Source organism: Ruegeria marisrubri, from assembly GCF_001507595.1.
In the GTDB taxonomy this organism is placed as follows: Bacteria; Pseudomonadota; Alphaproteobacteria; order Rhodobacterales; family Rhodobacteraceae; genus Ruegeria; species Ruegeria marisrubri.
In genome coordinates, this window is record NZ_LQBQ01000023.1 from 112,902 (window position 1) to 169,477 (window position 56,576).

The window sequence follows — 56,576 nt, forward strand, 5'->3', positions numbered from 1 at the left end:
GGGGGCGCGACATTCGCGATGGGTGTTCTCGCGATCGCCTCGTTGGCCGGTGCAACTGCCGCATGGGCGCTTTGGCCGCGGCACAGCGGGCAGCCGGTGGCGCACAGCCATCCCGATCTGCCCCCCGATCACCCGCATCTGGCAGGGGCCGGGCCGCACAGCCACGCCATCATCATCGACGAGTTGCATCCGCGCTATCCGCAGGAGCCTTGAGCCACGGGCCGGATCTGCTCTACACCCGATAGGGACACGACCCGCACCGGAGCCTCCATGGACCAGCTCGACCGCCGCATCATCGCCGCGCTGCAACACAATGCGCGGGAGTCGACGACAAAGATCGCGGCCAAACTAGGCGTCGCGCGCACGACCGTGCACGAGCGGATCGCGCGCATGGAGGAAAGCGGCGTGATCGCCGGCTATACCGTTGTGCTGCGTGAACCTCAGGATGAAAGTCGGGTGCAGGTCTGCGTGATGCTGGAAGTTCAGCAGAAAGAGACCAACCGCATCATCAAGCGGCTTGAAGCCTACCCGGAGGTCAAGCTTTGCCTGTCGATCAACGGCGAATACGACCTGCTGCTGTCGGCCGAGGCGCCGCGGATCGAGGATCTGGACGTGCTGGTGGACGAACTGGCCGAGATTCCCGGCGTTATCCGCACCAATACCAGTGTCGTGTTCGGCCGCCGCATCGATCGGAAGTGACGCTTTGACAGATTTTCCGTCACTATGACGGCCTAGTCGGTCATTCCGTCACTCTGATCCCTACAGATCGGACAGTGGATACGTCAGACTCTCTGCCAGAGAAGGAGACGTGCCATGCAATGGAATATCTGCATCGTCGGAGCCGGCAAAATCGGCCAGATGATCGCCACTTTGCTCAAGACCTCGCCCAACTATGCCGTCACCGTCGCGGATCATGACCTGTCCGCGCTGTCGGTTCTGAACAGGATGGGCGTTGCCACCAAGCAGATCGACGCCAGGGACGAGGCCGGGCTGGCCGAGGGCCTCAAGGGTTTCAACGCCGTGATCTCGGCGGCCCCGTTCTTTCTGACACCGGCCATCGCCAAGGCCGCCAAGGCGGCAGGCGCGCACTACTTCGACCTGACCGAGGACGTGGCGGCCACCAACGCCGTGCGCGAACTGGCCAAGGAAAGCGAGACCGCCTTCATGCCGCAATGCGGTCTGGCGCCGGGTTTCGTCGGCATCGCGGGCGCCGCGCTGGCCTCCGAGTTCGACGAGATCGACAGCCTGCACATGCGGGTGGGTGCGCTGCCGCTCTATCCGACCAACGCGCTGAAATACAATCTGACCTGGTCCACCGACGGGCTGATCAACGAATACTGCAACCCCTGCGACGCCATCGTGAACGGCCAGCGGGTCAAGACCCAGCCGCTGGAGGATTACGAGATCCTCGGCCATGACGGGGTCGAGTATGAGTGCTTCAACACTTCTGGAGGCCTGGGCACCCTGCCGGAAACGCTGGAAGGCAAGGCGCGGGCCGTCTCCTACCGCTCGATCCGGTACCCGGGTCACCGAGACCTGCTGAAGCTGTTGCTGAACGATCTGGGGCTGGAACGCCGCCGCGACCTGTTGAAAGAGATCTTCGAGACCGCCCTGCCCCGCACCGATCAGGACGTGGTGCTGGTCTATTGCACCGCCAAGGGCCTGATCGACGGGCAACTGCGCGAGAAATCCCTGATCAACAAGTCCTTCGCCCGCACCATCGACGGGCAGGTCTGGAGCGCGATCCAGGTCACGACCGCCGCCGGTGTTCTTGGCGTGGTCGACCTGATGCGCACCGGAGTTCTGCCGCAGACGGGGTTTGTCCGGCAGGAGCAGGTGAAGCTCACAGATTTCCTCGAAACCGAATTTGGCCGCCTCTACCGGGCGGGGGACGCAACCGCACAGAACAAGGCAGCCTGAGACATGAAAGACGTAGTCATGACTTTTGAAACCACCCTCTCGAAACTGGGCCTGACCGCCGCCGACCTGTCCGGCGGCTCGCTCAAGGTGACCTCTCCAATCGACGGCAGCCTGCTGGGCGAAGTGCGCGAAACGCCCGTTTCCGAAATGGATGCGGTCTTTGCCCGCGCCAAGGCCGCGTTCAAGGCATGGCGGACCGTGCCCGCGCCTCGTCGCGGCGAGTTGATCCGCCTGCTGGGTGAGGAGCTGCGCGCCGCCAAGGAAGACCTCGGCGCGCTGGTCAGCTGGGAGGCCGGCAAGATCACCTCGGAAGGTCTGGGCGAAGTGCAGGAGATGATCGACATCTGCGATTTCGCCGTCGGCCTATCGCGGCAACTGTATGGCCTGACAATCGCATCCGAACGCCCCGGCCACCGGATGATGGAGACCTGGCACCCGGCCGGTCCGGTCGGCGTGATCTCGGCCTTCAACTTCCCCGTCGCCGTCTGGTCGTGGAATGCGGCGCTGGCGCTGGTCTGCGGCGATCCGGTGATCTGGAAGCCGTCGGAAAAGACCCCGCTGACCGCCATGGCCTGTCAGAAGATCTTTGAAAAGGCCGTGGCCCGGTTCGGCGACGCGCCCGAGGGGCTGCTGCAACTGTTGATCGGCGGCGCCGATCTGGGCAAGGCGCTGGTCGAAAGCCCCGAGGTGCCGATCATCTCGGCCACCGGCTCGACCCGCATGGGCCGTGCCGTCGCCCCGATCGTGGCCGAGCGCTTCGGCAAGTGTATCCTTGAGCTGGGCGGCAACAATGCCATGATCGTCGGTCCCTCGGCGGATCTGGAAATGGCCGTGCGGGCCATCGTCTTCTCGGCCGTCGGCACCGCCGGCCAGCGTTGCACCACGCTGCGCCGGCTGATCGTGCACAACTCGATCAAGGACGATCTGGTCTCCCGCCTCAAGAAAGCCTATGCCGGCCTGCCCATCGGCGACCCGCTGGCCGAAGGCACCCTGGTCGGGCCGCTGGTGGACGAGGCGTCGGGCAGGGCGATGGCAGCAGCACTCGAATCGGCCAAGGCCGAGGGCGGTGTCGTGTTCGGCGGCAACCGCGTGACCGAAGGCGTGCCTGCCGGCGGCGTCTATGTGGAGCCTGCCATCGTCGAGATGCCGGGCCAGACCGAGACCATGAAGACCGAAACCTTCGCCCCGATCCTCTATGTCGTGGGCTATGACGATTTCGAAGAGGCCATCGAGATCCAGAACGACGTGCCGCAGGGCCTGTCGTCCTGTGTCTTCACGCTCAACATGCGCGAGGCCGAACAGTTCCTGTCGCCTGCGGGGTCGGACTGCGGCATCGCCAACGTCAACATCGGCCCCTCGGGCGCCGAGATCGGTGGCGCCTTCGGCGGCGAGAAGGAAACCGGCGGCGGGCGCGAAAGCGGCTCGGACGCGTGGAAGGGCTACATGCGCCGCCAGACCAATACCGTGAACTATTCGGCAGAGCTGCCGCTGGCACAGGGCGTCAAGTTCGATATCTGATCCAGGCGCCGACCCAGACCGAACCGCCCCGGCTTGGACACCGGGGCGGTTTTTCGTGACTTCGGCAGGTCGCCAATAACGCTCTGTAAACGGGTCGCGGCCTAGCGTGGCCGGGAGACGCAGAATCCCGGACCGGCAGAATGCCCAGCGACATTTTTAGACAACTCCGCTTATTGCCGTTCGTCCTGGCGGCTTTCCTGGCCTCGGCACCCGCTGTTTCAGCTTCGGGCCATGGCCGAACCGCCGCGCTCTGCGACGCCGCCGCACAGCGGGCCGCGCAGGCAGAAGGGGTGCCCCTTGACGTTCTGCGCGCGATCACGCGGGTGGAAACCGGGCGGATGCGTGAGGGACGGCGAATGCCCTGGCCCTGGGCCGTCAATCTCGAGGGCAAGGGGTTCTGGTTCGACAATGAGGCGCAGGCCAGGGCCTATGTCGCCCGGGTGTTCGAGGCTGGTGCACGCAGCTTCGACATCGGCTGCTTCCAGATCAACTATCGCTGGCACGGCCACAGGTTCGCCTCGCTCGAGGCCATGTTCGACCCCGATCAGAACGCGGCCTACGCAGCCCGGTTCCTGCGGGAACTGCATGCCGAATACGGATCGTGGACGGCTGCAGCCGGCGCATATCACTCGCGCACTGCAACGCTGGCCACGGCCTATGCCAGACGTTTTGAAACCGTTCTCGCCGCTTTGAAGGATCAGCCTTCGGTTCGGCTTGCCGATGCCCAGCCCGATACGGTTCCTAACCAAAGGCAAGCGCTTTTCTCGATCGCAACCGCCAGGACAACGGCGGCCGGGCAGGGCAAGCTCGGCTCTCTGGTGCCGGTATCCGGAGCGCGCCCAGCCTTCATCACGTTCAACTAGGAGGATCGCGTGCCAAGGATCGATACCCGCGCCCTGTTCTCTCCGACGGTGCTGCTGGCGCTGGCGCTCATGGCGATCATCGTCATGATGATTCTGCCGATGCCGGCCTGGGTCCTGGACGTGGGGCTGGCGGCCTCGTTCGCGCTGGCCATCCTGATCTTCACGGTGACCCTGTTCATCGAAAGGCCGCTGGATTTCTCGTCATTCCCGACGATCCTTCTGGCGTCTCTGATGCTGCGCCTGTCGCTCAATGTCTCTTCGACCAAGCTGATCATTGGTCAGGGGCACTCGGGAACAAATGCGGCCGGTGACGTGATCGAAGGCTTTGCCCAGTTCATCATGGGCGGCAGCGTCTTTCTGGGGCTGGTGGTCTTTGGCGTCCTGCTGATCGTCAACTTCATGGTGATCACCAAGGGCGCGGCCCGCATGGCCGAGGTCGGAGCGCGTTTCGCTCTGGATGGGATGCCGGGCAAACAGCTTGCCATCGACAGCGACATGTCGGCCGGAGCCATCGACCACCAGCAGGCAAAAGAACGCCGGGAACTGGAACAGCAGGAGACGACCTTTTTCGGATCGCTGGACGGCGCGTCGAAATTCGTCAAGGGCGACGCGGTCGCGGGTCTTCTGATTACCCTGCTCAATCTGGTCATGGGCCTCATCATGGGCACATTGGTGCACGGGATGCCCCTCGGCTCGGCCTTTGAAACCTACGCAATCCTCACGGTTGGCGACGGTCTGGTCACGCAGATCCCGGCCGTGATCATTTCGATCGCCTCGGCCCTGCTGCTGGCGCGCGGCGGCACCCAGGGGGCAACCGACACCGCGATCTTCTCGCAGCTCGGCCGCCACCCTGCCGCGCTGGCCACGGTTGGTCTTCTGATGGCGCTGTTCGCACTGGTTCCTGGCCTGCCGTTTCTGCCATTCTTGGCCGGAGCGATGGTGCTCGGCTTCGCGGCCCATTGGGTGCAGAAGCAGGGCAAGGCTGCAGCCAGGGACTCAGAGGCCGCCGCCGAAGAGGCGCAGGCTCCGGCTTCGCAGGCGATCGGCGACATTCTGGATCTCGACGACATTCACATCGAGTTTGCGCCCGATCTTGTCAGCATGGTTCTGAACCCCGGGACAGGGCTGGATGCGCGGATCGCCAACATGCGCACGCATATCGCCTCGGTCTTCGGCCTGATCCTTCCTGATATCCGCCTGACTGACCGCAGCGACCTTCCGACAGGTACCTATGTCATCCGAATTCACGGCGTCGAACAGGCGCGGGGCGTCCTGAACCCCGACCTGGTGCTCGCCCTGGGACACGACGGGCCGGATCCGCTCCCGGACGGAGCCGACGTGGCTGAACCGGTCTATGGCGCCCCGGCGCGCTGGATCGCCCCGCACGATCAGGAGAGCGCAGCACTGTCCGGCGCCACGATCGTGTCTCCGCCCGAAATCCTGGCCACGCATCTGCTGGAAATCATCAAACAGAACTTTGCCCGCCTTCTGACACTCAAATCCCTGCGCCGCCTGCTTTCCGAGATGACCCGTCTCAGCGATCCCGTCCGCGCCGAGGCGAACCGCAAGCTGCTGGACGCGCTCATCCCCGACAAGGTGCCGATCGACACGCTGCATGCGGTCCTGCGCCTGCTGCTCGACGAACGCGTGTCGATCCGGAACATGCCGCTGATCCTCGAAACGGTCGCCGAGGCGCGTCTGATCAGCACCCAGCCCGAGGCGATCTGCGAAATCGTCCGGCAACGCCTGGGCTTTCAACTTGTCGCGGACATGAAACGCGAAGACGGATCGATCCCCCTGATCCAACTGGCTCCAGAATGGGAGGACATCTTTGCCATGCACCAGATTGACGCGGATCCGACCCGGCTGGACGTGGCCCTGCCGCCGGACCAGTTCAACAAGCTGGCGAATGGCGTAGCCGACCAGATGGCACAATCGGCGGATCGCGGCCTTTATCCAGCTCTGGTCACCTCGACCCGTCGCCGGCGATTTCTCCGAACGATCCTACGCGCTCGCGGGATTTCGAACCCGGTCCTTTCCTTCGAGGAAATCGGGCTGGAGGCGCACCCGGCTCTGATCGGAACAGTTGCAGCATGATCGCTCTGCAAACGGAACTTTTCCCAACGTTAGGGTCTGAGTTGCAGCACCTCTTCGTCGTTTTCTTGCGCGTCTCCGCACTCGTTTCTGTAATGCCTGTCATGGGCGAGCGATGGGTTCCCTTGCGCGTGAAATTCGGTGCGGCCCTAGCCTTTGCGCTGGTCATTGCTCCGGCACTCGAGCAAAAAGGAGCATTTTCAACCCTCCAGCAGTTCATCGCGTTGACCGGAACCGAAATCCTGATCGGATTGATTCTGGGGCTCGGGCTGCGCTTCTTCGTCCTGGCACTGCAGACAGCTGGCGCCATTGCGGCACAGGTGACTTCGCTCTCGCAGATTCTCGGTGGCGCGGCAGCGGAACCGGCCCCCGCAATCAGCCACCTGCTGGTGCTGGCGGGCCTCGCCCTGGCCACGCTGCTGGGACTGCATGTCCAAGCCGCGCAGTTCCTGGTCCACAGCTACATCCTGTTTCCCACCGGGGCACTGCCCGCCGCCTCCGAGTTGGCCGAGTGGGGCGTTGCCCAGGTCTTGCGCTGCTTCTCGCTCGCTTTCGCGCTGGCGGCACCCTTCGTCATTGCCTCGTTGCTATACAACCTGGCACTGGGGGTCATCAATCGGGCGATGCCGCAACTCATGGTGGCCTTTGTCGGCGCGCCGGCCATTACATTTGGCGGCCTGTTCCTGCTGTTTGCCGCCACCCCGTTGATTCTGGCGGTCTGGCACGGCGCGCTCGTCGATTTTTTTCTCAACCCGGTCGCCACCTCCCCATGAGCACGCAGGACGAAGACGAGAAGGCCTTTGAGCCGACGCCGCAGAAGCTTCTCAAGGCAAGGGAAAAGGGTGAGGTGGCCCGATCCACCGACCTTTTCGTCGTCGCCGCGTATGCCGGACTGCTGGTTGCGCTGCTCACAACCGGCAAATCGGCGCTGACGCAGCTCGGCACGCTTCTGTCCGTGTTGACGGACCAGTCTGATACGCTGCCCAGCCTTTTCCTCGATGGATCCGGCCGCGCCGTGGTGGCCGCAATCTTCGAGAGCACGGGCCGGTCGTTGTTGCCCCTGTTCACGATACCGGCCACGGCCGTGGTGCTGTGCATCGTGGCGCAACGCGCGTTCGTCGTCACGCCCGGCAAGCTGAAGCCCAAGATTTCGCGGGTTTCGGTCCTGTCAAATTTCAGAAACAAATTTGGGCGGAGCGGGCTGTTTGAATTTGCCAAGAGCTTCGCCAAACTCTTGATCTACTCAACCTGCCTGGCTCTTTTCCTGCGCGCCAGGCTTCCAGAGATCGTGACCGTCTCCGCCGCGGGAGCCCAGGCTTCGATCGCCGCGATGCTAAGCCTGCTTCTACGATTCATGGCCATCGTGGTTGTCGTGGCCGCTGCGATCGGGGCGGTCGACTATCTCTGGCAGCGTTCAGAACACATCCGCAAGAACCGCATGTCACGAAAAGAGATCCAGGACGAGGTGAAGGAATCCGAAGGCGACCCACACATGAAGCAGCAACGGCGTCAGCGTGGGCAGGAAGTTGCGATGAACCGGATGATGGCGGATGTCCCGGCTGCGGATGTCGTCATCGTGAACCCAACCCATTACGCGGTGGCACTGAAATGGTCGCGGGCGCCGGGTGCGGCACCGGTCTGCGTGGCCAAGGGCGTCGATGAAATCGCCGCCCGAATCCGCGAAACCGCAAGCAGCGCCGGTGTGCCGATCCGATCCGATCCGCCCACCGCCCGCGCCTTGCATGCCACCGTGGAGATCGGTCGGGAAATTTCCGAAGAACACTATCGTCCGGTCGCCGCCGCCATTCGTTTTGCAGAGGCCATGCGCAAACGTGCGAAGGAGCGCATTTGATGAAACCCGCGAACCTGACTGAGATGGAAAGACTGGCCGAAGCCAGATTTCTCAATGAATTCGAAAAGCTCCGGCCGATTATCGAGGCCGAGGCCAGAATTCGCCGCCAGATGGTTCAACTCGACGAACAGACAGCGGAAATCCGAACCTCGTCCCCGCATATGTTCGACTACCGGGCATTTGGCGCGGACGTGGCGTGGCATGCTTGGGAATCCCGTACCCGTCGAGTTTTGAATTTGGAACTGGCGCGGCTGCGGGCTCAAAAACTCGTGGCAATGGAAAATTTGCGTCTGGCGCACGGTCGACGGCAGGCAGCCGCGAAGCTGTTGTCCCAGTTCCGGAATCAGTCCGCGCGCCAGCGCGAGCGAGTGCAGCTCGAGCAACTGTGCCTTTCAGAGTGCCTCGGCCCGGCACGATAGGCCGGAACCTCACGGCGTCGCATTTCGCGTCGATACCACACCACTCGCGGCGTCATGAATCCTGGCGCGCTATGCTAAGAATCAGAACGCGAGAAATGTCGTCTCCCAAGACCTGCCGCGCGACATCCAGCAGGGCCTGGCGCAGGGTGTCCAGCCTGTCGGACTGCGTGAAAGCCCCGTCGAACCCGCCCATGTTGGCATGATCGAACAGAACCTGCAGGAACTCGTCCCGCAGCTTCGGCTCGGCAGAGTACAGCGCCTCTCCCATGCCGGCAGGCGTTTCGAGCCCGAGGGACAGAGTCACAAGAGCTGAAATCCGGTCCCGTTTCACCACCGGGATCACAAACTGTTTCGTCAGGTTGTGATACTCAAGCTCAGGGTTGCCACCATGTTTGGTGTCCGTTTCAGACGGCATTTCATTTTGATCGGGCTCCTGCGCGTGATCTTTCTGCGCGACTGCGCCTCTCGAGCCGTCCGGCAATCCCAGGAACAGGCCGGCACCAGAGCCGGCTGCCAATCCACCGATCAAGAACAGAACTGGAAGAACCTTACCGATCATGAACGCACCTCAAAACGGAAGAACCGCGTCGAGAATCTGCTGCCCGTAGCGGGGCTGCTGAACGTCGGTGATCTGGCCCCGGCCACCATAAGAGACCCGTGCAGAGGCGATCTTGTCATAGGTGACCTCATTCTGACGGGAAATATCCTGGGGCCGAACGAACCCGGACACCAGGAGTTCTCGCATTTCGAAATTGACCCGCAGCTCCTGCGACCCGGCGATCGAAAGGACGCCGTTCGGCAGAACATCCACCACCGTGGCCGCCACCCGAAGCGTCAACTTCTCCTTGCGCTTTACAGATCCCTTGCCCTTGGTCGAACTGGCGGAATCGACCGACACCGCATTGCCCAAAGAGGCGCCATCAGGAAGTCTTTCATCGGCGCGCTGGGGCAATCCGAACAGTTGCGGCACCTCCAGGCTTTCCGACCCCGTCCGAGACCGGTTCGTATCGTTGGAGATCTCCGCCTTTTCATCGAGTTCGATCACAACTGTCAGGATGTCTCCCTTTTTCATGGCGCGCTGATCCCCCAACAGCGATGTCTGGCCGCCACTCCACAGCGATGACCGATCGACCTGACGCTGGGGCTGGCTGTACAGCGGCAAGCCGGGCCAGAGCATGGCCACATGTTCGGGTGTCTCGGTGATTTCGGTGAAGCTGGGTGGCTTGCCGAGGTGATCAAGACGCCCGCAGGCCGAGACTGCGAACACAAGCGCCAGCAGCAATCCGAAAATCCGCAAGATCTGCATCATCTGACCTCTATTTTTCCGTCCGGCCGGATCCGGCCACTGACAGTGTTTCGGGACGATAGGTTCATGGCGCGGACGGTCTCGCCGGCAGAGCCACGGCCAAGCGCCCGCCCCTCGACCGCGATCGACAGCTGGCCTCTGGCAAACACGAGAGTAACCAGATCATTTCTCTCCACGATCGCGGGAGGGCCGACATCTGCGGCACGGATTGGGCGGCCGGGATACAGGGCGACCCGCGCTTCCTTGCCCAGCAGATCTCCCAGATGCGAAACCGCACCGTCCACTTCGCCCGGTTCGACGGCGAGGGAGTCGACGGTGATGATTTCCTTGGCTCGGATCGTCCGGACCGGCACAACATGATCTGCCCAGGCGGGCAATGCGACGATCAGCAAGGGCATGATCAACAACAGCCGCATCACCGCACCTGCGTCATCGCGCCCATCATCTGATCGACTGCGGAAATCACTTTGGCATTCATTTCATAGCCTCGCTGCGCTTCGATCAACTCGGTGACCTCGCGCACCGCATCGACTGAACTGTCCTCCAGATAGCCCTGCCGCAGCGTTCCCAATCCGTCCTCTCCGGGGGTGCCGACCACCGGCCCACCCGAGGCCTCGGTTTCCTTGAACAGATTGCCACCGATCGCCTCCAGCCCCTTTGCGTTCGCAAAGCTGGCAAGCGTGAACTCGCCCAGCAACTGCGCTTCGGCGGCATCGTCGAAATAGGCATAGACCTGTCCCGCGGCATTGATCGAGATCGAGCGCGCATCGTTGGGAATGGTGATTTCCGGCGCGACCGCATACCCGTCCGACGTCACGATCAGACCTTCGGCCGAGCGTTTCAGGCTGCCGTCTCGGGTGTATGCGGACTGTCCGTTGGGCAGCGTCACCTCAAGGTAACCGCGGCCTTCGATGGCCAGGTCGAGATCGCTGTCGGTCTGGGACAATGTCCCCTGCGCCAAATGAACGGTGACGGCAGCCGGACGAACGCCGAGTCCAAGTTGAATTCCCGTCGGCAAGGTCGTGCCGTCCGCCGCATTCACCGTGCCCGGGCGCGCCATCTGCTGATAGTGCAGATCGGCGAACTCCGCCCGTCGGGCGTTGTAGCCGGTCGTGTTCATGTTCGCGAGGTTGTTCGAGATCGTTTCGACCCGCATCTGCTGCGCGGTCATTCCGGTGGCGGCGATTTGCAGGGCACGCATGTTGGACACTCCTTCGGTTGCGGATCAGCGCATCAAGGCCTTGAGCGCGCCGCGGACACGTTCGTCTTCGTTTTTGAGAAAGCTCTGCCCCAGTTCGTAGGCGCGCTGGATTTCGACGAGCCGGGTGGTCTGTTCGAGGGCGTTGACATTGGAGCCTTCGAGGAACCCTTGCAGGACTTTCGGACTCTCGACCGGCTCGACCTCGCCGTCGGCGCGGAACATCGCGCCGCCTTCCCGGACCAGGTCCCCGGGATCGGCCGGGCGATAGACACCGATCTGCCCCAGAGGCTGCCCACCCGCGCTGATCGTCCCATCATTCCCGAGATGGACCGACACGGCATCGGGCGGAATGAAAATTGGAGCACCATTCGCGTCCAGAACACGATGGCCGTCCGGCGACGTCAATTCCCCTTGGGCGTTGGGAGTGAAGCTGCCCGCACGGGTCAGCCGGTTGCCAGCCGGCGTTTCCAGCACGAAAAACCCGTCACCCTCGATGGCAAGATCGAAGGTCCCGTTGGTTTGCGTCATTCCTCCCTGCTGCAGCGACGTGTTGCGGGCCTGGGCGCGCGCCATCGACAGAGACGGCCCTTGGCGTGAGCCCTGGATGAATTCCGAAAACACAAGACCCTGCTGCCGGTACCCGGTGGTATTGGCGTTTGCGATGTTGTTGGCAACAAGGCGTATCTCGTTCAACAGGCCCGACTGGCGGGACAGGGTGACATAGGCGGTTTCCATCAGCGGCCTCCTGCGATCAGGGGAACGATCGTCGTAGTGAAGAATGTCGCCAGCGTCTGCGTCATGAATCCCATCGAGATCCAGAAAACCACGACGATGGCGACAAGTTTGGGGACGAAGGTCAGGGTCATCTCCTGAATCGAGGTCAACGCCTGCAACAGCCCAACGGCGAGCCCCATGATCAGCGCCGACGCCAGGATCGGGACCGAGACAATGACCGCGATCCACAGCGCCTGGCGCAGGACATCATGGAAGAGACCTTCACCCAGCATGGTTCAGACCGGCATCCGCAGAACTTCCTGATAGGCTTCGACCACCTTGTTTCGAACGACCACGGCGGTCTCCACGGCCAGTTCGGTTTGCGCCAAGGCTTGCACCAGCGCATGCGGATCTGCTTGGCCGACCATGGCAGATTGCGCCATCTGTTCACTGTGCCGCAGGGTGTCGGCGAAATCGGTGAAGGGCGCGCGCAGCCCTTTGGCGGAACCGGCGTGATCGGGGTTGGCCAGCGTGGCAGGCCGGGCCGATGTGTAGTTCTGCGCGGCACTGAGCGATCGGATATCCATTCTGGTCGTCCTTTACTTGCGGAGGAGATTCATGAGGTTCGCCGACATCTGGCGTGTCTGGTCGAACATCTTCAGGTTCGCTTCATAGCTGCGCTGCGCTTCGCGCGCGTCGGCGATTTCGATCATCAGATCAACGTTCGAGCCCCGGTAGTGGCCGGTTTCATCGGCCAGCGGATGCCCCGGGTCGTAGATTCTTTCCAGCGCGCGCCGGTCCAGCCTTACGCGCCCCACCGCAACCCGCTCGCCACCTGCTTCTTCAACGGCTTCAAATGACACCATCTTGCGGCGATAACCCGGCGTATCGGCGTTTGCGATGTTCTCCGACACATGCCGCAGGCGTGCCGCCTGAGCACGCAGGGCGCTTGCGAAAGCAGCTAGGGAATTCGAGAAATCACTCATCGCACCGCACCTCAGACCTTGCCGATGCTTGTACGAAGTATGGTCAGGGAAGAACGATAGATCGCGAGCGCGCGGTCGTGCTGTCGTTTGACGTCAACGGCCTTCAGCATCTCTTCTTCCAGTGAGACACCGTTTCCATTCGCGTCCTGACGGCTTTCCAGGGTATATTCAGCCCAAGCCTGACCATCTTGCGCCTCAACGTTCATATGTCCTTCGCGCGTCGCGGACATCCTCATCCGCCGCCCGCCCTGCGAATAGGCGGCCTGAAAGGCTTCGATCTCGCGCGGCTGGTACCCGGGGGTATCGGCATTGGCCAGGTTCCGGGCAATCACGGCCTGCCGTTGCCCTGCATGCGTCGCCACGGCGTGCGCCAGTTTAAAGACGTTCAAGTCCGAGAACATCGGGGCTTCTCCCTCGATCCGTTTCAATCAAGGCTTAACCCCGATTCCTTTAGAAACCGTTTTCAGATAACCGATGGAGATGCCGCCATGTCCGCACCCGATCCGTCCTGTCTGACAGCGGAACTCGACAGCCTCAGCCCCGTGCGCCATGTCGGGCGCGTTGTTGGTGTGGGGCGCGGCCATCTCGAAGTCGAAGGGCTGAGCACCAAGGCGCGCATCGGCGACCGGCTGGACCTGAAAAGGCGTTCTGGCCCGGTGCTTGCGGGCGAAGTGCTGAGTATCGGGCATGACGTAATCCACATGATTCCGGACAGCACCCCAGATGGTGTCACGATCGGCGATCCCGTCACGTTGGCGCCGATGCCGGACTTTGCACCGGGGCTGCACTGGCTGGGCCGCCTGATCGACCCCTACGGGAAACCGTTGGACGGCAAGCCCCTGCTACGCGGCCAGAATGCGCGCGACATCATGCAGGCGCCACCGCCTGCGGCCGATCGCCGGGCACTGGGTGAGCGGCTGCCGACCGGCCTTGCGGTTCTCAACACGCTGCTGCCGATCGTGCGCGGGCAACGGGTGGGTCTGTTTGCCGGGTCGGGCGTAGGAAAATCGACGCTGTTGGCGACGCTCGCGAAATCCATGCAGGCCGATGCCGTAGTCGTTGCTCTGGTGGGTGAACGGGGGCGCGAAGTCAACGAATTCATCGAAAAGACTTTGGGACCCGACGGGATGGCCCGCGCCGTGGTGGTTGCGGCGACCTCGGATCGGTCCGCACATTTGCGGCGGCGCTGCGTCTTTTCTGCCATGTCCGTTGCCGAGTTTCTCCGCGACAGAGGGCTCAGCGTCCTGTTTCTGGCGGATTCGGTCACACGCCTTGCCGAGGCCCATCGCGAAATGTCGATCGCCATGGGAGAAGCACCAGCGTTACGCGGCTTTCCACCCTCGGTGGCGCCACTCATCGCCGGGCTCTGCGAACGGGCCGGCCCGGGAACGGGCGAACAGGGCGACATAACCGCGGTGTTCAGCGTATTGGTTCCGGGATCCGACATGGACGAGCCGATCGCGGACATCCTTCGCGGGGTTCTGGACGGGCATATCGTGCTGAGTCGAGAGATCGCGGAACGCGGTCGCTTTCCGGCAATCGACGTCAGTCGTTCAGTCTCGCGCAGCCTGCCGGATGCGGCCACGCCGGAAGAGAACGACATGATCGCAGAGGCCCGGCGGCTTGTCGGCACCTATGAACGTTCGGAAGTCATGATCAAGGCCGGCCTGTATGCCGAAGGTGCCGATCCGGTTCTGGATCAGGCTGTTCGGGTCCATGACGAGTTGGATGCCTTTTTTGCCCGTTCCGACTCCGACGGCATCGGCAACAGTTTCGCCCGGTTGTCGCTGATCCTCCGGCGGGCCAGTGCCGCAGCCATGAAATGAGGGCGATAGCCCCCAGCTGCCCGGCGCCGGCAATCCTGACAATTTTCCCGTTAGCCAGCCCTTAACCCCTGCGCTGCTATCCCGTTCGTCGGGTGACAAAACAGGTGGTGGAAATGGCAGCGCGATCCAACGCGGCGCCGATCATCATACGGAAGAAGCGAAGCAGGGGTGACTCGGCGCACCACGGCGGCGCGTGGAAAGTCGCATATGCGGATTTCGTCACGGCCATGATGGCCTTCTTCATGTTGATGTGGCTGCTGAACGCAACGACTGAAAAGCAACGCAAGGGGCTGGCGGACTACTTTTCGCCGACCATACCCGTCAGCCCGGTTTCGGGGGGCGGCGACGGCGCATTCGGCGGTGACAACATGTTTTCCGAGAAAGCATTGGTCATGAACGGATCCGGCGCCACCAACCGGCATCATGCCGATACCAAAGCCGCCCGCGGCTCGACCGGCGTCGAGACTCAGGGCGACGATGCCGGATACTTCCAGGACTTCACATCGATCGAGGCAGAGCTTCTGGGGCGCAGTGGCGAAAGCGCGGTGTCAAAGAAACTGCTTGAACACATCGTGACGCGCGTCACCGATGAAGGTCTGATCGTGGAGTTCTTCGCGACCGAGGAGTCCCCTTTGTTCGAGCCCGAGACCGATCGCCCGACACAATTGATGCGCGATCTCGTGCGGTTGGTCGCGCGGTCCTCGGACCTCGTGACCAACGGAATCGCCGTTGGCGGGCATGTCAGCGCCCGTCCGGTCGTGGTTGCAGAAAACCCGGTATGGGAACTGTCGAGTTCACGCGCGGAAAAGGTTCGGGCTTTGCTGGAACTGAGCGGCGTCACACCCGAAAGACTCGTCAGGGTAACCGGCCATGCCGACCGGGATCTGGTCGATGACAAACCGATGGCCGCGCGCAACAACCGGATCGAGGTCATCTTTCTGCGCAATCCCTGACAAGGGGGAATGACGCGCATTTTAGCTGTTAGGCTGCCGTTAAGACGCCGCGCGTTACCTGTTGCAGCAACCACTGATGCAACAGAAGGGCGTGCCGATGACTATTTCCTCTTCGCTGAATTCCGGCGTCGCGGCGCTGAAGGCCAATGCCAACCGTTTGGCCAGCATCTCGGACAATATCGCGAACGCCTCCACCTTCGGCTACAAACGGGTGGAGACGGATTTTCACTCGATGGTCACGGCGACTTCGGGCGGGGCCTACTCCGCGGGCGGCGTGCGCACCACCAGCCAGCGCATGATCGATCAACGCGGCTCTCTGGTCACCACGAACAATTCTACCGACCTGGCGGTGCGGGGTCGCGGAATGCTACCGGTCATGCCCAGCTCTCAGATCGCTACGGGGACGACCGAGATGCTGCTGGCCACCACGGGTTCCTTCCGCACCAACGAACAAGGCTATCTCGTCACCGAATCCGGTCTTGTCCTGTTGGGGTGGCCGGCGCAATCCGATGGTTCGATCCCGAGCGTGCCACGCGACACGCCCGCAGGTCTGCAGCCGGTACAACTGAGCGTCAATCAGCTGTCGGGGTCGCCCACGACCCGGATGACACTGCGCATGAACCTGCCTGCAACGGCGACCGAAGCCGGATCGCCTGGCGACACGCAGCCCTTGTCGGTCGAGTATTTCGACAATCTCGGCAAATCAGAAAAGGTCGATATCGATCTGTCCCCCATCGTTCCCGCCACCGGCGCGAGCAACGAATGGAGAATGGTCTTGCGCGATACCGCGTCCAGCGGCGCGGTGATTGGCGAGTACATCCTGACTTTCGGCGACAGCCGGACCACTGGCGGCACGCTGTCCGCCGTTTCGACGGTATCGGGTGGTGGATACGACCCGGCGACGGGCAGTTTTCTTGTCAATGTCAGGGGCGGACCGATGGAGATCAATATCGGTCAGCTGGGAGATTCGGCCGGAATAACGCAACTCTCGGACACTTTCGCGCCTGTCTCGATCACCCGCGACGGCTCGGCGGTCGGCACCATGACCAGCGTCAAGGTTGATGAAAACGGGTATGTCTACGCCACCTATGACAGCGGGATTTCCCGCCGCGTGTTCCAGATCCCGCTGGTGGACGTTCCCAACCCGAACGGCCTGACCGCCCTGGACAGCCAAACCTATGCGCCGTCTCGAGACAGCGGAACGTTTTTCCTGTGGGATGCCGGGGACGGCCCGACCGGAGATCTGGTTTCCTTCGCCCGCGAGGAATCGACAACCGACGTCGCCACCGAATTGACCGCCATGATCCAGACCCAGCGCGCCTATTCCTCCAGCGCCAAGGTAATCCAGACCGTCGACGAGATGTTGCAGGAAACGACCAACATCAAACGCTGACCTGAGCGGCCCAAGACAGGAGTAACTTCATGACCATGTCCACGGCATTCCAGAACGCGCTCGGCGGTCTGGCTGCGGCCAGCCGCGGAGCAGCGGTGGTGTCGGACAACGTCGCCAATGCGCTGACACCGGGATTTGCCCGACGCTCTCTGGAACTGACGACCGCTTCAGACACCGGGAGCGGTGTGCGGATCGTCGGAATTGCTCGACACACGGATCCGGTTCTGACAGGCAACCGCAGAAATGCGGACGCAACCCTGGCCAACGCGCAAGCTATTTCCGAGTTCCATTCCGGGCTTGAAATGCTGATCGGGGCGCCAGATGGGCCTGATACGATTCCCGGCCGCCTGACAAGTTTCGAAAACAGCCTGATCATGGCGGCCGGCCGGCCGGAATCCGCGACCCGCCTAGATCAGGCCGTCGCCGATGCGAAAGATCCCGTCAACGCGATCAGAGCGGCCTCTGACGGGGTGCAAAAGATGCGCGCCGACGCCGATCGCACCATCGGCCAGCAGGTGGAGAGGCTGAACCAAACACTCAAGGACATAGAGACCTTCAACGCCCGAATTCAGGCGATAGGGAATTCCGGCGGAGACACTTCCTCTCTTCTCGACCAGCGCCAGAACCTGATCGATACCGTGAACGAGCTGATCCCCGTTAATGTCGTTGCACGCGAGAACGACCGCGTTTCCCTTTATTCCGACGGCGGTCTGATCCTTCTGGAGGGGCGCGCGGCGGATTTCTCCTTTGCCACCAGCAACCAGATCATGCCGCACATGACCGGCGCCAACGGATTGCTGTCCCAACTGGAATTCAATGGCAAACCGATCCGAACAACCGGCGGCGATTCCGGCATTCGAGGCGGTGGATTGGCGGCGCAGTTCAGCATCCGGGACGAGCTGGCCATCGAAGCGCAGTCGGATCTCGATGCGCTGGCCAGGGATCTGATCGAACGGTTCGAAACTGCCGGGCTCGACCCGACATCGGGCCCGCCCTCTCCCGGTCTCTTTACCGATTCGGGATCCAGATTCGACCCGACGACCGAACAGGGGATAGCCGGACGGCTCACGGTCAACGCACTCGTGGACCCGGATGCTGGCGGCAGCAGCTGGAAGTTAAGAAGCGGGCTCGGCGCCGCGTTGCCCGGCGACCCGGGCGATGCCCGACAGCTTCAGGCTTTCAGCGAAGCCCTGAGCGCCGCTCGCCCTTTGCCGACCTCCCGCTTCGGCACCGGGGTTCTTTCGGCGGCCGATGTCGGCGCGGCGCTGATGTCGAAAACCGGAAGCCGCGCAAATTCCGCGGCAGAGCGTCTGGCCTTTGCAACCGCAACCCGTTCGGAAATGGCGCGAATTGAATCCGAACAGGGTGTGGACACCGACTCAGAGCTGCAAAGGCTGATGCAGATTGAACAGACCTTCGCCGCCAATGCCCGCATCATTCAGGTCGTGTCCGACCTGATGGATGACTTGTTGAGGATTTGATACATGGCGTTGAATTCGATTGGAGATCTGGCGAGGGGGCTGACACTCCAGCTTCGCAGCACTCAGATCAAACGCGAAATTGAGTCCCTGTCTCGGGAACTGTCCACTGGCAAGGTCGCGAACATCAGGGAGCATCTGCACGGAGATTTTTCGCAGATTTTACTGATTGACCATGACCTGACGCGTCTCGCCACATTCTCGACGGCAGCATCCGAGGTTGAACTGTCCGCGGGCACCATGCGGACAAGTTTGACGGTGTTCCAAAATTCGGTTTCCGAACTGTCATCTGCGCTTCTTGCCTTCGGTTCGGACTCACCGGTAATTCCGGATGAACAGATCGGCGCTCAGGCGCTCAACCATCTGGATACTATGATGTCGGCCTTGAACACCCGGGTCGGCGGTCGCAACCTGTTTTCAGGAACCGCGACCGACCGATCCCCGCTGGCGGCGCCCGAGACATTGCTTGCCTCGCTGCAGTCAGAGCTTTCCGGCATGACGACAGCGGCAGAAATTCTGCAGACTGCAACGAACTGGTTCGAGGATCCCGCCGGGTTTCGGGCTGCCATCTATCAAGGCAGCGCAGAATATCTCGCGCCCATGCAGGTATCGGACCAAGAGAAGATCAATCTCTTGGTCAAGGCAGACGACCCTGTCTTCAGAGCCGCCTTGCGGGATACGGCTGTGGCCGTCCTGGCTTCCGACTCGTCCTTGGATCTGACCGCGGACCAGCGGGCCGCGCTGTTCAAGGAACTGGGGGTCCAGCTGACGCAAGCGAGCGATGAAACCGTGCGATTGACCGCACGGATCGGAATGGCCGAAGCACGGGCCGAGCAGGCGGCAGCCCGAAATGCTGCCTCAAGGACGGGCCTGGAATATGCAAGATCCGAACTGATCGGCGCCGACCCCTATGAAACGGCCACCCGGCTGCAGGCCGTCCAATTCCAGCTCGAAAGCCTCTATTCCGTTACCGTTCGAAATGCGAACCTATCGCTGGTGAATTTCCTCAGATGAGACTCCTGCTTCTGCTCCTTGTTCTGCTCCTGCCCGGCATTGCACCCGCCGGCGCGATCCGTCTGAAGGACCTGGTGGATTTCGATGGCGTGCGCGGCAATGATTTGATCGGGTATGGTCTGGTCGTCGGTCTGAACGGCACCGGCGACGGGCTGCGCAACGCACCATTCACAGAAGAGATCATGTCGAACATTCTGGAACGGCTTGGCGTCAACGTCGCTGGAGAGGAGCTCCGGCCGAAAAACGTGGCGGCCGTCTTTGTCACCGCCAGTCTGCCGCCTTTCGCTCGCGTCGGCAGTCAGATCGACGTTACGGTTTCGGCCATTGGTGACTCGAAAAGCTTGTTGGGCGGCACCCTGATCATGACCCCGCTCAACGCTGCGGATGGTCAGATCTATGCGGTTGCGCAGGGAACCGTTTTGGCCGATGGCGTTGCGGCAGAGGGCGATGCGGCATCTGTCGTGCGTGGGGCTCCCACCGCCGGTGTAATCCCCGCGGGCGCACGTGTTGAACGGGAAATCGATTTCGATCTCGGGACCCTGACGCAGATGCGTCTGGCCTTGCGTGAGCCCGACTTCACCACCGCCAACCGGATCGAAGCCGCCGTCAACCGGGAGTTCAACCGCAGAGTTGCGGTAATGCGTGATTCCGGCACTGTTCAAATAGACATCGCCGCCACACAGGCCCATTCGACGGCCCATGCCATCAGCCGCATCGAGAACATTCTGGTCGAGCCGGAACGAAAGGCGCGGGTTGTCGTCGATCAGAGGTCCGGCACGATCGTAATGGGCGATGACGTGCGGATTTCGCGGGTTGCCGTTTCACAGGGCAACCTCACCCTACGGGTCGAAGAGGCGCCAATCGTGGTCCAACCCAACCCTTTCGCCGAAGGGCAGACTGTAGTCGTGCCCAGAACCGTCGCCGGAATAGAGGAGGATCCGGGCACAAGGCTGGCGGAAGTTCCGGAGACGACGACACTTTCCGAGGTCGTTGCCGGCCTCAACGCGTTGGGTGTCTCACCCCGCGACATGATCGACATTCTCAAGACGATAAAGGCTGCCGGGGCCCTGCATGCCGAATTCGTCGTGCAGTGAACTCCGGAATCACGGTCAAGCCGGCAGCCAGGTGATTTGCGCGGGTCAAAGTGCCGCCTCGCGACAATCCGAACCCCGGCGGCAATGGCTCTTGGCCTTTTCGATGTAGCCACACCCCGGGCGATTCACGAACTCGGTCTGTCTATTTGCTTTTCCAACTGTCCAGCCACTTCTGGAATCGTCCACGGGACTCTTCCAAGGCGTCGCTCGCGGCATAGTAGCCGTCCTCGACACTTTCTATCATGGGAACCACCTTTGCCTCGCGGAACCGACGCCAGCGAACCCAAATAGCCCGCAACAGCGCGAAAAACAGAATCAGGAAGATGATGTTGAACCACGGGATTATGCGGACATCGGGCCCGTCGACCGGCTTGATGGACACGGCATTGGGAAAGATCGACAGGATCTCGCTCCGCCAGCCATAATGGGTAACAGCCACCCATTCCGGGTCTTCCTTGGTCGAAATTGCATCATTTGCCTCGGTATAGAGGTTCGCGGTGTCGAACTTGAAATAGGGGGGCCAGCCCCAGCCGGTATCCTCATTGCGATAGACGACAACCTTGCCATTCGGTCGCACCGCCTGAATGAACTGGACATCCCGGTTCGTCAGGTTCGCCGACTGGTCATCCGGCGAAGCCCAGAAAATCCGGGTCCAGTCGTTCAGCTCCTGCCGCTCTTCATAGGTATTGACGATCCGCACCACGTCATGTTGCGGCAACGTGTAATGCAAAAGAGCCGCAACACTGCCCCAGAAAATCAGGATAAACGCCCATTTCACATAGGCCATGTGTCAACTCCTCACATGTAATTCACAACGTAGATAAGGGTCAGGATCGCGGCCCAGGGCACGAGATAAACCCCAAGGATCAGTTTGCGGCGAAAGGACTTGTCATAGGCCCGAAGCCCGCGCGCAACGAACGCTTCCTTGTCACCGACAATCTGCTTTCTTTCCCAATGTGCCTCCAGCTTCAAGCGCCGCACCCTGCGGGAATAGATCGACAGCCAGACATAGGCAATCGTCTGCACCACCAAAAGCCCCAGAAACAGCCGCACGGCTCCCGACATATCAGCCCTTTCTTACCACGCCCCAAGGCCCGCCCCGCCGGATCATTTCATCGCTCGCCCGGACATCGTCGCTCATGTCGGACTCGTGCCCAAAGAGTGCGGCCCGCACGTCGCCTCGACCCGCGAGGTCAGCCCTTCGGTCCGCGCCTGGCTTTGCCGCACCTTCCCCTGCGTTTCCTCGATCAAGGCGTCAAATTGCTGGTTCGGCATCGCGCTCAATCCTTTTGCCCAATACCTGCTTGAGATAGGGAATGTTACAAGGATTTACATCCCCTCGTTTTCAATCAATTCCAATGAACTGTGACAAACTCGCGTACAAAAAGATAGACAACCGAAAGCACTTGCTCGCGATTGAAGGATGACCGGTAAAACGCGTCAACCCTTGAAAACCAAAGGGCCGCCCGGTCAGGACGGCCCCATTTCATCTTTTCCAAAATACTCCCGCCGGAGGCATGGCCCGTCAGGGCCATTCCACCTCAACCGACGACGTTGAATTCCGGTCCATAGGGATACTTGGTGATGTTCTCGTTGCCGTCCTCGGTAATGATCAGGATGTCATGCTCACGATAGCCACCGGCGCCTGGCTGTCCGTCGGCGATGGTCAGCATCGGCTCCATCGAGATCACCATGCCCGGCTCCAACACCGTGTCGATGTCCTCGCGCAGCTCCAAACCCGCCTCGCGGCCGTAATAGTGCGACAGCACCCCGAACGAGTGCCCATAGCCAAAGCTGCGATACTGCAGCAGGCCGCGCTCGGCGAAGAACTCGTTGATCTTGTGGGTCACCTCCGCACAGCTTGCGCCGGGTTTCAGCAACGAAATCCCCAGTTCATGCGCACCGATATTCGCTTCCCAGTAACGCAGGCTCGCCTCGTCAACCTCGCCCACGAACATGGTCCGCTCGAGCGCCGTGTAATAGCCCGAGATCATCGGGAAGGTGTTGAGCGACAGGATATCGCCCCGCTGCAGTACCCGGCCGGTCACCGGGTTGTGGGCCCCGTCGGTATTGATGCCCGACTGGAACCAGACCCAGGTGTCGCGGTACTCGGCATCCGGGAAGCGCCTGGCGATCTCAAGCTCCATCGCGTCGCGGCCCGCCATGGCCACGTCGATCTCGCGCACGCCTTCCTTGATCGCATCACGGATGGCGTAACCACCGACATCCGCCACTGCGGCCCCGGCACGGATCATCTCCAGCTCGGCCGGGCTCTTGTGCATCCGCTGCCGCATGGTCGCCTCATAGAGATCGACCAGCTTTGCCGGTTTCAGGAACGCCTCGAGCTTGCCCTGCTGCAACAGGGTCAGGTGGTCGCTCTCAAACCCGATCACCTTGCCCTCGCCGGTGACCGAGCGGATCGCGCGCCAGAAATTGTCACGCTGCCAGTCGGTATAGGTGATGTTGTCGCCATAGCAGCGCCGCCAGGGCTGTCCGGCGTCGATCCCGGCCGAGATGGTCACGCAGTCAGACGCGGTCACCACAAGGCCATAAGGCCGCCCGAACGAGCAATAGGTGAAGCCGGAATAGTAGGAAATGTTGTGCATCGAGGTGAACACGGCGGCTTCGACACCCTGATCGATCAGGATCTTGCGCAGACCGGCAATGCGGGCCTCGTATTCGGATTCGGCGAACTGCAGCGGCGCCTTTTCTCCGTTGTGAAACCGGTAGAAATCGGGGCGATCCGCGGCCGAGGTGAAGTTCAGATAGTTGGGAACAGCAGTCATAGCGACCCTCCTCAAAAGGACGGTCCCGGCGTTCAGGACTGGGAAATCGGGCGCATGCGCTTGCGCATGAGGCGACGCCATCGCCAGAGCCCGCGCAATTTCTGCCTTATCGCCCGGATTCGATCAAGTGGAACTTTGCGGATGCCTCCCGACAGACAATTTGATCAAATCTGGATTGATTCAACATCCCCAGTGGCCATAGACAAGTGCAGAGGCACCTGTTTGTGTGTCTGCAATCCCATTCCAACCGGAGGCCGAACCATGCTGGACGCACCGACCGATCTGAAATCGCTCCTGAAAAACCCGGAGTTGCTGGCAACCAAGGCTTACATCGGCGGCAATTGGGTCGATGGCGACAATGGTACCTTCGCCGTGACCAACCCGGCCCGCGGTGACGTGGTGGCCGAGGTGGCGGATGTCAGCCGCGCCCAAGTGGCCGGCGCCATCGCCCAGGCCGAAGCGGCCCAGAAGGAATGGGCGAAATACACCGGCAAGGAACGCGCCGCGATCCTGCGCCGTTGGTATGACCTGATGATGGAAAACGCCGAGGATCTCGGCAAGATCCTGACCGCCGAACAGGGCAAGCCCCTGCCCGAGGCCATCGGCGAGATCGGCTATGGCGCCTCGTTCATCGAGTTCTTCGGCGAGCAGGCCAAGCGGGTCTATGGCGAGACTATCCCCGGCCACCAGCGCGACAAGCGGATCATGGTTCTGAAACAGCCGATCGGCGTGGCCGCCTCGATCACGCCGTGGAACTTCCCCAACGCCATGATCACCCGCAAGGCCGGCCCGGCGCTGGCCGCAGGCTGTTCCTTCGTCGCGCGCCCGGCGGCTGAGACGCCCCTGTCGGCGCTGGTGCTTGCGGTTCTGGCTGAACAGGCCGGCATCCCGGCAGGCGTGTTCAACGTGGTGCCGTCATCGCGCGCCAGCGAGATTGGCAAGGAATTCTGTGAAAACCCCGGCGTGCGCAAGCTGACCTTCACCGGCTCGACCGAGGTCGGCCGCATCCTGCTGCGCCAGGCCGCTGACCAGGTAATGAAATGCTCGATGGAGCTGGGGGGCAACGCACCCTTCATCGTGTTCGACGATGCCGATCTGGATGCCGCTGTCGAGGGCGCAATGCTGTGCAAGTTCCGCAACAACGGCCAGACCTGCGTCTGCGCCAACCGGATCTATGTTCAGGCCGGCGTCTATGACGAATTCGCCGCCAAGCTGAAGGCCGCGGTCGAGGCGCTGAAAGTGGGCGATGGCCTGACCGAAGGCGTCAACACCGGGCCGCTCATCAACGCCGAAGCGGTCGAAAAGGTGCAGGAACATCTGGCCGACGTGACCGCAAAGGGCGGTCGGATCCTGACCGGTGGCCTGCCACACGATCTGGGCGGCACCTTCTTCCAGCCGACCATCGTGACCGGCGTGACCCAGGACATGAAGGTGGCGCAAGAGGAAACGTTTGGCCCGCTGGCGCCGCTGTTCAAGTTCGAGGACGAGGATGAGGTGATCGCGATGGCCAATGACACCATCTTTGGTCTTGCCTCCTACTTCTATGCCAAGGACCTCAGCCGCGTCTGGAAAGTGGCCGAGGCGCTGGAATACGGCATCGTCGGCGTCAACACGGGCATCATCTCGACCGAGGTCGGCCCCTTTGGCGGCGTCAAGCAATCGGGCCTTGGCCGCGAAGGCAGCCACCACGGGATCGACGAGTATCTCGAGATGAAATACGTCTGCATGTCCGTCTGACCCGAGCGCGGATCAGACCGAGCGACGAATCGCAGAAAAGAAACCGCCCCGCGCCTGGAGGAGCACGGGGCGGCGCGATAACCCAGGGAGGGAAGGATTATCGCATTTGGTTTTCGCGGTTCGGTTGCCGAAGCTTCGTGTAGCCTCAGTTCACGCTTTTCGCGTCAACCACGTCCTTTTCGATGGCCTTGGCCGAGGTGATCTCGATCCGGCGCGGTTTCAGCGCCTCGGGCACTTCGCGCACAAGGTCGATATGCAGCATTCCGTTCTCGTGGGTTGCCCCGGTCACGCGCACATGATCGGCCAGCGTAAAGCGGCGTTCGAATGCGCGGGTGGCGATGCCACGGTGCAGATAGGTGCGTTCCTTGTCGTCGGCGGCTTTCTTGCCGGCAACCACAAGGGAGTTTTCCTTGACCTCGACCGACAGGTCCTGTTCCGAGAACCCGGCGACGGCGATCGAAATGCGATAGGCGTCGGGTGCGGTCTTTTCGATGTTGTAGGGTGGGTAGCTCGACTGAGCCACGTCATTTGCCAGCACCCGGTCCATCAGGTCGGCAATCTGGTCAAAACCGATGCTGGCGCGATGCAGCGGGGTGAAATCAAAACTACGCATGGTCGTCATCCTCTTTTCACGAGCGATCTACGTTGGGTGCCCTCCGATCGGACGGGCGCTGTTGAATGGCCGAACCCCGACATCGGCGGTCCGGTAAATCCAGAAATGGGAAGCAGTTGACCGCAGTTCAAGACCCGTCGGAGCGGATGAATTTCGCGCCCGAGCCTGACTTTCCCGATCCGACCTGCAAGCGCCGAATCGTGGCCTTGGGCCTGGGCGCGTCACGGCGCAAGCGGGCCTTCAGGTCACTGACGATCTTCGAGAGTTCCATCCCGAAACCAACCGTTTTTCCGTTTATCTTCCCACCGGCCGACACGACGGACAGAATCTGCCACCGCACCCCGTCTTTGGCGAGGATCGCCGATCCCGATGGCCCAAAGGTCACCTTGCAATCAAAGGCGATTATCCCCTGGCGGCGGTCCAGAATCCGGCAGGACCGCTGGCGCGAGATCGCCTCTTCCCGGCCCCGTCCATAAGAGGCGCCGCTGACCTCGGCCCCCGAAAGATTGCCGCTGTGCAGAGCAAAAGGGTTGGCCTGAGCGATGGAAATGGGTTCTTCCAGCCGCATCAGGGCGACATCCCTGCGGATTCTCTCGACCGAGACCGGCGCATTGGCAACGAAATCGGGATGCGTCACGATCTGGACAACCTTGCGATCGGCGACCGACTTGCCGTCGCGCAATCCGGCCCGGAACGTGACCTGCCCCGGGCCAAAGGGCTTGCCTGTCCTGCCGTCCAGGGCGCAATGCGCCGCCGTCAGCACCAGATCCGGCGCTATCAGCGTTCCGGTGCAAAAACCCGCATCCGCTATGTCCAATCGCCCGACTGCTTCCCACCCCAGCAGATCGTCACGGTCCGTCAGCCGCCTCATCCCGGCGTTCTGGGCAGCGGCCTGGGCCCCCAGTGCAACGGCCACGGCCAAGAGCAGAAGAAACTGGCGCATCACGGTCTGACGAACTTGGCGCCAGAGCGCGTTTCCGATGCGCCGATTTCAGGGGACGACGAGCCAACCCCTCGCCCGGCCGACAGCTCGGCCTGCAACAATTCCAGTGACCCCTCAAGCGCAGTGCCCAGCGCAACACGGCGGCCTTCAAGCTCGGCTTTGGCCGAAACCACCGAGACGATACGGGGGCGATCGCCGGAAAAGGAAAAGATCGGGGCCCCGGACGAGCCGAAGTCGACATCGCAGGACATCACCAGAACGCCCCGCTGGCGGGCAATCACCGAGCACACTTCCTGCAACGAGGGTGCCTCGGCGCGATCCTTGGCGTAAGAGACGACGCCCACGTCCTCTCCGCGCGCCGGGCGGCGGCCTGTCTCGAACGGGATGACCGCGGTATTCCGGATCGGCTGCAGCAGTTCGATCAGGGCCACGTCGTTTCTTACGCGCTCGGTCGAAGCGGCCCCGTCGTAGCGGTAGTCGGGATGCGCCACGACCTGCCGCACCGAGCGATAGGCCAGGGCCCGCCCGCGCCGCCAGCCTGCAAGAAATTCCATCCGCGCGGGGTCGATACGTTTTCGTGTGACCTTGTCATAGAGACAATGCGCCGCCGTCAAAACCAGCGTGGGCGCAATAAGGGCCCCCGTGCAAAACCCGGTGCCGTCAATATCCAGCCGCCCCACCGCCATCCAGTCCCGGCCAGCATCAGACGTGTCCAGGCTTTTCAACCCGGAATCCTCGGCCGCAGCTGCGAGCGGCAGAAGCGTCAATGCAAGTGCTCGGATCCAATTGCGCACCTGGTTCCCTCCGGTCTCCTCCCCCGGTCAGTCTGATACGGGCAAGCCTTGACGAAAATAGGGCATCGGTCCAGCGCGCAGTTTGAAACAACGCACTGATGCGGTGCTGCATCAGTATCTCAGCGCAGATCGGGGACTTCTGCCTGACCGTCCTCTGCACCTTGCAGCGAAGGCGGCATCGGCCCGCCCGTGGCCCAATCCAGCAGTTCCACCGTGTGCACAACCGGCAGCCCCGTCCCTGAACCGATCTGGATCATGCAGCCAATATTCCCGGCCGCGATCAGATCGGGGTTCTTCGCCTCCAGCGTCCGCACCTTGCGATCCCTGAGCTTCCCCGAAATCTCTGGCTGCATCAGGTTGTAGGTTCCGGCGCTGCCGCAGCACAGATGGCTGTCGGCGGGTTCAACCACCCGGAATCCCGCGCGTTTCAAAAGTGCTTTGGGCTCGGATTTCACCTTTTGCCCGTGCTGCAGAGAGCAGGCCGCATGATAGGCCACGGTCAGCCCCTTGTCCTCTCCTTCGGGCAGGTCCAGCCGGGCGAGCAACTCGCTGACATCCATCGCGATCGCCGATACACGGGCGGCATCGTCTGCCAGAGGGTCATTGCGGAACATGTGGCCGTAGTCCTTGACGGTCGTTCCGCAGCCCGAGGTGTTGATGACGATGGCATCCAGCCCCTCACCATCCATTTCACGCACCCACGCGCGAATGTTTCGGGCGGCAGAACGGTGGCTGTCCTCGGATTTGCCCATGTGATGGGTCAGCGCCCCGCAACACCCCGCGCCTTCGGCCACCACCACCTCGCAGCCCAGCCGCCGCAGCAGCCGGATCGTCGCATCATTGATATCCGCGTTCAGCGCCCTTTGCGCACAACCCGTCATCAGCGCCACGCGCTTCACCCGCTGGCCCTTGGGGGCAAAGCTCTGCGGGTCGTCATTGCGGCTGACCGGAGGTATATTCCGCGGCGCCATGTCGAGCATCGCCCTCAGCCGCGCATCCGGCATCAGAAAGCGGAAGGGTCGGCCCAGCTTGGCCCCGATCAGCGCCCAGCGGAACCGCGTGGGATAGGGCAGGATCTTCGCCAATACCCACCGCAAGGCCCGCTCGCTGAAGGGGCGTTTGTAATTCGCCTCGATATATGCCCGCGCGTGATCAACCAGATGCATGTAATGCACACCCGATGGACAGGTGGTCATGCAGGCAAGGCAGGACAGGCAGCGGTCGATATGTTTGACCGTCTTTTCATCCGGCACACGCTCGTTCTCCAGCATGTCCTTGATCAGGTAGATACGTCCGCGCGGGCTGTCCAACTCGTCGCCCAACACCTGGTAGGTCGGACAGGTCGCGGTGCAGAATCCGCAATGCACGCAGCTTCGCAGGATCTCGTTCGACCGCTGGGTCGCCGGATCCTTCAACTGTTCCGGAGTGAAAGTCGTCTGCATCGCCTACCCCATCAGCCCCGGGTTGAAGATCCCGCGCGGATCAAATTTCTGCCGCAGCCCCTTCGACAGGGCTGAAACCGCGGCCGGTTCGGGCTGCAACCGCCCCAGCGCCTCGAATGTCGCCTTGCTGGCCCGCACCAGCGTCGCATGCCCCGAGAAATCGCCCAGTCGCGCGCGCAGGTCCGTGCCTTCAGGAACAAGCACCCAGATCAGCCCGCCGCCCCAGTCGAACAACAATCCGTCCGCCTCGGCCCGGGCCGCCACCTCCGGCGCATCCGAGGGCTTGACGGAAATCCGCCAGACATCTCCCTGACGGTCATGGAAGACCTCGACATCGCGAATGGCGGTCCAGAGTTCCGGCGCCGGCCCTTCCCGGCTGGCTTCGCCGAACGCGCCCACAAGCGAACTCAGCCGGTCCGCCCGGTAGGCAACCGAGTCCTCAAACCCCTCGATCCTGAGCAATGCGCGCCCGCTTTCCGGATCGTATGCGGCCCCCGTTACCTCGTAGGGCGACCCGAGCCCCGCCGACAGCGCCCTGATCGCAGCGCCTGTGTCAGGCACCTGCACGGAAATCGTCTCAGAGGTCTCGGCTTTCGGCAGAACCTTCAGGGAAACTTCGGTGAGCACACCCAGCGTCCCCCATGACCCCACCATCAGCTTGACCAGATCATAACCGGTCACGTTCTTCATCACGCGGCCACCGTTCTTGAGAACCTGCCCACGACCATCGACGAAACGCACTCCCAGCGCAAAGTCCCGGCAGGCCCCGGCCTGCACCCGGCGCGGCCCCGACACGTTGGCGGCAACCACCCCACCCATGGTCGGCTCACCGCCGGTCCCCAGCAATCCGCGATGGTCCATCGGCTCAAAGGCCAGTCGCTGCCCCTCGGCATCCAGAGCCGCCTCGACCTCGGCCAAAGGCGTCCCCGCCCTGGCAACCAGGGTCAAGGCACCGGGCTCATAGAGCGTGACACCGGTCAAACCCGTCGTGACCAACGCCGTTTCGGGCCCGGAAATTCCGCGCGTGCCGCCACCCTGAACCCTCACCGGCTCCGTCAGCCCGGCCACCAATTCGGCAAACTCTGCCTCTGTCTCAGGTTTCATCGCTCTTCATCTTTTTTCAAATACTCCGGGGGAGTCGCGCATCGCGCGACGGGGGCAGCGCCCCCTATTGGGCGGCCACACGCGCCGCGCGGCGGCTCTCGGAAACCGGCAGCGGAAAGACCTTGGCCGGGTTCAGCAGCCAAGCAGGATCGAACACATCCTTGACCGCCATCTGCGCCTCCAGATCCTCGGGCGAATACTGATACGTCATCAAATCCCGTTTCTCGATCCCGACTCCATGCTCACCCGTCAGACACCCGCCGGCATCGACGCAGAGTTTCAGGATCTCCGCCCCGAAGGCCTCGCACTTCTCCAGATCACCCGGCTTGTTGGCGTCGAACAGGATCAACGGATGCATGTTGCCATCGCCGGCATGAAACACGTTGCCGACCGGCAGGCCGAACTCCTTGCTCAACTCTCCGATCCGGCGCAGCACCATCGGCAGTTCGGAGACCGGTATGGTTCCGTCAAGGCACATGTAATCGTTGATCTGCCCCATCGCGCCAAAGGCGGATTTGCGCCCCAGCCAGATCTTAGCGCTTTCCTCGGCCGACTGGCTTTCGCGCAACTCGACCGGGTTGTGGCGCTTGGCGATCTCGATGATTTTCTCAAGCTGGCTCTCGATCTCGGCCTCCGAGCCCTCGACCTCGACGATCAGCAGCGCCTCGCAGTTCGGATAGCCGGCATGGGCAAAGTTCTCGCAGGCCTCGATGCACAGCCGGTCCATGAATTCGATCGCGACCGGCAGAATGCCCGACTTGATGATGTCCGAGACGCATTCGCCCGCCACCGCGTTGTCATCAAAGCCCATCAGGACCGGCCGCGCGCCCTCGGGCTTGCGCAGGATGCGCAGCGTCGCCTCGGTCACCACACCCAACTGCCCTTCCGAGCCGCATATGACGCCCAACAGATCTAGCCCGCCCGCGTCCAGATGCGCACCGCCGAGCTCGATCACCGTTCCGTCCATGAGAACCATGGTCACGCCCAGCAGGTTGTTGGTGGTGACGCCGTATTTCAGGCAATGCGCCCCGCCGGAATTCATCGCGATGTTGCCCGCGATCGCGCAGGCCAGTTGCGAGGACGGGTCCGGAGCGAAAAAGAAATCCTCCTCTTCGACCGCGCCGGTCACGCTCAGGTTGGTCCGGCCCGACTGCACGCGGATGAACCGATTGTCATAGTCGGTTTCCAGAACCTCGTTCATCCGGGCCACGCCCAGGATCACGCAATCGGCAGTCGGAAGCGCGCCACCCGCCAGCGAGGTGCCCGACCCGCGAGGCACGACCGGAACGCCCTCTTCCTGGCAGATCCGCAGAACGTCGGACACCTCCTGCGTACTGGATGGCAACACGACCAGCATTGGAGGGCACTTGTAGGCCGTCAGCGCGTCGCATTCATAGGCGCGGGTTTCCACTTCCTCATGGATGATGGCGTCATCCGGCAACACCGACCTCAGACGCTCCAACAACATTGCCTTGCGAGACATCACGCCCGGATTGGGCTTGGGCATTTCCATAGCGCGTCCTTTCTTTGGTAAATTTATATTACCAATTATGGCGTCTGGCAAGCTGAACCGGATACCCCTACTGTCGCGGTCATGACATGGATCGACCGCGCCCTGCTGTTTTCTCCCCTCGACTACGCCGCAATCGGGTTTTTGCTCGTCTCCTGGCTGTGGATCGGTTGGCGGATCGAGAACCCGTCGCCGAACAAACCCTCGGTGGCTGTCATGATGGACGAATTTCGCCGCGGCTGGATGAGGCAGATGGTCACCCGGCAACCGCGCATGTTCGACGCGCAACTGGTTGGGAACATGCGCCAGAGCACGGCGTTCTTTGCCTCGACCTCGATGATCGCAATCGGCGGCGGGCTGGCGTTGCTGGGCAACACCGAACGTCTGGCGGTCGTGGCCAAGGATCTGACCTTCGGCAGCGCCCCCGCCGTGGTCTGGGAGATCAAGATCCTGATCTCGACCCTGCTTCTGTCCAGCGCCTTCCTGAGATTCGTATGGTCACACCGGCTGTTTGGCTATTGCGCGATCCTCATGGCCGCCGTGCCCAACGACCTCGACGATCCCCTGGCCAACCCCCGAGCCGCACAGGCTGCCGAGATCTGCATCACCGCCGGGCGCAGCTTCAACCGGGCGCTGCGCACGATCTATTTCGCGCTTGCCACCGCCGCGTGGGTCTTGGGCCCGGTGCCGCTGCTGCTGGCCACGTTGGCGACGGTGGCGGTGCTCTACCGGCGCGAATTCGCCTCTCACTCGCGCGAGGTCTTGCTGACCCTGCCGCCTGACACGCAGTCGTGATCCCCTGGCCGGCCGAAACTTCCTATTCTCGCCGCATGAGATACATCGCCCTTACCGCCCTGCTGGCGGCACCTGCATTGGCCGAGCCACCCGTGATCGAAAACGTTGCCGCCCGGCAGCAAGGGGACGGCTGGCATTTCGAAGTCACGGTCTCGCACCCCGATACCGGCTGGGACCACTATGCCGACGGGTGGCGCGTGCTTGACATGCAGGGCAACGAGTTGGGGATGCGGGTGCTGCATCACCCGCACGAGACCGAGCAGCCGTTTACCCGTTCACTGGGCGGCGTCCAGTTGCCGGAGGGCGCAACGCATGTGCAAGTGCAGGCGCGGTGCAGCGTCGATGGCTGGGCCGAGGCAACCTATCGGGTCACCCTGCCCTGACCAGCGCTCAGAACACGCCCAGGCTCAGCCCCGCGCCCAGCGCCATGCCGATCTCGCGGCATCGCTCCAACTCTGCCTCGGAGATCGTTTTCGGTGCCAGAATCTGCTCCGGCGTCTGGGCATGGGTGCAGACGATCAGGGGCGGCTGGACCTCCTTCAACCGCCAGCCCTGGGCAATGCGCGCCATCTGGCGCACGGCATTCTCTCCGTCCGAGCCCGCGCAGACCATCTGCGCATAGGGTCGTGCCTCGATGCGGCCCAGCACCGGATAGTAGCAGCGATCGAAGAAATCCTTCATCACCCCCGAGATCGCGGCAAGATTTTCCGGGGCGCAGAAGATATAGCCGTCCGCCCGCAGCAGATCCCCCGGCCCGGCCTGATCGGCCGTTTTCAGAATCGTGGGCGTTTCACCCTGCGCCGCCTCGGCGGCTGCTTCGGCCATCTGCCGGCTGCCGCCCGTCCGCGAGTGATACACGATCAACAGTTCCGCCATTTCCGATCCCGCTCATACCCTGTGATACGGCCCGCCCGACAGGATCGTGGCCGCGCGGTAGAGCTGTTCCGCCAGCATGACCCGCACCAGCATATGCGGCCAGACCATCGCGCCAAAAGAGATGGAAAAATCCGCCTCGGCCCGCAGCGCCGGGTCGATCCCGTCGGCCCCGCCGATGATCAGCGCCAGGTCCTGTCGCCCGGCGTCGCGCCAGCCGGCCAGCCTTTTCGCGAAATCGGGCGAGGACATCACCTTGCCGCGCTCGTCCAGGGCACAGATCACCGCCCCTTTCGGCAGCGCCTTGCGCAGAAGATCCGCCTCGGCCTTCATGCCGGCATTCTTCTTGTCCTCGACCTCGATGACCCGCGCAGGACCCAAGCCCAACGCGCGGCCCGTGCGGTCGAATCTGGTCAGATAGTCGTCAATCAAGGTTTTTTCCGGTCCGGCCCGCAACCGGCCGACCGCGCAAATGCAAATACGCATTCTCTCTCGCCTCCGACCCCTCAATATGGGGCGGGATGGCGCCTCAGTTGGCTGAGGCGCTGCTGCCCTGCGGCAGCCACATCTTTTCCAGCTGGTAGAACTCGCGAACCTCGGGGCGGAAGATATGGACGATCACGTCGCCCGTATCGATCAGCACCCAGTCGCCGGCATCCTTGCCTTCGACCTTCGAGGTGAACCCGAATTCCTGCTTGATGCGATCCGTCAGCTTTTCCGACATGGCCGAGACCTGACGTGTCGAACGTCCGGACGCGATCACCATGTAATCCGCCACCGAGGATTTCCCGCGCAGGTCGATCTGCACGACATCTTCGGCCTTGTCATCGGAAAGTGAGGAAAGGATGCGCTCAAGCAGCTTTTCGCTGGTCAGCTGAGAGTGGGCCATCACACCGGCCCGTTCATCGGCGGGCAAACCCGCCTGTGCTTGAAGAGACAGGACATAGTCCTCCTTTGCAGCGCGCCGCCAACCTCCGGCGCCGAGGTACTTCAAAATTAGCAATCCCCGGGGGACATTTCAATGAACTGCAAGGCCACTGCGGCCACGCTACGTCACTCTTTGGCGAGTTGTTGCGAGTCCGACCCGCCTTGGTCGTCCTTCAACAACCTGACTTCGCGCTGCGGGAACGGGATGGAGATGCCCTCGGCCTTGAACGCATCCCAAAGCGCTAGGTAGACGTTGCCGCGGATATTGGTCAATCCGGCCGTCGGATCCCTGATCCAGAACCGCAGAACGTAATCGACGCTGCTGTCTCCGAAGCCGGTGATGTGGCACACCGGTTCGTGTCCAAGGTCACTCAACACCCGATTTACCGTTTTCACGGTCCGGATCGCCACCGCGCGCACCTTGTGCGGATCATCGCCGTAGCTGGTGCCGAAATGGAGATCCAGCCGCACGAATTCATCCGAATGCGACCAGTTCACCACCTGCCCGGTGATCAGGTCCTCGTTCGGGATCAGGTATTCGCGCCCATCACGCGTGACGACCGAGACATAGCGCGCGCCCAAGGCGTTGATCCAGCCGAACGTGTCGCCCAGCGAGATCACATCCCCCGGCTTGATCGACCGGTCCATCAGGATGATGATTCCCGAAATCAGGTTCGAGACGACTTTCTGCAGGCCGAAACCGATACCGACGCCGATGGCGCCGGAAAGAAGCGCGATACCCGTAAGATCGAAGCCCAGCGTCCGTATTGCGACCAGAAAGACGAGCCCATAGAGGGATACCTGGATCCCCTTGGCCAGCAACACCTGCATCGACGGCGTGATATCGTCATTTTTCTCCAGCGCACGCGAAGCCGCCTGGGTGGCCAGCCGGGCCAGCGTCAACAGAGCACCGATCAGCAGAACCGCCTTGAGCATGCCCAGAACCGAGATGTGCAGATCTCCGATCGACAGGGCTATGCTGTCGAGAAAACCCGCCACGTCATCCGTCAGGTTCAGCGCCACAAGCGTTGCATAGATCCACATCGACCACTTGAAGATCTTGCGAAGGGTCCGGTTCTTGACCAGACGGGCCAGCAGGGCGATGACCAGCCAGGCCGTCGCAAGTGTCGCCACCACACCGATTATGTAGCTGCGCGATGGCCAGGTGGTGTGCTGCATCACCGTGTAGACAAGCCAGGACACCAGCACGAAGTAAACCAGGGTCAGGCGCCGCAGAATCTGGACCAGCGTGCGCAGCCGCCATTTCGGCCAACCGACGCGGGCCCGGGCCCAGGCCTCCCAGCGTCCCTTCGTCGCCAGTCTGAGCAGATAGGACAGAGCCACCAGCAGCACGATGATGACCAGCTGATACTGCCGCCAGCCCGGTGTCGCGATCAGGTCGTAGATCTTGCCGCCCTGCTCGGAGAATGCCGCAACCATCGCTGTGAACATCTCGGAAATGGTTGGCGGCAAAAGGTCTTGGTCCATCGATACCTCCCGCGCTCAGCATGACCGGCTTTCGCGGTTCGGCGCAAGGCCCCGAGGCTTGCCGAGATCGATCTTGATTGACGCGGTGCCCCGATATATCTGGTGCGCATGAGACACATCCCTGCCCCGAAACCGAATCTGCAGGACCGCACGCGGTTGCGTGAACGGTTCGTCGGGGCCGCCCGCTCGGTTCTGGCCCGCCTATGAGCGGCAGCCAGTCACCTGTCGCCAGCCATTCTCACAATAATGGGAGAGGACCGATGTCCCCCAAAACACTCTATGACAAAATCTGGGATGCCCACGTCGTGCACGAGGCCGAAGACGGCACCTGCCTGCTTTATATCGACCGGCATCTGGTGCACGAAGTGACCAGCCCGCAGGCCTTCGAAGGTCTGCGCATGGCGGGCCGCAAGGTGCGCGCGCCGGAAAAGACGATCGCCGTGCCGGATCACAACGTGCCCACGACGCCCGACCGCGTGAACGGCATCGAAAACGAGGAAAGCCGCATCCAGGTCGAGGCGCTGGACAAGAACGCCCGCGACTTTGGCATCCACTACTACCCCGTCAACGACATCCGTCAGGGCATCGTCCACATCGTCGGCCCCGAACAGGGCTGGACCCTGCCGGGCATGACCGTGGTCTGCGGCGACAGCCACACCGCCACCCACGGCGCGTTCGGCGCGCTGGCCCACGGCATCGGCACGTCTGAGGTCGAGCATGTTCTGGCCACGCAGACGCTGATCCAGAAGAAATCCAAGAACATGAAGGTCGAGATCACCGGCAAGCTGCAGCCGGGCGTGACCGCCAAGGACATCACCCTGGCCGTGATCGGCGAAACCGGCACCGCCGGCGGCACCGGCTATGTGATCGAATATTGCGGCGAGGCGATCCGCGACCTGTCGATGGAAGGCCGCATGACCGTCTGCAACATGGCCATCGAGGGCGGCGCCCGCGCCGGCCTGATCGCGCCGGACGAAAAGACCTTCGAATACGTCAAGGGCCGCCCGCACGCCCCCAAGGGCGCGCAGTGGGAGGCCGCCCTGGCCTGGTGGAAGACGCTGTATTCCGATGACGACGCCCATTGGGACAAGGTCGTCACCATCCGCGGCGAGGACATCGCCCCCGTGGTCACCTGGGGCACCAGCCCCGAAGACGTCCTGCCGATCACCGCGACCGTGCCCAACCCCGAGGATTTCGAGGGCGGCAAGGTCGAGGCCGCGCGCCGCTCGATCGAATACATGGGCCTCAAGCCGGGCCAGAAGCTGAGCGACATCGAGATCGACACCGTCTTCATCGGGTCCTGCACCAACGGCCGGATCGAGGATCTGCGGGCCGCCGCCGAGATCCTGAAGGGCAAGAAGATCAAGGACGGCATCCGCGCCATGGTCGTGCCCGGCTCGGGCCTCGTGCGCGCCCAGGCCGAAGAGGAAGGCATCGCCGACATCTTCAAGGAGGCCGGCTTTGAATGGCGCCTTGCGGGCTGTTCGATGTGCCTAGCCATGAACCCCGACCAGCTGAGCCCGGGCGAGCGTTGCGCCGCAACCTCGAACCGCAACTTCGAAGGCCGTCAGGGTCGGGGTGGTCGGACCCACCTGCTGAGCCCGGCCATGGCTGCTGCGGCGGCCATCACAGGAAAGCTGACAGATGTGCGCGAGTTGATGTAAGCTTCCCTCATTATTGATTTTTTGAGGGAGAGACTGAAATGAGTGACTGGCTGAAACTGCTTCTTCTGGGGATATTGTCCATCGTGTTCGGGATCATCGTCCTGGGCGCGCCGATAATTGCCTCGGTCGCGATCACCACGCTGGCCGGCTTCATGCTGCTGATCGGCGGCGGTGTTCAGGTTGTCGGCGGTTTCACCGTCGAGGGCGCGGGGAACAAGATCCTGTCCATTCTCATGGGCCTGATCATGGTTTTCCTCGGCTGGTCCTTCCTGAAGAACCCGCTTGAAGGGACGCTGACCCTGGCGACCGTGATCATGATCCTGTTCATCGCGGGTGGGATCGCGCGGATCATCCTGTCCTTCCAGATGCGCGGAACGCAGTTCTTCTGGCCGACACTCATTTCGGGCGTGCTGTCGCTGGCGCTGGCCGGCTACATCTTTGCCAATGCCTCGGTTGGTCTGGCGCTCAGCCTGCTGGGTATCCTGCTGGGCATCGAGATGCTCTTCAACGGCTTCGGCCTGATCTTCACCGCGCTCTTCGTCAAGAGCGGCGAAAACGAACTGAAACAAGCGTAACGCGGGCAGCAGGGGACGGCCCTCTCCCGCAGGAGTGAAACATGGAAAAGTTTGAAAAAATCCACGGGGTGGCCGCCCCCATGCCTCTGATCAATATCGACACCGATATGATCATCCCCAAGGTCCACCTGAAAACCATCAAGCGCTCGGGCCTTGGCGTCGTGCTGTTCGACGAGATGCGCTATCACGAGGACGGCAGCGAGAACGAGGATTTCGTTCTGAACAAACCCGCCTATCGCAATGCAGAGATCCTCGTCGCCGGCGACAATTTCGGCTGCGGATCTTCGCGCGAGCACGCTCCTTGGGCGATCAAGGATTTCGGCATCAAGGTCGTGATCTCGACCAGCTTTGCCGACATCTTCTTCAACAACTGCTTCAAGAACGGCATCCTGCCGATCGTCGTCAGCCCGGAGGAACACGAGACCCTGATGGCGGATGCGCAGAAGGGCGAGAACGCCCGCATGACCGTTGACCTGGAAAACCAGGAAATCACCACTTCGGATGGCGAGGTCATCAAGTTCGACGTTGACCCCCACAAGAAGCACTGCCTGCTCAACGGGCTCGATGATATCGGGCTGACGATGGAAAAGGCGGAATACATCGATCGTTTCGAATCACAGGCCGTCCAGTCCCGCCCCTGGGTCTGATTCCACGTGCCACAACATCCGACGGGGTCGCTCAGCGACCCCGTTTTTTGTTTTGGGCCTGGACACAACTCAACCACAACATGTAGCCATTCCCGACAAACGCAGGACATACTAAAGACAACAATGATGCAAAGCGGCACCAGTTCCGCCATCTTTTCGCCCAGAATCAGGTATTTCCTGTGCTTTGGCTTGAGTGAAGTGTCTTCTGCTTTCACAACTTTAGGACAAGGAGGCATCCGTCGGCTCGGCGGACTCGGGCAAAATAAAGGGCTCGGAACAGAACCGGCCTGCCCAATTTGGAAGGGGTTCGGATAGTGATTGCACGCACGACAGGGGCGGTGATACGCGGCGTTCTGGTGGCGCTGATGGTGCTGACGCCAGCGCTGTACCTGCCCCCAATGACGTCCAATTCGACCGAAATCGTGGTCTTTCTCGCGATCTTTGCGTTCTTTCTGACCTTTGCCGAATACAACTCCGCCTTCCCCAGCTTCATCGAGTTCCGGGATGCCCCGCCGATGAACCGGCTGCGTTTCGTCGGGCTCATGTCGATGGTCACTTTCCTGACCCTTATCTGCAAGCACGCCTACACGCCGACCCCGACCACGGCCGTCTTCCATGGGATCGGCGCATTGATTGCAAATGTCGTGGACTTTCCATACTCGCCGGTGCGGTTGGTCGTTTCAGTGCTGCCGCAGGACGTGGCCCCATCCGTCGCGGAACAGGTCCGAATGACTGCGAGTGTTGCCTATGTTGCGGCCCTGGTGACCGTGGCAAGTTTCGCTTGGGCGGTCCGTGTTCGCGGCTGGCCCATCGGGAATGGCGCCTTCAACGTCTGGATCAACCTGCCGCTCTTCGATCCGACCGCCGGTGGTGATGTCGTGGCCCGCATGCAGAGGGATGGGCGGCTCAACATCCTTGCCGGCATTTTGCTGCCGTTCCTGATCCCTGCGCTGGTCAAGCTGGTCGCCGACTATGCCAATCCGATCACGCTGGCGAACTCTCAGACCATGGTATGGACCGCCAGCGCCTGGGCCTTTCTCCCGGCCAGCACCGTCATGCGCGGCATAGCCATGTTGCGGATTGCCGGCCTGATCGCGGAAAAACGCCGCGCCTACGCCACCGCCGAGGCCCCCCAGACCGCATGACCCGTATCCTGCTGCTGCTTCTGTTGCCGGTGGCGGTGCAGGCAGAGACGCTGCGGGTCGCGACCTTCAACACCGAACTCAGCCGTGACGGGCCGGGGCTGTTGCTGCGCGATATTCAGCGCGGCGATCCTCAGGTCATGGATGTCGTCAGCGTGATCGCGGCCGTCGCCCCGGACGTGATCGCGCTGCAAGGCATCGACTGGGACTTCGACGGACTCGCGTTGGAGGAACTCGTGAACCGGCTTGCCGAGGCCGGCCTGCACTATCCCTACCGGTTTTCGCGCCAACCGAATGCCGGGCTGGAAACGGATCTCGACCTTGACGGAGACGGCAGGAAATACGGTCCGGGCGACTCTCAGGGGTGGGGGCGATATTCGGGGCAAGGCGGCCTGGCGATCCTCTCGCGCCATCCGATCGCAACCCAAGCTGTGCGGGATTTCTCGGGCCTGCTGTGGCGCGATCTTCCGGGGGCCCGGTTGCCGGAACTGGATGGCAAGCCGTTTCCGTCGGCCCAGGCGCAATCCGTGCAACGCCTGTCGTCGACCGCGCATTGGGTGGTGCCGATCGAGGCGCCATCGGGCCAGTTCGACCTGTTGACCTTCCACGCCTCGCCGCCCGTGTTCGACGGCCCCGAAGACCGAAACGGGCTGCGCAACCGCGACGAAATCCGCCTGTGGCAGGTTTTTCTCGACGGCGGTCTGGGACCGGCACCCGAAAACCGTTTTGTGATTGCCGGAGACGCAAACCTCGACCCCAAGGATAGCGACGGTCACACGGAAACCATTGCGGGTCTGTTGGCCGACCCGCGCCTTCAGGACCCGGAGCCCCGGAGAAATGGCGTCTTGCAGGGCGCCCCGTCCCCGGATGACCTCGACACCGTGGTATGGGAAGGCATCGGCAGCTTTCGCGTGGACTACGTTCTTCCATCCGTTGACTGGAAGGTCTCCGGCGCCGGCGTATATTGGCCCGGTCCCGGAGAAGAGGGGCACGACGCGGCCACGCGGGCCAGCCGGCATCGCCTTGTCTGGGTCGACCTCGTTCCCTGAAACCCTGAGTGCCGGCCCGATCCCGCGAAGAGGAGTGGAGGCGCCACCGCGAAGGGAATCAAGCCGGTTTTCTCGGTGTTTTGGCCGGTTCGTCTCATTGACCCGTTGCCGCGCACGCGCTAGGGCCATTGCGACCTAACGCAAGGAGACCGTTCATGTCCAACCCCTCGCTCCTCATCCTTCCCGGTGACGGAATCGGCCCGGAAGTCATGGCCGAAGTGCGCAAGATCATCGACTGGTTCAGCGCCAAGCGCGATCTGCAATTCGACGTCAGCGAGGACCTGGTCGGCGGCGCGGCCTATGACAAGCACGGTGTCCCCCTAGCCGACGAGACCATGGCCAAGGCGCAGGAGGTCGATGCGGTTCTGCTGGGCGCCGTGGGCGGGCCGAAATACGACGATCTGGATTTCAGCGTGAAACCCGAGCGCGGCCTGCTGCGCCTGCGCAAGGAGATGGACCTGTATTCGAACCTGCGCCCGGCCCAGTGCTTTGACGCGCTGGCCGATTTCTCGTCGCTGAAAAAGGACGTGGTGGCGGGCCTTGACATCATGATCGTGCGCGAGCTGACCTCGGGCGTCTATTTCGGCGAACCGCGCGGCATCTTCGAGGAAGGCAACGAGCGCGTTGGCATCAACACCCAGCGCTACACCGAATCCGAGATCGAGCGGGTCGCGCGTTCGGCCTTCGAGCTGGCGATGCGCCGCAACAAGAAGCTGTGCTCGATGGAAAAGGCCAACGTGATGGAATCGGGCATCCTGTGGCGCGAGGTGGTGACCCGCGTGGGCAAGGACTATCCCGAGGTCGAGCTGAGCCACATGTATGCCGACAACGGCGCCATGCAGCTGGTGCGCGCGCCGAAACAGTTCGACGTGATCCTGACCGACAACCTGTTCGGCGACATCCTGTCGGACTGCGCCGCGATGCTGACCGGCTCGCTGGGCATGCTGCCTTCGGCCTCGCTGGGCGCGCCGATGGCCAATGGCCGGCCCAAGGCGCTGTATGAACCGGTCCACGGCTCGGCGCCGGACATCGCGGGTCAGGGCAAGGCCAACCCGATCGCCTGCATCCTCAGCTTTGCGATGGCGCTGCGCTATTCCTTCGATCAGGGCGCCGAGGCCGACCGGCTGGAAGCTGCCATCGAAAAGGTTCTGGCCGATGGGGTGCGCACCGCGGATCTGCTGGCGGAAGAGGGCGTGCAGCCGGTCTCGACCTCTGAAATGGGCGACGCGATCGTCGCCGCGCTGGACGCCAGCCTCTGATATTTCGGCCTGCGGCGGTATGCTGCCGCAGGCCAAGCCCCCGAAACCGGCGTATCTATCCGTGCCGGCACATGAACCGGGATATGTCCGATTCACGCGGTCTGACCCCGGTGAAGACCTCGACATAGTCGGGCATGTTCGCGATCCGGGTTTCCCTGTTTTCCTCGATCTGCATCGAAATATACCCGACCTGGGTATACATGACGGTCATCGCGCGGACATGTGCCTGTTCGGCCTTGAAGCCGAAACGGAGGAACATTTTCGTCACCGCCTCCTGCCGCACCCGGTCCGCGTTGTCCAAGCGCCGTTGCAGCTTCGGATCATTCCGCGCCCAGTTTCGGATCGCCAGATCCAGCCGCGCATCGAACAGGTCATCATCGAGCCAGCAGTCGAACAGGTTGAACATCGCCTCGACGATGGTTTCGGCATAGGCTTCGGTCCGCGCCACCAGATTGCCGGTATTCTTTTCCTCCCAGCGGCGCACCATCGCTTCCAGCAGTTCTTCGCGATCCTTGAAATGCCAGTAAAAGCCGGTGCGGGAAACGCCGAGCTTCTTCGCCAGGGTCATCACCTTGACCGCCTCGACCCCGCTTTCGGTCAGCAGGTCATAGGCGGCGTTCAGCCATGCGCTCTCGGTCACACCTTGTTTCGATACGTCATCCATGCCCCGCCTGTTATCAAAGCAAACAGGTCTGCACAACAATATTGACACATGTGTCAAGTTCGGGAACACATATGTCAATCACCACCCTGTATGATTTGAGGATTCGCCCCATGGAGCATGCAACCCAGACCCGGCAGCGTCGCACCCGTCGCGGCAGCGCCAAGTCGGCCCGCAGCAATCAGCCCGGACAGAACACCCATCTTCGCGTGCCCTACATCACGCGCAAAATCCCCACTTTTGACCTGCTCGACGAAGAGAGCCTGCAAAAGATCGAGGCCACGGCCGACCGCATTCTGGCCGAGATCGGCATCGAAGTCCGGGAAGATGCCGAGGCGGTGCGTCTGTACCGCGAGGCCGGGGCGAAGGTGACAGAGGTGTCGGCCGAGGCCTGGAACCTGAAATTCGAACCGGGAATGATCCGCGAAATCCTGCGCACCGCCCCCGCGCGCTTCACCCAGCACGCGCGCAATCCGGCGAACAATGTCGAGATCGGCGGTGATGCAATGGTGTTTGCCCCGTCCTACGGATCGCCTTTCGTCATGGATATGGACAAGGGCAGGCGCTACGGCACGATTCAGGATTTTGAAAACCTCGTGAAGCTGGCGCAGTCCTCGCCGTGGCTGCATCACTCGGGCGGCACCATCTGCGAACCGACCGATGTCGCGGTGAACAAGCGGCACCTCGACATGGTCTATGCCCACATGCGCTATTCCGACCGGCCTTTCCTGGGCTCGATCACCGCGCCCGAGCGCGCCGCGGACAGCATCGAGATGTGCCGCATCCTGTTCGGCGCCGATTTCGTCGAGAACAACTGCGTCATCATGGGCAATTTCAGCACCTCGAAGCGGCCTGACGGTCAGGCCATGCAACAGGCCATGATGTCGATGATGTCGGCGGTGCAGGGCGGCGCGAACTACATCCTGCACTCGGCCGGTTTCGTGGATGGGCTGCTGTCGATGTCCTACGAGAAATTCGTGATGGACACCGACATGTGCGGCGCGCTTCATGCCTATCTGAACGGTATCGAGGTCAACGAGGATACCCTGGGCTTCGAGGCGCTGGCGCAGAATGGGCCGGGCGAGCACCTGTTCGGCACCGATCACACTCTGCGCCATTATGAAACCGCCTATTGGGACAGCGCCCTGAACGACGACCAGCCTTTCGAGACCTGGGAGGAGCAGGGGTGCATCGATTCCGCGCAGCGCGCGAACCGGCGGTGGAAGGATATCCTGAACGCCTATGAGGCCCCGCCGATGGACGAGGCGACCGACGAGGCGTTGCAGGATTTCGTGGCGCGCAAGAAGGCCTCGATGGCCGACGCCTGGTATTGAGGGAGGAGATGATGTCGAAAGACCCGCTGCTGCAACCCTATCAGCTCAAGCATCTGACCCTGCGCAACCGGATCATGACGACAAGCCATGAGCCGGCCTATCCCGAGGACGGCATGCCCAAGGAACGCTATGCCGCCTACCACGCCGAGCGCGCCAAGGCGGGGGTGGCGCTGGCCATGACCGCCGGATCGGCGGCGGTATCGAAAGACAGCCCTCCGGTCTTCAACAACATCCTCGCCTACAAGGACGAGGTGGTGCCGTGGATCAGGCGGCTCACCGATGCCTGCCATGACCACGGTTGCGCAGTGATGATCCAGCTGACCCATCTGGGGCGGCGGACCGGGTGGGCCAAGGGCGACTGGTTGCCCTCGGTGTCCTCCTCGAAACACCGCGAACCGGCGCATCGGGCCTTTCCCAAGCTGGCCGAAGAATGGGATATCGAGCGGATTATCAAGGACTTCGCCGATGCCGCCGAGCGCATGAAGGAAGGCGGCATGGACGGGATCGAACTTCAGGTCTACGGCCACCTGCTGGATCAGTTCTGGTCGCCGCTGACCAACGATCTCGACGGGCCTTATGGCGGCCAGACGCTGGAAAGCCGGCTGAAGCTGCCGATGGACGTGCTGTCTGCCATCCGCAAAAGGGTGGGGGACGCGTTCATCGTCGGTCTGCGCTATACGGCGGACGAGGCGCAGGAGGGCGGCATCAGCCCCGAGGAAGGCATCGAGATTTCCAAACGTCTGGCCGCGAGCGGGATGGTCGATTTCCTCAACGTGATCCGGGGCCGCATCCATACCGATCCGGCCATGACCGACGTGATCCCGGTGCAGGGGATGAAGAACGCGCCGCATCTGGATTTCGCGGGCGAGGTCAAGAAGGCCACCGGCATGCCCACCTTCCACGCGGCGAAAATCCCGGACGTGGCGACCGCCCGTCACGCGGTGGCGGCCGGGCTGCTGGACATGGTCGGCATGACCCGCGCGCACATGGCCGACCCGCATATCGTGAAAAAGATCGTCGAGGGCCGCGAGGATGACATCCGCCCCTGTGTCGGCGCGACCTATTGCCTGGACCGTATCTATCAGGCGGGCGAGGCGCTGTGCATGCACAATGCCGCCACCGGGCGCGAGCTGACCATGCCGCATGAAATCTCTCCGGCCCAAGAGAAGAAGAAGGTGGTGATCGTCGGAGCCGGCCCCGGCGGGCTGGAGGCTGCGCGCGTCGCGGCGGAACGCGGCCATGACGTGACCGTGTTCGAGGCCCAGCCCGACCCGGGCGGACAGGTGCGGCTGACGGCGCAGCACCCGCGCCGGCGCGAGATGATCAGCATCATCGACTGGCGCATGGCGCAATGCGCGGCCCGCGACGTGGAATTTCGCTTCAATAACTGGGCCGAGGCCGAGGATGTCACCGCGCTGAACCCCGACGTGGTGATCGTGGCGACCGGGGGCCTGCCGAATACCGAGCTTTTCGAAAGCGGCCACGAAGAGGATCTGGCCGTGACCGCCTGGGATCTGATCTCGGGCGACGTCAAGCCGGGCAGCAATGTCTTGATCTATGACGAAAGCGGCGACCACCCCGGGCTGATGGCGGCCGAAGTCGCGGCAAATGCCGGCGCCAGGGTCGAGGTCATGACGCCCGACCGCGTGTTCGCGCCCGACATCATGGGCATGAACCTGGTGCCCTACATGCGCGCGCTGCAGGACAAGGACACCACGTTTACCGTCACGCGCCGCCTGCTGGGCGTGACCCGCGAAGGCAACCAGCTCAAGGCCCGGATCGGCACCGACTACAGCGATTTCACGTCTGAAAAGCTCTACGATCAGGTGGTGGTCAACTACGGGACGATGCCGATGGCCGATCTCTATTTCGACCTCAAGCCGCTCTCGTCGAACGAAGGCGCGGTGGACCATGACGACCTGATCGCGGGCCGCCCGCAGAGGATCATGCGCAACTCCGACGGCAGGTTCCAGTTGTTCCGGATCGGCGATGCCGTCAGCGCCCGCAACACCCATGCGGCGATCTATGACGCGCTGCGGCTGGTCAAGGACATCTGATGCGGATCGGGATCATCGGCACCGGCACCATCGCCTCGGCGGTGGTGCGCGGCATCGCGCAGGACGGGCACCGGATCACCGTCTCCGAACGCAGCGCAGGCAACGCGGCTGCCCTGGCGGCCGAGTTCGAAAACGTCCATGTCGCCCCGAACCAAGGCGTTCTGGACGCAAGCGAGGTGGTGTTTCTCGGCCTGATGGCGGAGGTCGCCGCGGACATCCTCGGCCAACTCAGGTTCAGGCCCGAGCATCGCGTCATCACGCTTATGGCCGGCAGGTCTCTGTCAGAGGTGGGCAAGCTCGTCGAACCCGCCTTGGCCGAGGCCATCATGATGCCGTTTCCGGGCGTTGCCGATGGCGGCTCGCCGATCATGATGCAGGGTAACGCGGCTCTGGTCCGCGAGATCTTCGGCGCCCGAAACCCGGTCTTTGAACTGGAAAGCCCCGCCGAGATGGAGGCCTATCTCTGCGCCCAGGCGGTTCTGTCGCCGGTCACGCGCATGGTGGAGGATGCCGCCCGATGGCTGGGCGCCAGAGTGTCGGACGCCGAGCAGGGCGAGCGTTTTCTTCGGGCGCTGGTTGCCTCGTCCCTGCAGGCCTCGGCCTGTGCGCCGCTGATACAGGCGCTGAACACGCCCGGCGGCTACAACCAGCGCCTGAGGCAGCACATGGAGCAGAGCGGCATGGGGCAGGCCCTGTCGCAAGGACTGGACAAGCTGGAGAGCGGTCGATGAGCCTGAAACACGTCTTTTCCCCGGTGAAACTGCGCCACAAGACTCTGAAAAACCGCATCGTTTTCGGCGCTCACACGACCAATATGGCCCAGAACGGCCTGCCGGGCGATCAGCATCTGGCCTATTACCGCGAACGCGCAATGGGCGGCGCGGCCATGATCGTGGTCGAGCCGATGCCGGTGCATCCGGCCGCCGTGCTGACGCGCGGCAATTTCCGCCACTCCAGCGACAAGGTGATCCCGCATTTCACCCGGCTGACCGAGGCCTGCAAGGCCCACGGCACGGTGATGATCCAGCAGCTTTACCATGTCGGCGCACATGGCGACTGGGACAACAGCTGGCACGCGAACTGGTCGCCTTCGGGCGGGCCGAGCTATCATGACAATGACGGCAGCCATGAGATGACCGTCGATGAGATAGAAGAGACGATCGACAGCTTCGTGCAGGCCGCGATCCGTTGCCAGAAGGCCGGGTTCGACGGGGTCGAGGTCTGGGCGGCCTATCACTGCCTGCTGGATCAGTTCTGGACACCGTTTTCGAACCGGCGCATGGATGAATGGGGCGGCAGCCTTGAAAACCGCACGCGCTTTTCCCGTGAGGTGCTGCGCCGCATCCGCGAGGCCTGCGGCGAGGATTTCATCATCGGCCTGTCGGTGAACGATGATTCCGACAAGGAAGTCTGCCTCAGCCGCGACGAAATGGTCGAAATCGTGGCCCTGCACGATGCCGAGAACCTCATGGATTACGTCACCGTGGGGTCGGGCAGCTATTTCGACTTCTACAAGCTGCTGCCGAGCTTTCAGTATCCCGAAAACCTTGGCGCCGATCTGGCCGAGCGCCTGAAGGGGGCGGTGCAGCACGCGCTGGTCACGGCCGAATCCAATATCCGCACGCCCGAGAATGCCAACACCGTTCTTGGGTCGGGGCAGGCGGATCTGGTGGCGCTGGTGCGGGCCCAGATCGCCGACCCTCACCTCGTGACCAAGGCGCGGCAAGGCCGGCTGGAGGACATCCGCGGCTGCCTGACCTGCAACCAGCAATGCTGGGGCCGGCGGGGGCGGGATTACTACATCTCCTGCCTCATCAACCCCTCGGCCGGCCATGAATACCTGTGGGGCGGCGATCGGTTCACCCCTGCCGAAAAGCCCAAAACCATTCTGGTGGTCGGGGCCGGCCCGGCCGGTCTGGAGACCGCCCGTGTTGCCGCCGAGCGCGGCCACAAGGTGATCCTTGCCGAGGCCTCATCCGAGCTTGGCGGCCAGTTCCGGCTTGCCGGTCTGCAGCCCCGCCGCGCGCAGATCACCGACCTGATCGCATGGTATGGGCGGCAGCTGGACAAGCTGGGCGTCGATCTGCGGTTCAACAGCTATATGGACGCCGAAGACATTCAGGCGGTCGGAGCCGACGAGGTCGTTCTGGCGACCGGTTCGATGCCTGCGGGCACGGGGTTCCAGAAAGCCCTGCCGCACGTCCCGGAGTTGCCTGGTATCGAAACTGGCAATGTCTGGTCCGTCGAGGACGTGATGGGTCGTGCTGCCCGGCTGGGACAGAAGGTCATCGTTCTGGACGAGGGCGGAAACTGGCGCGGAATCGGAACCGCCTGGCATCTGGCCGAAGCGGGCCATCAGGTCTCGATCGTGACCCCGGATGCGATGGTTGCCAGGGAGTTGTTCCGCTCGGCCACGGATTTCCCGGCCCGTCGCACTCTGGCCAGGCTGGGCGCGTCATTCGTGACCGAGGCTGCGATTGCCGGCTGGTCGGGGCAGGCGGCCGAGGTGCAGTGCCTTCTGACCGGTGAAAGATCGCAGTTGCTGGCGGATTCTCTGGTTCTGGCAACCGGGAACGTTGCCGAGAACAGACTTGCCGGTGACCTGCGCGCCTTGGGGATTGCGTCATACATCGTGGGCGACGCCTGCGCCCCGCGTCTGGCCTCGGCCGCGATCTTCGAAGGTCGAAAAACCGGTCTGACAATCTAGCAGCGGTCGGCCGTGCCGGCAGAACCATCGGCGACTACTGCAGGGCCGGAAAATAGTCCGCGGGCGAAATCCGGACCTGTTGCAATTCGCGGCCCGCGCGGGTCAGAAGCACAATCTCCGGCCCGATGGCCGGTGCGTTTCGGACCGGAGGAATTCCGGCCGCAGCCTGCCGAATCGCCAACACACCCTGTTGCATCGGGTCGTCGAACGCCGCGGCCAGCACGCTTCCGTTCATCAGGCCCCGCAGGATCGTGTGGCTTATGTAGGTCGAAACCAGCAGTGGCGGGTCGGGGTCGGCGGAGTTCTCCAACAGTCCCATTGCGGCCTCGACCGCAGGCGCGCTGCCGATCAGGTAGTCGGCCTCCGGGTGGCGTTGCAGCGCGGTTTCCACCAGCGCCAGTTGCTGTCGCAAACCCGTATCGGCACCGAACACCTCCAGAATGGCGACAGCGCTGCCTGAAAGCCCCATGCGCAAACCGGCCTCCAGCGGCCCGGTCCAGCCGGCCTCGCGCGGACCGGAAAGGAATACGGCCGTTTTCGGCGGAGATCCCTCTGGATGCCGCTCCGTCAGATGGCGCCCGATCGCGTATCCCATGTCCTGCCAATCGACGCCGACACGACCGCCGAGAACCTCTGCATGCAGTTCGTTGACCAGCCCGAAAACGGGGACGGTCGGCGCAACTTGCGTTATCGCATCCGTGAGATCGGGGTGATCCGAAGCGACCGCGCCAATCAGAATCGCATCCACCCCGCGTTCCGCGCAGGCAAAAAGCTGCTCGATCTGCTGCGCAAGGGCGCGGTAACCACCCGCTTCGTAGAACAGAAGGTCGACGTTCTGCCGCTCCGCTTCCTTTTCCAGCCCGCATCCGACACTCAGCCAGTACTCGTCCTTGAAATGTGGGACAAGGACACAGAACACCGGCCGTGACCCGGCGCCGGTGACCGATGGCCAGAGCGCGGCGCATAACGCAAATGCCTTGATTGAACACGCACAGGCGGCCCCGTAGTGTCTGACTATGCGACGGACAAGATTTGACACGCGGCTGATCCAGATCCTTTCCGCCATGGGGGCGCTGGCCATCATGGTGGGGATCGCCGCAATTGCCGTCAACCGCTATCTGGTTCGAGCCCACAATGACCTGAACCAATCCAGCCTGCCGGCGATGGAGCTGGCAAGCCGGATCGGCGCCTCGGCCGAGGTGGTCGGCTCGCTCGCAACTGCCTTCGTGCAGGCAGACACCAGCGAAGACCTGGACCGTATCTCGGATGCGCTGGCGGCGGCAGTGGGTGACATCGAAGCCGGTGCGAGAGAGTTGGCCCGGGCGAGCCCGTCAGCCCCGGTGCCGGCACCGGAAACGCGGGCCACCGAGCTCGTCGCACAGATGACCGGAACCGGTCACGACGTATTGAAGCTTGCCGACCGCATCGAGGGTCAAGCGGCCGAGCTGGCGTCACATGGCTCACGTCTCGACGCGCTGATCGAAGCGGAAACCGACCTTGCCCGGCTTAGAATAACCGCCGGAATCGTCGGCATCTATCTGGATCCGGACGCGAACTCGCGCCCGGCACTGGACAATCTTGCCGACCGCCATTTCTTCGCCTTCGAGCGGTTGACGGAACTGGCGCGCCTGGTTGATGCCGTGCGTTTGCGGGTGCAACAGGTGCCGGATATCACGGCGCAACCCGAATTGGTGGCCACGGCTGAGGACCTGTCACGGCATCTCGAGCTGGCCGGGCGCCGTCTCGATTTCCTGCCGTCGGCAAGTGCCCGGGACGAGGCAGCAGAGCATCTGAGCCGATTCAATTCGGCGATGGCGCCCGGCGGACTGATTGACCTGCAGAAGGACAGGATCGCCTCGGAGGCGGCAACAGCGGAAGCCAGCGAGCAATTGCGACGGATCATTTCCGACCTGTCGGAACAGGCGCGGCGGGCGCGGGATGCTGTCCAAACCGAGGGATTGGCGCGTATTGCCGATGTGCAGCGGCAGTCGGCGATGGTGACCGTAGCCCTGCTGGCGGTCGTGGCCGCGGCGGTTGCAGCCGGTTCGATCTTGTGGATCTACGCCCGGCGCCGGCTGGTCGCGCGGCTCGGCAACCTTTCGCGCCGTATCGTCGCCGTGGCCGGAGGCGACCATGGCGAGCCGTTGCAAATCAGCGGACAGGACGAGATCGGGCGGATGGAAAAGGCGCTCAACATCCTGCGCCGCCGTGCCCGGGACGAGGCCCGACTGCGCGAACATCTGGAAGAGGCGGTGATCGCACGCACCGGTGACGTGGTGGCCGAGATGCGCGCCTCGGATGCCGCCCGCGCCGAAGCGGAGGCCGCCAACCGCAGCAAGACCGAGTTCCTGGCGCGGATGAGCCACGAGATTCGCACACCGCTCAACGGGATCATCGGCATGCTCGGGCTGCTGAAGGCCGAGATGAGCGACCCGGATCACCGGGAACGGGTGCAAACGGCGCACAGTTCGGCCCGCGAATTGCTGGACATCACCAACGACATCCTGAACTACGCAGGCAGCGAGGACGGGGGCAACCGCGGCAATCCGGTGCATTTCAGGCTGCGCGACCTCGTGGGGCAGATGGGTCACCATTTGCGGTCGCTGGCCGCCGAGAAGGGGCTGGAGGCAGACGTGGATCTGGCGGAAACCGCGCCGCCGGTGCTCTGCGGCGATGTCGTGAAGATCCGGCAAGTGGTAGGCAACCTGATTTCCAACGCGGTGAAATACACGACGCAGGGAACCGTGACCCTGTCCGTGGATCACGCAACCGCGGATGCGAGCGGGCAGCCGGTCGTCAGTTTCACCGTAGCGGACACGGGTATCGGCATGACGCGCGAGGCGATCGAGCACGCCTTCGATGCCTACGCGCGCACTGACGCGGTAAAACGCGCCGGGATCGAAGGGCTCGGTCTCGGTCTTGCCATTTCGCGCAACCTAACCGAAGCCCTGGGCGGGGTTCTGAGTGTCGAGAGCGAGCCGGGAGTCGGCAGCCGCTTTACCCTGACCGTGCCCCTGATGCCCGGCGATGCGGAGTTGATGGAAGAGGACGAGGCCAAACCTTCCGCTGCGGACCTGAACCGCCGCGTGCTGGTGATCGACGATCACGCGGTGAACCGGATGGTGGCACGGGGCTATCTGGAGCGGATGGGTTGCCGCGTGCGCGAGGCCGACACCGGGGCCGCCGGGGTGCAGGCAAGCCGTGCGGAACGCTTTGACCTGATCCTGATCGACCACGACCTGCCAGACATGAGCGGCGAGGAAGTCGCGGCGCGGATAGGCGAGGGCGAGGGCAAGCCGTTGCTGGTGGCCCTCACCGCGCATCTGATCGAGGACACTGCCGAAAACCGCGCGCGTCTCGGCGTCGCACAGGTTCTGTCGAAACCGGTCTCGCCGCGGGCGCTGTCAGAGCTGCTGGCGGGACTCTCGCCAGTGAACCCGACCAGCGGCGGAACGGACGTGCACGAAAGCCTGATCGAGGACATTTCCGACCTTGGCCGGGATACGACCGGAAGGATCGTGAGAGAGTTTCTCCAGGACCTCCCAAGTGCCGTCAACGCAATCCGAGCCGCACCCGCCGACCAGCAACGCAGAGCGGCACACCGGTTGAAGGGCGCTGCATCGAATTTCCGGCTCGACGACCTCTGCGCTGTGCTGGCAGAGGTCGAGGATTGCGAGGGTGGCGCGGATGGCACTCTGCTGAACCGGGTTGGAGAATGCGCCAATACCGCCGCCGCGCAGCTGGAAGCCGCCGCCGCGCAGGCCGGTCTTCAGATAGAGGCGGGATCGACAAAGTGATAGCCCTGACCGTGTTCGGTCAGAATCCATTCCGGGTTCGCCGGGTCTCTTTCCAGCTTCTTGCGTAGCCGTCCCACCACCACGTCGATCACCCTGTCGTTGGCGCGCACCGGGCTGCGACCGATCATTTCCGATAGCCGTGCACGGCTGAGTGTCTGGCCGGGACGGTCGGTCAGCGCCGCCAACACTTCGAACTCCTGCGGGGTCAGGGGCTCGACCCGCGCCGCCGAGACCAGCCGGCGACGGATGCGGTCAAAACACCAGGGGCCGAACGTCTCTACCGGTGGCGGCCCCTGCGGCGCCTGCCCGATGTCGGCGATCCGGGCCAGCAGGTTCTTGACCCGCGCCGCCAGTTCGCGCTTGTCAAAGGGTTTCGTGACATAGTCGTCGGCCCCCATTTCCAGTCCGACGATCTTGTCCACCTGGTCGTCCCGTGCCGTCAGCAGGATGATCCCCACCCGGCTCTTCGCCCGCTGTTCGCGAGTGATCGTCAGCCCGTCCTTGCCGTCCAGATTGATGTCGACCAGCAAAAGTTCGGGCGGATCGAACCCGACAATGGTTTCCATGTCGTCGGCATTTTCCGCTTCGCTGACGCGGTAGCCCAGCTCGCGCAGATAGGCAGCGAGGCGCATGCGTGTCGTCCGGTCGTCTTCGACGATGAGGATGTGCTGGGCCATGCGCAGAGTTTACAAGTCTTTACATTTTCGAACAAGCCGGTTTGCGGCGAGTCAAGGCCGCCGAGGGTGCGATGGAACATCGTCGCGCCGAGTTTCTGCCATAGGAGGCCTGATATGTCATTCGCCAACCCAACGCGCCGCGCATTCCTGCAGGGTAGTGTCGCCTTCGGCGCCGCCACCCTGATGAATTCGACCGCGATGGCCGCCATCGACCCGAACTCGTTTGCCGGCCGCACCTTCCATGCCACGCATTTCGGCCCGTTCGAGGCAGTTGTCCGCGATGGCAAGCTTGTCGGGATCAACGCGATGACCGAGCTGGACGCGCGCCCGACCGAGATGCTGGCCTATGGCTTCATGGACCGCACCTATGACAAAAGCCGGATCAACTATCCGATGGTCCGGAAGTCCTATTTGCTGGGTTGGGAAACCGGCGATGTCAAACCCCAGCTTCGCGGCAAGGAAGAATATGTCCGCGTCGATTGGAACACCGCCTACAGCCTGACCGCCAAGGCGCTGCTCGACACCGCCACCAATCACGGCAACCAGGCGATCTTCAGCTCGTCCTATGGCGGCTGGTCCAATGCTGGCGTATTCCGCCCCAACGTGCTGCAGGGGCGACTGCTGAACCTGATGGGCGGCTGCACCAACACGCAAGGGGACTGGTCCGCCGGCGCCTCGCAGATCTCGCTGCCGCATGTCATCGGCGACATGGAGGTATATTCGGCGCAATCGGCATGGGAAACCATCCGCGACAACACCGAGGTTTTCGTGCTGGTGGGTTGCGACCCGGTCAAGAACAACCGGATTGAATACCGCGTGGCCGACCACGGCATGTACACCCCGTGGGAAATGATCCGCGACGCCGGGGTCAAGTTCATCTCGATCAACCCGCAGCGGACGGCCTCGGATGAATACCTGAACGCCGAATGGATCAGGATCATCCCGAACACCGACGTCGCCCTGTTCCTGGGCATGGCCCATCACGTGCTTGAAAACGGGCTCGAGGACCGAGCCTACATGGACAGGTACACCGTCGGCGCCGACAAGTGGATCGCCTATGTGAAGGGCGAGACCGACGGCACGCCCAAGACACCGGCCTGGGCCGCATCCATCACCGGCATTGAAGAGGCCAGGATCAGGGAACTGGCCGAGCTGCTTGCAAGGTCCAATACCGAAATCGCCGGCGCCTGGGCGCTTCAGCGCGCCCAGCACGGCGAAATGACCCACTGGGCCATCGTCAACTTTGCCGCCCTGACCGGCAAGATCGGCAAACCGGGCTGCGGCGTCGGCTTCAGCTGGCACTATGGCAATGGCGGCATGCCGCAGTCGGGCAACTCCACGCCGTCGGGCCTGAGCCAGGGCCGCAATTTCGTCAAGGGCATCTGCCCTGCTTCGCGGATAACGGAGATGCTGGAAAACCCGGGCAAGGAGTTCTTCTACAACGGGAACACCTACACCTATCCGGACGTAAAGATGATCTTCAATGCCGGCAACAACTTCATGTCGCACCAACAGGACACCAACCGGCTGATCCGGGCTCTGGAAAAGGTGGAAACCATCGTCAGCGTCGATGTCTGGTGGACCGCCGCAACCCGCTGGGCCGATATCGTCCTGCCCGCGTCCTCGACGCTGGAACGCGACGACATCACGTCGGGCGGCACCTATTCCAACAACCGCGTCTACGCGATGAAAAAGGTGATCGAGCCGATCGGCGAGAGCAAGTCGGACTACGAAATCTTCGAAGGGCTCGCCGACAAGCTGGGGCTTTGGGCGCAGTTCACCGATGGCGAAGACTACATGACCCACATCCGGCGCGCCTATGAGCGGTCTTCGGCAGCCAAGACCACGCCCTTCGAGGAATTCTGGGAGAAGGGCTATGCCGTGATGGAGACGCCCGACGACGCGCGCAAGTGGACCCGCCACGGCGCCTTCTACGAAGACCCCGACGCACACCCGCTGCACACCGCCTCGGGCAAGATCGAAATGTTCTGCGAGACCATCGCGAACATGAACATCGATGACTGCCCGGGCATGCCGATGTGGATGGAAAAGCACGAATATCTCGGCAACGCCAGGGAAGGTCAGCTGCACGTCGTTTCGCCGCACCCGTGGTTCCGTCTGCACAGCCAGATGGATCAGTCGAAAACCCTGCGCGGGCTCTACAAGGTGCAGGGCCGCGAACCGGTTCGGATCAACAGCCAGGATGCAGCCGAGCGCGGCATCGAGGATGGCGATCTCGTCGAGCTCTACAACGACCGCGGCACGGTCATCGCCGGTGCGGTCGTCAGTGACGACATCATGCCGGGGGTGATCTCGATCTACGAAGGCGCATGGCCGCAGCTGGACAGCAAGGGGCGCTGCAACTCGGGGCTGGTGAACTTCATCACCTCGACACAGCGGTCCTCCGGCCTGTCAGAGGCGACCTCGGCCAACACCGTTCTGGTCTCGCTGCGCAAATGCGTGGACCCCGAAGGCCCCAACACGGCTTACGAGAAGCCGCCGATCATCGAGGACATGGAAGTGGCCGCGATCGACGAGGACAAGCTGGGCCTCGACCGCCTCTATGAACTCACCGAGAGCCTCTATGCCGACATGGAGCCGGGTGAAAAGATCTTCTACGAACGCTGCACGGTCTGCCATGGCCCGCGCGAGGTCTCGCACTTCACGCGCCAGCAGTGGAAGGGCATCACCCCGTCAATGTTCCCGCGGGCCGGTCTCGACGAGGAAGAAGCGGCACTCGTCATGGACTACCTGATGAAGAACGCCTCTGACGCCATGTAACCTGCATAACGGAACGGGCGGCTGGATGACCGGCCGCCCGTTGCGCCCTCCGACAGTCAGCGATGGATAGTCCGATGAACAGTGTCAATGTCTCTGGTGAATGCGGCTGTGACGGTCTCGAACCTTCGTCCGGTGCAGACCTGATGCGTGTTTCCGAAGCCAGGGCCTTGGCGCTGGCGCAGGTCGCGCCCTTGCGGGACGGACAGACGGTCGCGCTGAGCGATGCGCTTGGCCGAACCACGCGCCGGGACATTCGGGCTGCGGCAGCCATGCCCTATTTCGACAATTCCGCAATGGATGGTTTTGCGCTGCGTTGCGCCGATCTGGCCGGCGCTCGAAGCCTGCCCATCGCCGGAACGGTGGCGGCGGGCGACGCGTCCCGGGCATTGCCGGACGGCGCTGCCCTGCGCATCTATACCGGCGCGCCGCTGCCCGTGGGCGCCGATGCCGTGGTGATGGTCGAGCAATGCAATGAGGTTGGCGGCCGGGTCGAGTTCAACCTGCAGCCCTGCCCGGGCGACAACATCCGCCGGGCCGGCAGCGATCAGGCATCGGGGCAGATACTGGTGCCTGCGGGCACCCG

The 56,576-nt window shown here is 62.8% G+C and carries 58 protein-coding genes (2 of these 58 cut by a window edge); 32 read left to right on the top strand and 26 right to left on the bottom strand.

What is annotated here, in order from left to right; all coding sequences use genetic code 11:
- The 9 genes from AVO45_RS11245 to AVO45_RS11285 form a co-directional block, all read left to right on the top strand.
- Positions 1-213: the 3' end of an MFS transporter gene (locus AVO45_RS11245; protein WP_068346993.1), read on the top strand. Its footprint begins 1,107 nt before the window's first position; 213 of the gene's 1,320 nt are visible here — the last part of the coding sequence; its start codon lies off the left edge, out of view; its stop codon occupies positions 211-213.
- 57 nt (positions 214-270) lie between these two features.
- Complete coding sequence (locus tag AVO45_RS11250; protein WP_068346996.1) at positions 271-699, top strand: Lrp/AsnC family transcriptional regulator; 429 nt, start codon at positions 271-273, stop codon at positions 697-699.
- A 114-nt stretch (positions 700-813) separates the two neighbouring features.
- Entirely contained in the window at positions 814-1,920 is a 1,107-nt protein-coding gene (locus tag AVO45_RS11255) for a saccharopine dehydrogenase family protein (RefSeq protein WP_068346998.1), read from the top strand.
- A gap of 18 nt (positions 1,921-1,938) precedes the next feature.
- Positions 1,939-3,438, top strand: a complete 1,500-nt coding sequence (gene amaB / locus AVO45_RS11260; RefSeq protein ID WP_068347000.1) for an L-piperidine-6-carboxylate dehydrogenase — start codon at positions 1,939-1,941, stop codon at positions 3,436-3,438.
- A 173-nt stretch (positions 3,439-3,611) separates the two neighbouring features.
- Positions 3,612-4,301: a lytic transglycosylase domain-containing protein gene (locus AVO45_RS11265; protein ID WP_068347002.1), complete on the top strand. Its 690-nt coding sequence runs from the start codon at positions 3,612-3,614 to the stop codon at positions 4,299-4,301.
- A gap of 69 nt (positions 4,302-4,370) precedes the next feature.
- The gene (gene flhA, locus AVO45_RS11270; RefSeq protein ID WP_420819934.1) at positions 4,371-6,398 is read left to right on the top strand and encodes a flagellar biosynthesis protein FlhA; all 2,028 of its coding nucleotides are present in this window, start codon (positions 4,371-4,373) and stop codon (positions 6,396-6,398) included.
- A complete protein-coding gene (locus AVO45_RS11275; RefSeq protein WP_068347005.1) occupies positions 6,395-7,168 on the top strand; it encodes a flagellar biosynthetic protein FliR in 774 nt (257 codons plus the stop codon). The genes flhA and AVO45_RS11275 overlap by 4 nt, the downstream gene beginning before the upstream one ends.
- Entirely contained in the window at positions 7,165-8,247 is a 1,083-nt protein-coding gene (gene flhB / locus AVO45_RS11280) for a flagellar type III secretion system protein FlhB (RefSeq protein ID WP_068347007.1), read from the top strand. The genes AVO45_RS11275 and flhB overlap by 4 nt, the downstream gene beginning before the upstream one ends.
- On the top strand, positions 8,247-8,666 hold the full coding sequence (locus tag AVO45_RS11285) for a hypothetical protein (protein ID WP_068347009.1): 420 nt from the start codon (positions 8,247-8,249) through the stop codon (positions 8,664-8,666). Before flhB ends, AVO45_RS11285 begins: the two co-directional genes overlap by 1 nt.
- Before the next feature lie 52 nt (positions 8,667-8,718).
- Here AVO45_RS11285 and AVO45_RS11290 read toward each other — a convergent pair whose 3' ends face one another.
- From AVO45_RS11290 to AVO45_RS11330, 9 genes are read right to left on the bottom strand one after another with little or no spacing between them, the layout of a single operon-like run.
- Complete coding sequence (locus tag AVO45_RS11290) at positions 8,719-9,225, bottom strand: flagellar basal body-associated protein FliL (RefSeq protein WP_068347011.1); 507 nt, start codon at positions 9,223-9,225, stop codon at positions 8,719-8,721.
- 9 nt (positions 9,226-9,234) lie between these two features.
- Positions 9,235-9,972, bottom strand: a complete 738-nt coding sequence (gene flgH, locus AVO45_RS11295; protein WP_205627880.1) for a flagellar basal body L-ring protein FlgH — start codon at positions 9,970-9,972, stop codon at positions 9,235-9,237.
- A complete protein-coding gene (gene flgA, locus AVO45_RS11300; RefSeq protein ID WP_068347015.1) occupies positions 9,972-10,388 on the bottom strand; it encodes a flagellar basal body P-ring formation chaperone FlgA in 417 nt (138 codons plus the stop codon). Before flgA ends, flgH begins: the two co-directional genes overlap by 1 nt.
- Positions 10,388-11,173 (bottom strand): flagellar basal-body rod protein FlgG, encoded by a 786-nt coding sequence (gene flgG / locus AVO45_RS11305; protein ID WP_068347018.1) that lies wholly within the window; start codon positions 11,171-11,173, stop codon positions 10,388-10,390. The genes flgA and flgG overlap by 1 nt, the downstream gene beginning before the upstream one ends.
- A 24-nt stretch (positions 11,174-11,197) precedes the next feature.
- Positions 11,198-11,908, bottom strand: a complete 711-nt coding sequence (locus tag AVO45_RS11310) for a flagellar hook-basal body complex protein (protein WP_068347021.1) — start codon at positions 11,906-11,908, stop codon at positions 11,198-11,200.
- A complete protein-coding gene (locus AVO45_RS11315; RefSeq protein ID WP_068347024.1) occupies positions 11,908-12,180 on the bottom strand; it encodes a flagellar biosynthetic protein FliQ in 273 nt (90 codons plus the stop codon). Before AVO45_RS11315 ends, AVO45_RS11310 begins: the two co-directional genes overlap by 1 nt.
- Before the next feature lie 3 nt (positions 12,181-12,183).
- Positions 12,184-12,474 (bottom strand): flagellar hook-basal body complex protein FliE, encoded by a 291-nt coding sequence (gene fliE / locus AVO45_RS11320; RefSeq protein ID WP_068347027.1) that lies wholly within the window; start codon positions 12,472-12,474, stop codon positions 12,184-12,186.
- A gap of 12 nt (positions 12,475-12,486) precedes the next feature.
- Positions 12,487-12,873, bottom strand: coding sequence for a flagellar basal body rod protein FlgC (gene flgC, locus AVO45_RS11325; protein ID WP_068347030.1), 387 nt, complete (start codon positions 12,871-12,873; stop codon positions 12,487-12,489).
- A gap of 11 nt (positions 12,874-12,884) precedes the next feature.
- Positions 12,885-13,301: a FlgB family protein gene (locus tag AVO45_RS11330; RefSeq protein ID WP_338055970.1), complete on the bottom strand. Its 417-nt coding sequence runs from the start codon at positions 13,299-13,301 to the stop codon at positions 12,885-12,887.
- Between the two features lie 60 nt (positions 13,302-13,361).
- Between AVO45_RS11330 and AVO45_RS11335 the strand changes: the two genes are divergently transcribed.
- The 6 genes from AVO45_RS11335 (at position 13,362) to AVO45_RS11360 (ending at position 20,631) form a co-directional block, all read left to right on the top strand.
- Positions 13,362-14,699 (top strand): FliI/YscN family ATPase, encoded by a 1,338-nt coding sequence (locus tag AVO45_RS11335; protein WP_068347034.1) that lies wholly within the window; start codon positions 13,362-13,364, stop codon positions 14,697-14,699.
- 113 nt (positions 14,700-14,812) lie between these two features.
- On the top strand, positions 14,813-15,652 hold the full coding sequence (locus tag AVO45_RS11340) for a flagellar motor protein MotB (protein ID WP_068347037.1): 840 nt from the start codon (positions 14,813-14,815) through the stop codon (positions 15,650-15,652).
- A 76-nt stretch (positions 15,653-15,728) separates the two neighbouring features.
- On the top strand, positions 15,729-17,045 hold the full coding sequence (locus tag AVO45_RS11345) for a flagellar hook protein FlgE (RefSeq protein ID WP_240482123.1): 1,317 nt from the start codon (positions 15,729-15,731) through the stop codon (positions 17,043-17,045).
- Between the two features lie 29 nt (positions 17,046-17,074).
- The gene (flgK, locus tag AVO45_RS11350; protein ID WP_068347040.1) at positions 17,075-18,526 is read left to right on the top strand and encodes a flagellar hook-associated protein FlgK; all 1,452 of its coding nucleotides are present in this window, start codon (positions 17,075-17,077) and stop codon (positions 18,524-18,526) included.
- Between the two features lie 3 nt (positions 18,527-18,529).
- Complete coding sequence (locus AVO45_RS11355) at positions 18,530-19,537, top strand: flagellin (RefSeq protein ID WP_068347043.1); 1,008 nt, start codon at positions 18,530-18,532, stop codon at positions 19,535-19,537.
- Positions 19,534-20,631, top strand: coding sequence for a flagellar basal body P-ring protein FlgI (locus AVO45_RS11360; protein WP_068347046.1), 1,098 nt, complete (start codon positions 19,534-19,536; stop codon positions 20,629-20,631). The genes AVO45_RS11355 and AVO45_RS11360 overlap by 4 nt, the downstream gene beginning before the upstream one ends.
- 142 nt (positions 20,632-20,773) lie before the next feature.
- Here AVO45_RS11360 and AVO45_RS11365 read toward each other — a convergent pair whose 3' ends face one another.
- The 4 genes from AVO45_RS11365 to AVO45_RS11375 form a co-directional block, all read right to left on the bottom strand.
- A complete protein-coding gene (locus AVO45_RS11365; protein ID WP_068347049.1) occupies positions 20,774-21,418 on the bottom strand; it encodes a DUF1523 family protein in 645 nt (214 codons plus the stop codon).
- Positions 21,419-21,429: 11 nt separating this feature from the next.
- Positions 21,430-21,696 (bottom strand): hypothetical protein, encoded by a 267-nt coding sequence (locus AVO45_RS11370; protein ID WP_068347051.1) that lies wholly within the window; start codon positions 21,694-21,696, stop codon positions 21,430-21,432.
- Position 21,697: 1 nt separating this feature from the next.
- Positions 21,698-21,772, bottom strand: a complete 75-nt coding sequence (locus AVO45_RS20160; RefSeq protein WP_338055971.1) for a hypothetical protein — start codon at positions 21,770-21,772, stop codon at positions 21,698-21,700.
- A 400-nt stretch (positions 21,773-22,172) separates the two neighbouring features.
- A complete protein-coding gene (locus tag AVO45_RS11375; RefSeq protein WP_068347053.1) occupies positions 22,173-23,417 on the bottom strand; it encodes an aminopeptidase P family protein in 1,245 nt (414 codons plus the stop codon).
- 261 nt (positions 23,418-23,678) lie between these two features.
- Here AVO45_RS11375 and AVO45_RS11380 point away from each other — a divergent pair, with 261 nt between their 5' ends.
- Positions 23,679-25,154: an NAD-dependent succinate-semialdehyde dehydrogenase gene (locus AVO45_RS11380; RefSeq protein ID WP_068347055.1), complete on the top strand. Its 1,476-nt coding sequence runs from the start codon at positions 23,679-23,681 to the stop codon at positions 25,152-25,154.
- Positions 25,155-25,299: 145 nt separating this feature from the next.
- Here the strand turns inward: AVO45_RS11380 and AVO45_RS11385 are convergent, their stop codons facing one another.
- The 6 genes from AVO45_RS11385 to AVO45_RS11410 all read right to left on the bottom strand — a co-directional run bounded on the left by AVO45_RS11385 (position 25,300) and on the right by AVO45_RS11410 (position 31,563).
- Positions 25,300-25,767: an Hsp20 family protein gene (locus tag AVO45_RS11385; RefSeq protein WP_068347400.1), complete on the bottom strand. Its 468-nt coding sequence runs from the start codon at positions 25,765-25,767 to the stop codon at positions 25,300-25,302.
- Between the two features lie 127 nt (positions 25,768-25,894).
- Positions 25,895-26,710, bottom strand: coding sequence for a trypsin-like serine peptidase (locus AVO45_RS11390; protein WP_068347058.1), 816 nt, complete (start codon positions 26,708-26,710; stop codon positions 25,895-25,897).
- Positions 26,710-27,504 carry a trypsin-like serine peptidase gene (locus AVO45_RS11395; RefSeq protein ID WP_068347059.1) on the bottom strand — a complete coding sequence of 265 codons (795 nt, stop codon included), beginning with the start codon at positions 27,502-27,504 and terminating at the stop codon, positions 26,710-26,712. The genes AVO45_RS11390 and AVO45_RS11395 overlap by 1 nt, the downstream gene beginning before the upstream one ends.
- 119 nt (positions 27,505-27,623) lie before the next feature.
- On the bottom strand, positions 27,624-28,946 hold the full coding sequence (gene glcF / locus AVO45_RS11400) for a glycolate oxidase subunit GlcF (RefSeq protein ID WP_068347062.1): 1,323 nt from the start codon (positions 28,944-28,946) through the stop codon (positions 27,624-27,626).
- Positions 28,947-28,949: 3 nt separating this feature from the next.
- Positions 28,950-30,050: an FAD-binding protein gene (locus AVO45_RS11405; protein ID WP_068347065.1), complete on the bottom strand. Its 1,101-nt coding sequence runs from the start codon at positions 30,048-30,050 to the stop codon at positions 28,950-28,952.
- A 64-nt stretch (positions 30,051-30,114) separates the two neighbouring features.
- Positions 30,115-31,563 (bottom strand): FAD-linked oxidase C-terminal domain-containing protein, encoded by a 1,449-nt coding sequence (locus AVO45_RS11410; RefSeq protein WP_068347067.1) that lies wholly within the window; start codon positions 31,561-31,563, stop codon positions 30,115-30,117.
- 81 nt (positions 31,564-31,644) lie between these two features.
- Here AVO45_RS11410 and AVO45_RS11415 point away from each other — a divergent pair, with 81 nt between their 5' ends.
- Positions 31,645-32,355, top strand: coding sequence for a DUF599 domain-containing protein (locus AVO45_RS11415; RefSeq protein WP_068347069.1), 711 nt, complete (start codon positions 31,645-31,647; stop codon positions 32,353-32,355).
- Between the two features lie 35 nt (positions 32,356-32,390).
- On the top strand, positions 32,391-32,738 hold the full coding sequence (locus AVO45_RS11420; RefSeq protein WP_068347071.1) for a hypothetical protein: 348 nt from the start codon (positions 32,391-32,393) through the stop codon (positions 32,736-32,738).
- A 7-nt stretch (positions 32,739-32,745) separates the two neighbouring features.
- Here the strand turns inward: AVO45_RS11420 and AVO45_RS11425 are convergent, their stop codons facing one another.
- The 4 genes from AVO45_RS11425 to AVO45_RS11440 all read right to left on the bottom strand — a co-directional run bounded on the left by AVO45_RS11425 (position 32,746) and on the right by AVO45_RS11440 (position 35,643).
- Entirely contained in the window at positions 32,746-33,231 is a 486-nt protein-coding gene (locus tag AVO45_RS11425; protein WP_068347073.1) for a flavodoxin family protein, read from the bottom strand.
- A gap of 12 nt (positions 33,232-33,243) precedes the next feature.
- A complete protein-coding gene (gene rlmH, locus AVO45_RS11430; protein WP_068347074.1) occupies positions 33,244-33,714 on the bottom strand; it encodes a 23S rRNA (pseudouridine(1915)-N(3))-methyltransferase RlmH in 471 nt (156 codons plus the stop codon).
- 43 nt (positions 33,715-33,757) lie between these two features.
- Complete coding sequence (gene rsfS / locus AVO45_RS11435) at positions 33,758-34,117, bottom strand: ribosome silencing factor (protein ID WP_068347401.1); 360 nt, start codon at positions 34,115-34,117, stop codon at positions 33,758-33,760.
- Positions 34,118-34,281: 164 nt separating this feature from the next.
- On the bottom strand, positions 34,282-35,643 hold the full coding sequence (locus AVO45_RS11440; protein ID WP_068347076.1) for a mechanosensitive ion channel family protein: 1,362 nt from the start codon (positions 35,641-35,643) through the stop codon (positions 34,282-34,284).
- 108 nt (positions 35,644-35,751) lie between these two features.
- Here AVO45_RS11440 and AVO45_RS19730 point away from each other — a divergent pair, with 108 nt between their 5' ends.
- The 7 genes from AVO45_RS19730 (at position 35,752) to leuB (ending at position 41,979) form a co-directional block, all read left to right on the top strand.
- Complete coding sequence (locus AVO45_RS19730; RefSeq protein WP_157770145.1) at positions 35,752-35,850, top strand: isopropylmalate isomerase; 99 nt, start codon at positions 35,752-35,754, stop codon at positions 35,848-35,850.
- Between the two features lie 53 nt (positions 35,851-35,903).
- Positions 35,904-37,307, top strand: a complete 1,404-nt coding sequence (gene leuC, locus AVO45_RS11445) for a 3-isopropylmalate dehydratase large subunit (protein ID WP_068347078.1) — start codon at positions 35,904-35,906, stop codon at positions 37,305-37,307.
- Between the two features lie 38 nt (positions 37,308-37,345).
- On the top strand, positions 37,346-37,882 hold the full coding sequence (locus tag AVO45_RS11450) for an HdeD family acid-resistance protein (protein WP_068347080.1): 537 nt from the start codon (positions 37,346-37,348) through the stop codon (positions 37,880-37,882).
- A 41-nt stretch (positions 37,883-37,923) separates the two neighbouring features.
- Complete coding sequence (gene leuD / locus AVO45_RS11455) at positions 37,924-38,529, top strand: 3-isopropylmalate dehydratase small subunit (protein ID WP_068347081.1); 606 nt, start codon at positions 37,924-37,926, stop codon at positions 38,527-38,529.
- 314 nt (positions 38,530-38,843) lie between these two features.
- Complete coding sequence (locus tag AVO45_RS11460; RefSeq protein WP_068347083.1) at positions 38,844-39,674, top strand: hypothetical protein; 831 nt, start codon at positions 38,844-38,846, stop codon at positions 39,672-39,674.
- The gene (locus tag AVO45_RS11465; RefSeq protein WP_068347085.1) at positions 39,671-40,720 is read left to right on the top strand and encodes an endonuclease/exonuclease/phosphatase family protein; all 1,050 of its coding nucleotides are present in this window, start codon (positions 39,671-39,673) and stop codon (positions 40,718-40,720) included. The genes AVO45_RS11460 and AVO45_RS11465 overlap by 4 nt, the downstream gene beginning before the upstream one ends.
- A gap of 155 nt (positions 40,721-40,875) precedes the next feature.
- Positions 40,876-41,979, top strand: coding sequence for a 3-isopropylmalate dehydrogenase (gene leuB / locus AVO45_RS11470; protein WP_068347087.1), 1,104 nt, complete (start codon positions 40,876-40,878; stop codon positions 41,977-41,979).
- A 55-nt stretch (positions 41,980-42,034) separates the two neighbouring features.
- On the opposite strand, the gene AVO45_RS11475 is transcribed toward leuB, so the two are convergent.
- Positions 42,035-42,643 carry a TetR/AcrR family transcriptional regulator gene (locus tag AVO45_RS11475; RefSeq protein ID WP_068347089.1) on the bottom strand — a complete coding sequence of 203 codons (609 nt, stop codon included), beginning with the start codon at positions 42,641-42,643 and terminating at the stop codon, positions 42,035-42,037.
- A gap of 110 nt (positions 42,644-42,753) precedes the next feature.
- Between AVO45_RS11475 and AVO45_RS11480 the strand changes: the two genes are divergently transcribed.
- From AVO45_RS11480 to AVO45_RS11495, 4 genes are read left to right on the top strand one after another with little or no spacing between them, the layout of a single operon-like run.
- Positions 42,754-43,974, top strand: a complete 1,221-nt coding sequence (locus AVO45_RS11480) for a trimethylamine methyltransferase family protein (RefSeq protein WP_068347091.1) — start codon at positions 42,754-42,756, stop codon at positions 43,972-43,974.
- Between the two features lie 11 nt (positions 43,975-43,985).
- Positions 43,986-46,031 carry an NADH:flavin oxidoreductase gene (locus AVO45_RS11485; protein ID WP_068347403.1) on the top strand — a complete coding sequence of 682 codons (2,046 nt, stop codon included), beginning with the start codon at positions 43,986-43,988 and terminating at the stop codon, positions 46,029-46,031.
- Positions 46,031-46,762, top strand: coding sequence for an NAD(P)-binding domain-containing protein (locus AVO45_RS11490; RefSeq protein WP_068347093.1), 732 nt, complete (start codon positions 46,031-46,033; stop codon positions 46,760-46,762). The genes AVO45_RS11485 and AVO45_RS11490 overlap by 1 nt, the downstream gene beginning before the upstream one ends.
- Positions 46,759-48,738 (top strand): oxidoreductase, encoded by a 1,980-nt coding sequence (locus AVO45_RS11495; protein WP_068347095.1) that lies wholly within the window; start codon positions 46,759-46,761, stop codon positions 48,736-48,738. The genes AVO45_RS11490 and AVO45_RS11495 overlap by 4 nt, the downstream gene beginning before the upstream one ends.
- A 34-nt stretch (positions 48,739-48,772) precedes the next feature.
- Here AVO45_RS11495 and torT read toward each other — a convergent pair whose 3' ends face one another.
- The gene (gene torT, locus AVO45_RS11500) at positions 48,773-49,657 is read right to left on the bottom strand and encodes a TMAO reductase system periplasmic protein TorT (protein ID WP_240482124.1); all 885 of its coding nucleotides are present in this window, start codon (positions 49,655-49,657) and stop codon (positions 48,773-48,775) included.
- A 97-nt stretch (positions 49,658-49,754) separates the two neighbouring features.
- Here torT and AVO45_RS11505 point away from each other — a divergent pair, with 97 nt between their 5' ends.
- On the top strand, positions 49,755-52,535 hold the full coding sequence (locus tag AVO45_RS11505) for an ATP-binding protein (RefSeq protein ID WP_068347096.1): 2,781 nt from the start codon (positions 49,755-49,757) through the stop codon (positions 52,533-52,535).
- Here the strand turns inward: AVO45_RS11505 and AVO45_RS11510 are convergent.
- On the bottom strand, positions 52,508-53,212 hold the full coding sequence (locus tag AVO45_RS11510; protein WP_068347097.1) for a response regulator: 705 nt from the start codon (positions 53,210-53,212) through the stop codon (positions 52,508-52,510). The genes AVO45_RS11505 and AVO45_RS11510 overlap by 28 nt on opposite strands.
- Positions 53,213-53,326: 114 nt before the next feature.
- Between AVO45_RS11510 and AVO45_RS11515 the strand changes: the two genes are divergently transcribed.
- Positions 53,327-55,993, top strand: a complete 2,667-nt coding sequence (locus AVO45_RS11515; protein ID WP_068347098.1) for a molybdopterin-dependent oxidoreductase — start codon at positions 53,327-53,329, stop codon at positions 55,991-55,993.
- Positions 55,994-56,067: 74 nt separating this feature from the next.
- Positions 56,068-56,576, top strand: partial view of a molybdopterin molybdotransferase MoeA gene (locus AVO45_RS11520; RefSeq protein WP_068347099.1) — the start only. Its footprint extends 781 nt past the window's final position; the window shows 509 of its 1,290 coding nt (coding positions 1-509); it begins with the start codon at positions 56,068-56,070; the stop codon falls past the right edge of the window.

Coding starts and splice junctions, on each gene's coding strand:
- AVO45_RS11310 (WP_068347021.1), bottom strand. CDS start 11,908: ATGGAAACCGCCTATGTCACCCTGTCCCGCCAGTCGGGCCTGTTGAAC.
- AVO45_RS11315 (WP_068347024.1), bottom strand. CDS start 12,180: ATGCTGGGTGAAGGTCTCTTCCATGATGTCCTGCGCCAGGCGCTGTGG.
- AVO45_RS11340 (WP_068347037.1), top strand. CDS start 14,813: ATGGCAGCGCGATCCAACGCGGCGCCGATCATCATACGGAAGAAGCGA.
- AVO45_RS11515 (WP_068347098.1), top strand. CDS start 53,327: ATGTCATTCGCCAACCCAACGCGCCGCGCATTCCTGCAGGGTAGTGTC.
- leuC (WP_068347078.1), top strand. CDS start 35,904: ATGTCCCCCAAAACACTCTATGACAAAATCTGGGATGCCCACGTCGTG.
- AVO45_RS11365 (WP_068347049.1), bottom strand. CDS start 21,418: ATGGCCTATGTGAAATGGGCGTTTATCCTGATTTTCTGGGGCAGTGTT.
- AVO45_RS11480 (WP_068347091.1), top strand. CDS start 42,754: ATGGAGCATGCAACCCAGACCCGGCAGCGTCGCACCCGTCGCGGCAGC.
- flgC (WP_068347030.1), bottom strand. CDS start 12,873: ATGAGTGATTTCTCGAATTCCCTAGCTGCTTTCGCAAGCGCCCTGCGT.
- amaB (WP_068347000.1), top strand. CDS start 1,939: ATGACTTTTGAAACCACCCTCTCGAAACTGGGCCTGACCGCCGCCGAC.
- AVO45_RS11410 (WP_068347067.1), bottom strand. CDS start 31,563: ATGGAAATGCCCAAGCCCAATCCGGGCGTGATGTCTCGCAAGGCAATG.
- AVO45_RS11390 (WP_068347058.1), bottom strand. CDS start 26,710: ATGCGCCAGTTTCTTCTGCTCTTGGCCGTGGCCGTTGCACTGGGGGCC.
- AVO45_RS11255 (WP_068346998.1), top strand. CDS start 814: ATGCAATGGAATATCTGCATCGTCGGAGCCGGCAAAATCGGCCAGATG.
- flgK (WP_068347040.1), top strand. CDS start 17,075: ATGACCATGTCCACGGCATTCCAGAACGCGCTCGGCGGTCTGGCTGCG.
- AVO45_RS11450 (WP_068347080.1), top strand. CDS start 37,346: ATGAGTGACTGGCTGAAACTGCTTCTTCTGGGGATATTGTCCATCGTG.
- AVO45_RS11335 (WP_068347034.1), top strand. CDS start 13,362: ATGTCCGCACCCGATCCGTCCTGTCTGACAGCGGAACTCGACAGCCTC.
- AVO45_RS11465 (WP_068347085.1), top strand. CDS start 39,671: ATGACCCGTATCCTGCTGCTGCTTCTGTTGCCGGTGGCGGTGCAGGCA.
- AVO45_RS11425 (WP_068347073.1), bottom strand. CDS start 33,231: ATGGCGGAACTGTTGATCGTGTATCACTCGCGGACGGGCGGCAGCCGG.
- AVO45_RS11405 (WP_068347065.1), bottom strand. CDS start 30,050: ATGAAACCTGAGACAGAGGCAGAGTTTGCCGAATTGGTGGCCGGGCTG.
- AVO45_RS11355 (WP_068347043.1), top strand. CDS start 18,530: ATGGCGTTGAATTCGATTGGAGATCTGGCGAGGGGGCTGACACTCCAG.
- AVO45_RS11420 (WP_068347071.1), top strand. CDS start 32,391: ATGAGATACATCGCCCTTACCGCCCTGCTGGCGGCACCTGCATTGGCC.
- AVO45_RS11360 (WP_068347046.1), top strand. CDS start 19,534: ATGAGACTCCTGCTTCTGCTCCTTGTTCTGCTCCTGCCCGGCATTGCA.
- AVO45_RS11440 (WP_068347076.1), bottom strand. CDS start 35,643: ATGGACCAAGACCTTTTGCCGCCAACCATTTCCGAGATGTTCACAGCG.
- AVO45_RS11495 (WP_068347095.1), top strand. CDS start 46,759: ATGAGCCTGAAACACGTCTTTTCCCCGGTGAAACTGCGCCACAAGACT.
- flgG (WP_068347018.1), bottom strand. CDS start 11,173: ATGCGTGCCCTGCAAATCGCCGCCACCGGAATGACCGCGCAGCAGATG.
- AVO45_RS11285 (WP_068347009.1), top strand. CDS start 8,247: ATGAAACCCGCGAACCTGACTGAGATGGAAAGACTGGCCGAAGCCAGA.
- AVO45_RS11250 (WP_068346996.1), top strand. CDS start 271: ATGGACCAGCTCGACCGCCGCATCATCGCCGCGCTGCAACACAATGCG.
- AVO45_RS11345 (WP_240482123.1), top strand. CDS start 15,729: ATGCAACAGAAGGGCGTGCCGATGACTATTTCCTCTTCGCTGAATTCC.
- leuD (WP_068347081.1), top strand. CDS start 37,924: ATGGAAAAGTTTGAAAAAATCCACGGGGTGGCCGCCCCCATGCCTCTG.
- AVO45_RS11380 (WP_068347055.1), top strand. CDS start 23,679: ATGCTGGACGCACCGACCGATCTGAAATCGCTCCTGAAAAACCCGGAG.
- flgH (WP_205627880.1), bottom strand. CDS start 9,972: ATGCAGATCTTGCGGATTTTCGGATTGCTGCTGGCGCTTGTGTTCGCA.
- fliE (WP_068347027.1), bottom strand. CDS start 12,474: ATGGATATCCGATCGCTCAGTGCCGCGCAGAACTACACATCGGCCCGG.
- leuB (WP_068347087.1), top strand. CDS start 40,876: ATGTCCAACCCCTCGCTCCTCATCCTTCCCGGTGACGGAATCGGCCCG.
- rlmH (WP_068347074.1), bottom strand. CDS start 33,714: ATGCGTATTTGCATTTGCGCGGTCGGCCGGTTGCGGGCCGGACCGGAA.
- AVO45_RS11385 (WP_068347400.1), bottom strand. CDS start 25,767: ATGCGTAGTTTTGATTTCACCCCGCTGCATCGCGCCAGCATCGGTTTT.
- AVO45_RS11505 (WP_068347096.1), top strand. CDS start 49,755: ATGCGACGGACAAGATTTGACACGCGGCTGATCCAGATCCTTTCCGCC.
- flhB (WP_068347007.1), top strand. CDS start 7,165: ATGAGCACGCAGGACGAAGACGAGAAGGCCTTTGAGCCGACGCCGCAG.
- glcF (WP_068347062.1), bottom strand. CDS start 28,946: ATGCAGACGACTTTCACTCCGGAACAGTTGAAGGATCCGGCGACCCAG.
- flgA (WP_068347015.1), bottom strand. CDS start 10,388: ATGCGGCTGTTGTTGATCATGCCCTTGCTGATCGTCGCATTGCCCGCC.
- rsfS (WP_068347401.1), bottom strand. CDS start 34,117: ATGGCCCACTCTCAGCTGACCAGCGAAAAGCTGCTTGAGCGCATCCTT.
- AVO45_RS11370 (WP_068347051.1), bottom strand. CDS start 21,696: ATGTCGGGAGCCGTGCGGCTGTTTCTGGGGCTTTTGGTGGTGCAGACG.
- flhA (WP_420819934.1), top strand. CDS start 4,371: ATGGCGATCATCGTCATGATGATTCTGCCGATGCCGGCCTGGGTCCTG.
- AVO45_RS19730 (WP_157770145.1), top strand. CDS start 35,752: ATGAGACACATCCCTGCCCCGAAACCGAATCTGCAGGACCGCACGCGG.
- AVO45_RS11485 (WP_068347403.1), top strand. CDS start 43,986: ATGTCGAAAGACCCGCTGCTGCAACCCTATCAGCTCAAGCATCTGACC.
- AVO45_RS11290 (WP_068347011.1), bottom strand. CDS start 9,225: ATGATCGGTAAGGTTCTTCCAGTTCTGTTCTTGATCGGTGGATTGGCA.
- AVO45_RS11275 (WP_068347005.1), top strand. CDS start 6,395: ATGATCGCTCTGCAAACGGAACTTTTCCCAACGTTAGGGTCTGAGTTG.
- AVO45_RS11490 (WP_068347093.1), top strand. CDS start 46,031: ATGCGGATCGGGATCATCGGCACCGGCACCATCGCCTCGGCGGTGGTG.
- AVO45_RS11375 (WP_068347053.1), bottom strand. CDS start 23,417: ATGACTGCTGTTCCCAACTATCTGAACTTCACCTCGGCCGCGGATCGC.
- AVO45_RS11415 (WP_068347069.1), top strand. CDS start 31,645: ATGACATGGATCGACCGCGCCCTGCTGTTTTCTCCCCTCGACTACGCC.
- AVO45_RS11475 (WP_068347089.1), bottom strand. CDS start 42,643: ATGGATGACGTATCGAAACAAGGTGTGACCGAGAGCGCATGGCTGAAC.
- AVO45_RS11510 (WP_068347097.1), bottom strand. CDS start 53,212: ATGGCCCAGCACATCCTCATCGTCGAAGACGACCGGACGACACGCATG.